We start from the raw sequence: 57,671 nt of genomic DNA, 5'->3' as shown, positions 1-57,671 counted from the left end.
TGCTGCGCGCCCAGCTCGCGGGCATCGCGGCGGCCACCCCGGGTACCCCGCTCGTCGAGGTCGACCGCGCGGCCCGGGCGATCATCGAGGAGGCCGGCTACGGTGAGTACTTCGTGCACTCCACCGGCCACGGCATCGGTCTGGAGGTGCACGAGGGCCCGTCCGCGTCGCGCGTGGGCGCCGGCGATCTCGCCGAGGACATGACCCTGACCATTGAGCCCGGCATCTACATCCCGGAGCGTGGGGGCGTGCGCATCGAGGACACCCTGCTGATCACCGCGGGTGCGCCGCAGATCATCACCCCTGTCGGCAAGGAGCTACGGGTGGTGTAGTCTGGTGCAGTTGAAGACCCAGGTCCACTACCCCGAGGGAGTACTTTCGTGGCAACCACCGCCGATTTCAAGAACGGCCTTGTGCTCAAGGTCGACGGCAAGCTGCAGCAGATCGTCGAGTTCCAGCACGTGAAGCCGGGCAAGGGCCCCGCCTTCGTGCGCACCAAGCTCAAGGACGTCGTCTCCGGCAAGACCATCGACAAGACCTGGAACGCCGGCGTGAAGGTCGAGACCGCCACCGTCGACCGCCGTGACATGACCTACCTGTACAACGACGGCTCCGCCTACGTGGTCATGGACGACAAGAACTACGAGCAGGTCGAGCTCTCCCCGGAGAAGTTCGGCGACGCCGCCGCTTTCCTCCTGGAGAACATGCAGGTCCAGGTCTCCTTCCACGAGGGCGAGGCGCTCTTCGCCGAACTCCCGGTCTCCGTGGATCTGAAGATCGAGCACACCGATCCGGGCCTGCAGGGCGACCGCTCCACCGGCGGTTCCAAGCCCGCCACCCTCGAGACCGGCGCTGAGATCCAGGTCCCGCTGTTCATCGAGACCGGCAACGTCGTCAAGGTCGACACCCGTTCCGGCTCGTACCTCTCCCGAGTCTCCAACTAGCAGAATCGCACTGTGAGCCACACACCTGACACCCAGCACACCCCGGCCGGCCGGGACGCGAAGTCCCAGCGGGACTTCCGCCGCCACGGGGCCCGCTACCGCGCCCGCCGCCGCGCGGTGGACATCCTCTTCGAGGCCGAGGCCCGCGACGTCGACCCGGTTGCGATCGTCGAGGACCGCGTCGAGCTGGCCCGCCAGCCCGACGCCGCCGTCGCCCCCATCGCCGACTACACCCGGACGATCATCTCCGGGGCGGCCGAGGAACTCGACGGCATCGACGAGACCATCGAGCGCTACCTCTCCGTGGACTGGGAGCTGCACCGGCTGCCGGCCGTCGACCGCGCGATCCTGCGTGTCGCCGTGTGGGAACTGCTGCACAACCCGGACGTCCCGAAGGCGACCGCCGTCGTCGAGGGCGTTGAGCTGGCCAGCGAGTACTCCAACAACGTCGCGCCGCCCTACATCCACGCCGTGCTCGACGACGTCGCGCAGTCCTCCGCGGAGGGCAACCCGCTGCAGACGGCCACGCCGGAGACTGTCGCCGATTCGGAAGCGGAGCCCGCCGATGTCGCGGAGCTGCCGGAGGCCCCCCAGGCCCCCGAGACCCCGCAGACCGCCGACGCGTCGCCGGAGCCCACCGACGCGGATCCCGCGGATGTTCCGGAGCTGCCGGAAGGCGAGAACCGGGTCTAGCACCCCGGTGCCTCGACGCCCTCCCCACCTGTGACGGCGGGGAGGGCGTCGTCGTCCCTGCGGCCAGCCCGCGGATTTCCCTACCATCGGGGCATGAGCGATTTCACGGTCAAGGACGCACTCGCACTCAGGGTCGGGGAGGGTTTCCGCCTCCGCGACGTCGACCCGGCCTCGACCCCCGGATTCACGGGTGGGGAGAAGAAACTGGACAGGGCGTTCGACGGGCCCGACGACGAGCTCAAGGATCTGCAGAGAATGCTGCACGCCAACGCCCTGCGGGAGGACCACACCGGGGCGGTGCTGCTGATCCTGCAGGGGATGGACACCTCGGGCAAGGGCGGGGTCATCCGCAAGGTCTTCAAGGTGTTCAGCCCGCAGGGCGTCGACACCGTCGCCTTCGGCCGCCCCACCGAGCAGGAGCAGGCGCACGACTTCCTCTGGCGGATCCGCCAACACGAGCCGGAGCCGGGGCGCATCGTGGTCTTCGACCGTTCCCACTACGAGGACGTGCTCGTCCACCGCGTGCAGCAGCTCAGCCCCGCGGACGAGATCGAGCGTCGGTACGGCGCGATCGTCGACTTCGAGAACGGGCTGGCCGAACGCCACGTCCGCATCGTCAAGGTGATGCTGCACATCTCGAAGGAATTCCAGCGGGAGAACCTGGCGGAACGCCTCGAACGGCGCGACAAGCACTGGAAGTACGACCCCGACGACATCACCCAGCGCCTGCTGTGGGACGAGTACATGGAGGCCTTCGAGATCGCGATGACGCGCACCTCCACGGACGCCGCCCCCTGGTACTGCGTCCCCGGCGACAACAAGGACTACGCCCGCATGGTGGTCAAACACCTGCTGCTGGACGCACTGCGCAGCTTTGACATGGACTGGCCCGAGCCCCACTTCGATGTCGAGGAGGAGCGCCGGCGCCTCGCCGAGAGCTGACGCAGAGGCCGCGGGATGCTAGTTCTGGGCAGCCTCGTCCTCGTGGGCGGCGCGCACCGCCTGCAGCTTCTGGGCGGCGGCGAGCATGCCGTCCTGCGCAGCGAGCACCCCGTCCACGGCGGAACGCAGGGAGGCCGTCAGCTGCGGGTCGGTCATGCCCGCGGCGACCAGGACGTCGCGCTCGGTGCGGACGACGAGCTGCTCGGCCCGGTCCACCACGGCGGCGCGGGCGCCGAAGCTCACGCAGTTGACCTGATTGGCCGCCAGGTACAGCGTCGGATCCCCGTCGGAGAGCTTCTGATCGGTGACGGAGTCGGCGCGGACGATGAAGACGGAGCCGAGCAGCGCGAAGGTCACGGGGGTGCCGTTGAGGTTCGCGGTGGCCACGTCATGGTTCTCGTGGCGCGTCAGCTCGATGTCGAAACCGTCCATGACCGTGATGATCCGGTCGAGGGTGACCTCGGCGGGGACGTCGGCGGTGGTGTTCTGATCAGTGCTCATGGTTCTCCTCCCAGGTGACCAGCTCCGGGAGCTGGTTTTCCACCCACTGGAATGCGCCGACGATCGTGTCGAGGGTGGACATGACGAAGGCGCCGATCTGGTTGCGGCTCAGCCCCTCGGCGGTGTTGATCTGACGGTGGGCGCTCACGGCCAGCCCGCCGTCGGATGACTCGAAGAACCGCAGGGTGGGGGTGAACTGGGTCTGGTTCCACTCATTGGCGATGCCGAGCAGTCGGGGGGCGTCGGTGGTGGGCACCTGGCCGCGCCACAGGGAGTCGCAGACGAGGTGGTCACCGTCCACGCTGAAGGCGATGGCGGCGTTGCTGAAGCCGGTGCGCACGACGGTGGCGGGTTCCTCGGCGGAGGGCACGGGGGTGGATTCGAGCCGGTACTGCAGGCCCTCGGCCTCGAGGATGTCGGCGACCCGTTGCGGGGTCACCGGGGCGACCGGGGTGTCGGGTACGCGTTCTTGATCTGGCGTGGTCACGTCGGTTTGCTCTGTCCTTCTGGATGGAGAACATGTGGTCAGGTCCACCCTAGGGGCTGGATGTCCCCCCGCCCACCCGCGACACGGCCCGCAGATCCTGCGCCGGGGGAGCGGCGGGGTCCTGTCCCACCCGTCGGGCCCGTGGCGAATCCCGCGATCAGCACCACGCATGCACCCACCGGTTGCGGGATCCATGGCCGCCAGCGAACGCAGGCGAAAGAAGGAGTGCGCAGCTGCGCACGCCCGGAGCTCGGGGGCAGGTCTCAGTCGGTCAGCTCGCCGACCGGTTCGCCTTTGGGCTCCGCCCACAGCTCCTCGCCGCCGAGTTCATGGGCGAGCGCCGCACCGAGCGTCGGGTACCGGAACACGTGGCCCGCCGCTTCCATGGCAGCCGGGACGGCCCGCTGGTCGGCCAGCGCCAGCTGGTGGGCGCCCTCCCGGCCCAGCAGGAGCGTCGGGCCGAGCGTCGGGATCGGGATGACGGCCGGCCGGTGCAGCTGCCCGGCGAGCTCCGCCACCATGTCGCGGTTGAGCACCGGTTCGGGGGACACCCCGTTGATGGGGCCAACGATCGCCGGGTCGAGGGCGGAGCGGACGATGATGTCGGTGAGGTCGTCGAGGCCGATCCAGGAGAACCAGAAATTGCCGTCACCGAAGCTGCCGCCGAGCCCGGTGGAGAACAGTGCCTTGAGCACCGGCAGCATGCCGCCGCGGCCGGAGAGCACCACCCCGGTGCGGAGCGTGACGACCCGCTTGCCGGCCCCGGTGGCCGCGGCGGTGGCCGTCTCCCAGTCGCGCACGACTTCGGCCAGGAATCCCTCACCCGGCCCGGAGTCCTCGGTGAGGATGTCCTCCCCGGGTTCGGCGCCGTAGTAGCCGACCGCTGAGCCGGAGATCATCGTCGTCACGGAGGGTGATTCGGCCACCAGGCGGGCGAGCTGCGTGGTCGGTTCGACGCGGGAGTTGCGGATCGCCTGCTTGTGGGAGTCGTTGAAGCGGCCGAAGATGGGCTCGCCGGCCAGGTGGACGAGCACGTCGACGCCGTCGAGCAGGTCCGCGGCGGGGGAGGAGGGGTCCCACCGACGCTGCCCGGCCTTCGGTTCGTTGCGCACCAGCTGGATGACCTCGTGTCCGGCGGTGCGCAGCTGCGCGGTCAGCGCCCGGCCCACGAGTCCGCGGGAGCCGGTGACCGCGACGGTCAACGGGTGCTCGGGCTGCAGGTGGCTGATCCGGTCGAGGAAGCGGAAGTCGGCGATGAGCTGGTGCTGCCGGTAGGCGAACATCGGCTTGATCGTGGAGAACGGCAGGCGGGTGGACACCGTGTCGGTGATCAGGGTGCCGTCCGGATGGTCGACGAATTCGTGCTGGTGGCGCCAGTTCGCGAAGGCCTTGACCGGGGCGTTGACACACACGTCGGTGAAGCGGCGGCCGCGCAGGTAGTTGGACAGGTCGTGGCGGGCGACCCACTTCAATCCGGCGGGCAGCGCGAAGACCGTCGTGCCGTCGGAGAGCCGCTCGGCCTGCCGGATGGGGGTCATGGGCACGAAGGGGGGTGACAGGCGCGCTGCCGCCCCCGGACGGGTGTGCCACTCCCAGACCTGTTCGCGGGGTGCCGGGACAACGTGGCTGGCGGTAAGGCTCATGAGGGCTGCCTCTCACTTCCGGGGTTCCCACCGTGGGGTGGCGGCGGTGCTAGGATCAGCACCAGTCTTCAAGCATAGACACCATTCGACCCATACAGACATCCTTTAAGGACCGCACAGAGAGGCGGGGAAGGAGGTCACGATGAGCGAACAGGACGTTTCACCTGCCACCGTCGAGCTACTCGGCTCCGACGACGTGGCGCGCACTGTCGCACGCATCGCGCACCAGATCATCGAGAAGACGGCACTGGACTCACCCGGTGCCCCGCGCATCATCCTGCTGGGCATCCCTTCGGGGGGAGTGCCCCTGGCCGAACGACTGGCCGGCAAGATCAAGGAATTCTCCGGCGTGGCCGTGCCCGTCGGAGCGGTGGACATCACGCTCTACCGCGACGATCTGCGCCGCGGCCCGCACCGCGCGCTCAAGCCCACCACCATCCCGGACGGCGGCATCGACGGCTCGATCGTCGTGCTCGTCGATGACGTGCTGTTCTCCGGACGCACGGTCCGCGCCGCGCTCGACGCCCTGCGCGACATCGGCCGCCCGGAGCAGATCCAGCTCGCCGTCCTGGCCGACCGCGGCCACCGTCAGCTGCCCATCCGCGCCGACTATGTCGGCAAGAATCTGCCGACGTCGCGCTCCGAGGACGTGCGCGTGCTGCTCGAGGCCATCGACGGCCGCGACGCGGTCGTGCTCACCCGTGGTGTCGGCGCGGAATCCGGGGAGGACGCCCGATGAAGCACCTGCTGTCCATCGCCGACCTGTCCCGTGACGAGATTCTCGGTCTCATGGACGAGGCCGACCGCTTCCGCGAGGCCCTGGCGGGCCGGGAGATCAAGAAGCTGCCGACCCTGCGGGGGCGGACGATCTTCACCCTCTTCTACGAGAACTCCACGCGCACCCGCTCGTCCTTCGAGACGGCCGGCAAGTGGATGAGTGCGGACGTCATCAACATCTCCGCCTCGTCGTCGTCCGTGAAGAAGGGCGAGTCCCTCAAGGACACCGGCCAGACCCTGTCCGCCATCGGCGCCGACGCCGTCATCATGCGCCACCCGTCCTCGGGGGCGGGCCAGCTGCTCGCCGGGTGGATCGCCCCGGGCGGCGACGGCCCGAGTGTGATCAACGCCGGCGACGGCTCCCACCAGCACCCCACCCAGGCGCTGCTCGACGCCGTGACCATGCGCCAGCGGCTCGGGAGTATCTCCGGCCGCAAGGTCCTCATCGTCGGCGACTGCCTGCACTCGCGCGTCGTGCGCTCCAACGTGGACCTGCTGTCCACCCTCGGTGCCGAGGTCGTCCTCGTCGCCCCGCCGACCCTGCTGCCGCACGGGGTGGGGAACTGGCCGGTGCGCACCAGCCACGACTTCGACGCCGAGATCGCCGACGCCGACGTCGTCATGATGCTGCGCGTGCAGGCCGAGCGCATGCACGGCGGTTTCTTCCCCTCCCACCGCGAGTACGCCACGCTCTACGGCCTGTCGAAGGACCGCGCCGCCCGGATGAAGGACGGGGCGGTCATCATGCACCCCGGCCCGATGCTGCGCGGCATGGAGATCAACCACGCCGTCGCCGACGCCGACAACGCGGCCGTCCTCCAGCAGGTCAACAACGGCGTGCACGTGCGCATGGCCGTGCTGTTCACCCTGCTCGCCGCCGGCGGCACCTCGACCGCCGCCGGCCTGTAGCCCGTAGGTCGAAGAAAGGGAACACCCATGACCACCACCGATTTCCCGGCCACGGGCACACTCGCGCCCGCCGAGTCCGGCACCCTCCTGCTCACCAACGTCCGCCCCTACGGCGAGGGTGAGCCCGTCAACGTGCTGATCACCGACGGCGTCATCACCGACCTCGCCGCCGCGGCCGGCACGGAGGCCGACCGTACGGTCGACGGCGGCGGGAACGTGCTGCTGCCCGGCCTGGTCGACATGCACGTCCACCTGCGCGAACCCGGCCGCGAGGACACCGAGACCATCCTCACCGGCTCCGCCGCGGCCGCCCGGGGCGGCTTCACCGCGGTGTTCACCATGGCCAACACCAACCCCGTCACCGACCAGCCGGTCATCGCCGAGTCCGTCTGGTTCAAGAGCCAGCACGCCGGCCTGTGCGACGTCCACCCGGTCGGCTCCATCACCAAGGGCCTGAACGGCGAGTCGCTGACCGAGTTCGGCATGATGGCCGCCTCCGAGGCGCGCGTCCGCATGTTCTCCGACGACGGCAAGTGCGTCGACGACCCGCTGCTGATGCGCCGCGCCCTGGAGTACGCCAAGGGGCTCGACGTCCTGCTGGCCCAGCACGCCGAGGAGCCGCGCCTGACCGAGGGCGCGGTGGCGCACGAGGGCGAGAACGCCGCCCGCCTCGGACTGCGGGGCTGGCCGCGAGCCGCGGAGGAGTCCATCGTGGCCCGCGACGCCCTGCTGGCGCGTGACCACGGCAACCGCATCCACATCTGCCACGCCTCGACCACCGGCACCGTCGAGCTGCTCAAGTGGGCGAAGTCCCAGGACATCCCCATGACCGCCGAGGTGACCCCGCACCACCTGCTGCTGACCGACGAGAAGCTGGGCACCTACGACGGCACCTTCCGCGTCAATCCGCCGCTGCGTGAGGAGCACGACACGCTCGCCCTGCGGCAGGCGCTGCTGGACGGGGTCATCGACTGCGTGGCCACCGACCACGCCCCGCATGGCTCGGAGGACAAGTGCTGCGAGTTCGAGCACGCCAGGCCGGGCATGCTCGGCCTGGAGACCTCGCTCGCGGTCATCGCGGAACTGTTCGTCAAGACCGGCCTGGCCGACTGGCGCTGGGTGGCGAAGGTGATGAGCGAGCGCCCCGCCGAGATCACCCGCCTGCCCGGCCAGGGCCGACCCATCGCGGTGGGCGAGCCCGCCAACCTGACGGTCGTGGACCCGGGCTCGGCCTGGACCGCCCGGGGTTCTGAGATGGCCTCCAAGGCGGAGAACACCCCCTACGAGGGCATGGAGTTCTCCGCCCGGGTGACCACCACCGTGCTGCGGGGACGCCTGACCTGCGTGAACGCCGTGTCCGCCACACCGCGTTCGAGCGTCGACGCCTGATCGCATAGAATACAAATAGTTGAATAACATGCATACTGACCAAGCGAAAGGTGACGCCTTGACGTCCTCCACCACCCCGGCTCACACCCCCGCGGTCCTCGTCCTCGCCGATGGCCGCACCTTCCACGGCCTCGGCTTCGGCGCGACCGGAACCACCTTGGGTGAGGCGGTCTTCACCACCGCCATGACCGGCTACCAGGAGACCCTGACCGACCCCTCCTACCACCGCCAGATCGTCGTCGCGACGGCCCCGCAGATCGGCAACACCGGCTGGAACGACGAGGACAACGAGTCCCGCGACGGCCGCATCTGGGCCGCCGGGCTGGTCATCCGCGACCTGGCCAGGCGCGTGTCCAACTGGCGCGCCCGGCGCACCCTGTCCGAGGAGATGGAGGCCCAGGGGCTGATCGGCATCCGTGGCGTTGACACCCGCGCCCTGGTGCGCCACCTGCGCGACCACGGCGCCATCGCCGCCGGCATCTTCTCCGGCGACGCCGCCCGCCGCCCCGTCGAGGAGCTCGTCGCCGAGGTCAAGGGCCAGTCCTCGATGGTCGGCGCCGACCTGGCCGCCGAGGTCTCCACCGACGAGCCCTACGAGATCCCGGCCGCCGGCGAGACGAGGTACACCGTCGTCGCCTACGACCTGGGCCTGAAGACCGCCACCCCGAACCACTTCGCCCAGCGCGGCATCCGCACGATCGTCGTGCCGGCCAACACCCCGGTGGCGGAGATCGAGCAGTACCACCCGGACGGGGTGTTCCTGTCCAACGGCCCGGGTGACCCGGCCACCGCCGATGAGATGGTCGCCATCACCCGCGAGGTCATCGGGCGCGAAATCCCGCTGTTCGGCATCTGCTTCGGCAACCAGATCCTCGGCCGGGCCCTGGGGCTGGGCACCTACAAGCTCAAGTTCGGCCACCGCGGCATCAACGTGCCCGTGATCAACCACGTCACCGGCAAGATCGACATCACCTCCCAGAACCACGGCTTCGCCCTCGAGGGCACCCCGGGGAAGAACTTCGACACCGATTTCGGCCCCGCCACGGTCACCCACAGCTGCCTCAACGACGACTGCGTCGAGGGCGTCGCCCTCGACAACGGCATGGCCTACTCGGTCCAGTACCACCCGGAGTCCGCCGCCGGCCCGCACGACGCGAACCCGCTGTTCGACCAGTTCATCGAGCTCATGGCCACGCAGTCCCCGAACAACACCGCCGGTTCGGCCAAGTAAGCACCAGGAAGGAATCCTCCACACCATGCCCAAGCGCACTGACATCAAGCACGTCCTGGTGATCGGCTCCGGCCCCATCGTCATCGGCCAGGCCAGCGAGTTCGACTACTCCGGCACCCAGGCCTGCCGCGTCCTCAAGGAGGAGGGCCTGCGGGTCACCCTCATCAACTCCAACCCGGCGACCATCATGACCGACCCGGAGTTCGCCGACCACACCTACGTCGAGCCCATTCAGCCGGAGTACATCGAGAAGATCTTCGAGAAGGAGATCGAGCAGGGCCACCCGGTCGACGCCGTGCTGGCCACCCTCGGCGGCCAGACCGCCCTGAACGCCGCCATCCAGCTCGACCGCCGCGGCTCCCTGGAGAAGTACGGCGTCGAACTCATCGGCGCCGACATCGACGCCATCGAGCGCGGCGAGGACCGCCAGAAGTTCAAGGACATCGTCGCCTCCGTCGGCGGCGAGTCCGCCCGCTCCGCGGTGTGCCACAACATGGACGAGGTCCACGAGACCGTCGCCGAGCTCGGCCTGCCCGTCGTCGTCCGCCCGTCGTTCACCATGGGTGGTCTGGGCTCCGGCTTCGCCTTCACCGAGGAGGATCTCGAGCGCATCGCCGGCGGGGGACTGGCCGCCTCCCCGGAGGCCAACGTCCTGATCGAGGAGTCCATCCTCGGCTGGAAGGAGTTCGAGCTCGAGCTCATGCGCGACGGCGACGACAACGTCGTGGTCATCGCCTCCATCGAGAACGTCGACGCCATGGGCGTGCACACCGGCGACTCCGTCACCGTCGCCCCGGCACTGACCCTGACCGACCGCGAGTACCAGGACCTGCGCGACCTCGGCATCGCCATCATCCGCGAGGTCGGCGTGGACACCGGCGGCTGCAACATCCAGTTCGCCATCAACCCCGCCGACGGGCGCATCATCACCATCGAGATGAACCCGCGCGTGTCCCGCTCCTCGGCGCTGGCGTCGAAGGCCACCGGCTTCCCGATCGCGAAGATCGCCGCCAAGCTGGCCATCGGCTACACCCTCGACGAGATCACCAACGACATCACCGGTGTCACCCCGGCCGCCTTCGAGCCGACCCTGGACTACGTGATCGTCAAGGCCCCGCGCTTCGCCTTCGAGAAGTTCCCGGGCGCCGACGACACCCTGACCACCACCATGAAGTCCGTCGGCGAGGCCATGGGCATCGGCCGCAACTACATCGCCGGCCTCAACAAGGTCATGCGCTCCCTGGAGCAGAAGCAGGTCGGCTTCTGGACCCGTCCGGACGAGTACTTCGCCGGCGAGCACGCCACGGACGTCACGGCCGTCCTCGAGGACCTGAAGCGCCCGACCGAGGGACGCCTCTACGACGCCGAGCTCGCCCTACGCCTCGGCGCCACCGTCGAGCAGGTCCACGAGGCCTCCGGCATCGACCCGTGGTTCCTGGCCGAGCTCGAGGCGCTGGTCGGCCTCCGCCAGCTGCTTCTCGACGCCCCGGTGCTCGACGAGCAGCTGCTGCGCGAGGCGAAGTACCACGGCCTGTCCGACGCCCAGATCGCCACCCTGCGCCCCGAGCTCGCCGGCGAGGACGGTGTGCGCCGCCTGCGCTGGTCGCTGGGCATCCGCCCGGTGTTCAAGACCGTGGACACCTGCGCGGCCGAGTTCGAGGCCCGGACCCCGTACCACTACTCGGCCTACGAGCTGGACCCGGCAGCCGAGTCCGAGGTGGAGGCCCAGACCGAGAAGGAGAAGGTCATCATCCTCGGCTCGGGCCCGAACCGCATCGGCCAGGGCATCGAGTTCGACTACTCCTGCGTCCACGCCGCGCTCGAGCTGTCGCGCATCGGCTACGAGACCGTCATGGTCAACTGCAACCCGGAGACGGTCTCCACCGACTACGACACCGCCGACCGCCTCTACTTCGAGCCGCTGACCTTCGAGGACGTCATGGAGGTCTACCACGCGGAGGCCGCCTCCGGCACCGTCGCCGGCGTGATCGTCCAGCTCGGCGGCCAGACCCCGCTCGGCCTGGCCCAGCGCCTGGCCGACGCCGGCGTCCCGATCGTCGGCACCACCCCGGAGGCCATCAACCTGGCCGAGGACCGCGGCGAGTTCGGCGAGGTCCTGCACGCCGCGCAGCTGCCCGCCCCGGACTTCGGCACCGCCACCTCCTTCGAGGAGGCCCGCGACGTCGCCAGGAAGATCGGCTACCCGGTGCTGGTGCGCCCGTCCTACGTCCTCGGCGGCCGCGGCATGGAGATCGTCTACGACGAGGCCTCCCTGGCCGACTACATCAGCCGCGCCACCGAGATCACCGACGACCACCCGGTGCTCGTCGACCGCTTCCTCGACTCCGCCATCGAGATCGACGTCGACGCGCTGTCCGACGGCGAGGAGGTCTACCTCGCCGGCGTGATGGAGCACATCGAGGAGGCCGGCATCCACTCCGGCGACTCCGCCTGCGCCCTGCCGCCCATGACCCTGGGTGCCGAGGACATCGAGAAGGTCCGCCGTTCCACCGAGGCTCTGGCCAAGGGCATCGGCGTCAAGGGCCTGATGAACGTCCAGTTCGCGCTCAAGGACGACATCCTCTACGTCATCGAGGCCAACCCGCGCGCCTCGCGCACCGCCCCGTTCGTCTCCAAGGCCACGGGCGTGCACCTGGCCAAGGCCGCCTCCCGCATCATGCTGGGCGCGACCCTGGCGGAGCTGCGCGAGGAGGGCATGATCCCGACCGGTCACGACGGCGGCTCCCTGCCGCTGGACGCCCCGATCGCGGTCAAGGAGGCGGTCCTGCCGTTCAACCGCTTCCGCCGCCCGGACGGCTCCATGCTGGACACTCTGCTGTCCCCGGAGATGAAGTCCACCGGCGAGGTCATGGGCCTGGCCGACAACTTCGGCGCCGCCTACGCCAAGGCGGAGGCCGGGGCCTTCGGCGAACTGCCCACCGGGGGCACGATCTTCGTCTCCGTGGCCAACCGGGACAAGCGCACCCTGATCCTGCCCATCCAGCGCCTGTCCATCATGGGCTTCAAGATCCTGGCCACCGCCGGCACGGCCGCCATGCTGCGCCGCAACGGCATCGGGTGCGAGACCGTGCTCAAGGCCTCCGACGTCCGCGAGGGCGCCGACGGGCGCTCCATCGTCGACCTCATCAACGCCGGCGAGGTGGACCTCATCCTCAACACCCCGGCCGGTTCCGCCGGCGCCCGCCACGACGGTTACGACATCCGCGGCGCCGCCGTGCACGCCGGCGTTCCGCTGGTGACCACCGTCCAGGGCGTCACCGCCGCCGTCCAGGGCATCGAGGCCCTGCGTGCCGGCGAGCTGAGTGTGCGCGCCCTCCAGGAGCTCGACCACAGCGCCGACAGCGTCAAGGCCGCGGCCGGTGCCGTGGCGGAGGCCGGTCTGTGACGACCTTCGGACAGCGGCTGCTCGACGCGGCGGCCGGCCGCGGCCGCCTGTGCGTCGGCATCGACCCGCATGCCTCGCTTCTCCAGGCCTGGGGCTTGACTGATGACGTGGCCGGACTAGCCGAGTTCAGCCGGCGCTGCGTGGAGGCCTTCTCCGACACCGCCGCGCTGGTCAAGCCGCAGGTGGCCTTCTACGAGCGCTTCGGCTCCGCCGGCTTCGCGGTCCTGGAGGACACCCTGGCCGCGCTGCGGGAGACCGGATGCCTGACGGTGGCCGACGCCAAACGCGGCGACATCGGCTCCACCATGGCCGGCTACGCCGAGGCGTGGCTCGGGGAGGGCTCGCCGCTGCGCGCCGACGCCGTGACGGTCTCGCCCTACCTGGGCGTCGGCGCCCTGGCCCCGGTGCTCGACCTCGCCGAGGAGAACGCGGCGGGCGTGTTCGTCCTGGCGGCGACCTCCAACCCGGAGGCCGTGGCGCTGCAGTCGCAGACCGGGGCAGACGGCCGCACGATCGCCCAGCAGGTCGTCGACGAGTGCGCCCGCCGCAACGCCGCCCACGCGGAGCAGGGCGCGACGGGCAACATCGGCGTCGTCGTCGGCGCCACGCTGACGCAGGCACCGGACCTGTCCGCCCTCAACGGGCCGGTGCTGATGCCCGGCGTGGGGGCCCAGGGCGGGTCGGCGGACGACGTCGACCGCATCGCCGCCGGCGTCGCGCACCTGGCGTTCCCGAATATCTCCCGCGCGGTGCTCTCCGCCGGGCCGCGCGTCGCTGACCTGCGGGAATCGGTGCGCGCGGCAGCGGAGGATTTTCCCGGTCAGGGCTGATCGACTCCCGTCCCCATGAGCTGGTACTTTATAGAACGCAACGCGTTGACGTGCTCAAACAGGGCGCGTCGACGGGTGCGGATCCGGGCCGGTGCTAAGCTGGTCCAAGGTCAGCGGTCGTAGCACGGGTTTTACTCGTGGGCCGCTGAGATCTGGTACTGATGTACCGAACAAGCAACCATCCCATCTGAATCGGAGGAACCCCGTGGCCCTTCCCAAGTTGACCGATGAGCAGCGCAAGGAAGCTCTCGCCAAGGCCGCTGAGGCCCGCAAGGCCCGTGCAGAGCTGAAGGAGAAGCTCAAGCGCGGCGGCACCAACCTCAAGGAGGTCCTGGACCAGGCCCAGACCGACGAGATCATCGGCAAGACCAAGGTTTCCGCTCTGCTCGAGGCCCTCCCGAAGGTGGGCAAGGTCAAGGCCAAGGAGATCATGGAGGAGCTCGAGATCGCCCAGACCCGTCGTCTGCGCGGCCTCGGCGACCGCCAGCGTCGCGCCCTGCTGGAGCGCTTCGGTTTCTCCGAGGACTAGTCCATGACCGGCGAGAACGCCACAGGCCACCTCGTCGTCCTGGCCGGCCCCTCTGCGGTGGGTAAGTCCACGGTGGTTCAGCGTCTCCGCCGCGACGTCGAGCGGCTGTATTTCAGCGTCTCGATGACCACCCGGGCACCCCGCCCCGGTGAGGCGGACGGTGTGGACTACTTCTTCGTCACACCAGAGGAATTCCAGGACAACATCAACCACGGCCGGATGCTCGAGTGGGCCGACATCCACGGCGGCATCCAGCGCTCCGGTACCCCGGCGGCCCCCGTCGAGGAGGCGTTGGCCGAAGGCCGTCCCGTCCTCGTGGAGGTTGATCTCAAGGGGGCGCGCAACGTCAAGGCGATGATGCCTGAGGCGAGGACCGTCTTCCTGGCCCCACCGTCCTGGGATGTGCTGGTCGACCGGCTCACCGGTCGCGGAACCGAGCCCGACGAGGTCATCGCCCGCCGACTGGAGACCGCCCGTGAGGAGCTGGCCTCCCAGGACGAGTTCGACCACGTGGTGGTCAACGAGAACGTGGATGATGCGGTGGCGGCTATCAGTGCTATCCTGCAGGGAGTATCTCCGCGCGAGGCCGCGTGACGCGCAGGCCGGCAGCAGGGGACAGGGTGTGTTCCCGTCCCCGCCGTGCGTGAACCCTGTCTCCTCAACCGATGAAAAGGTGCAAGTGACCAACGTGAGCAACGAGACCGTCAAGTCCGAGGCTGTCTTCGATCCGCCGGAGGGCATCACCGCCCCGCCGATCGACGAGCTGCTGGACAAGGTCTCCTCCAAGTACGCGCTCGTGATCTTCGCGGCCAAGCGCGCCCGTCAGATCAACAGCTACTACCAGCAGCACGACGAGGGTGTCTTCGAGTTCGTCGGGCCGCTGGTGACCCCGGAGCCGGGCGAGAAGCCGCTGTCCATCGCCCTGCGCGAGATCGACGCCGGCCTGCTCGACCACGAGGAAGGCAAGTAGGTCAACGGCGAACACCGACCTACCGCCACCACACCCCCTCTCCCTCCCGATCACGGGCAGGGCGAGGGGGTGTGGTGTCTGTGCGCAGCTGCGCACCATTGATGTGGCGGCGGGTTCACTGGATTGCCCGTGTGTCGCCCCCTCCCACCCGGGCTCGGCACCGTCGCAGGGACGACTTCTGCTATGGTTTCCGGCGAAGCACGCCTGGCATCGCATTCGGCGCTTCGCACTTTTGACCGCACCATGGATGTGAACCTGCAAGAGGCTTCCCATGAATCTGATTCTGAGGAGGCTTCATGTCACCGATTCTCCGGCGTGTCATCTACGTCGCCACGTATGAGATCATCGCCATCCTATTCGTCACCACTGCCCTCGTGGTTCTCGGCTTCGGCGGGGGAAGCTCGGGACTTATCGCGGTGGTTTCCTCGGCTGTCGCCATCGTGTGGAACTTCGTCTGGAACACGATCTTCGAGGCGTGGGAGCGGCGGCAGAGCTCCCAGAAGCGCACCCTTGGCCGCAGGATCGTCCACTCGCTTGGTTTCGAGGGCGGCCTGGTCGTCTTCCTGGTCCCGATCCTGGCGTGGATCCTGCAGGTGTCGCTGGTGGAGGCATTCCTTCTCGAGATCGGCCTGCTGATCTTCTTCCTGCTCTACACCTTCGTCTTCGCCTGGGTGTTTGACCTGGTGCTGCCGCCGCGTCACAACGTCGTCCACAGCTCAGAGCCTCACTGACGGCCTCCTTCCGGTGCTCTCGCCCTGCGAGCCCGACGTGCCCGGTCATCGAGTTTCGCTGGGAGCCGAGGATCGTTTCACAGGAAGGTACAGGTACCGACGAGCGACGGTGTCAGTCTCACCATCACCCTCGTCCACGGCAGTCCAAATTGAGTGCCATTGCGGGATCACAGGGCTGCTTCACGGCTGCCCGCTGCGGACACGGTTCGCGGTTATCGCCAGCTCGGCCACGACGACCCCGCCGCCACGTGGAATGAGAAACGGTGTGAGGAATCCGTCCGGCTCCCCGATACGAAAGTAGACGCCGACGGCAGCAGCGATGAGCCCGACAACTCCTGCAGTCGGCAGAAGCCACGAAGGGGCTCGCCGTGTGAGCGTGCCTGCTGTCGCAGCTACCGTGAAAAAGCGGCAAGGATGATCGCCAGCGCCAGTGCAGAGTCGTTTGCGATCTCCAGGGTGGAGGGTCAGGCAGTCACCAGCATCACGGGGAAAAGCACAAGGAAGATCCGTGCCGGAAAGAGGTCTCTGGAGGCCGGCTTTTCTGACTTCCTCCCGCTGGGAAACCTACCGTTCGCGGTTCTGCTGCGAAATCGCGGTGCCGGCGAGAGCCGATCGGAGAAGGTGCCCATGACCCAGACCGTTCCCTGTCTGTCCCTGTCTGTCCATGTCCGTGTCGAGCACAACGCTTTCGGGACCTGCACACGGATTCGCGACAACGGTGGCGCCGGAGGATGGGGAACGGGCGCGATACCGCGGCGTCGATAAGAGCCGTCTTTCAGGCGGGGAGTGCGCAGCTGCGCACTCCCCGCCTGAAACCGCCGCGGGAGGTGCCGCGGGTAGAGTCATCTGGGATATCACCGTCCCTCGGGAACACAGGAGAGTGCATGACCGCCCAGCAGCCGCGCCGCATCGTCGTCGGAGTCGCCGGTGGAATCGCCGCCTACAAGGCCTGCCATCTGATCCGTGACCTCAAGGAGAACGGTGACGACGTGCGTGTCGTGCCCACGCCGGGCGCGCTGAACTTCGTCGGTGCCGCGACCTTCGAGGCGTTGTCCGGCCACCCCGTCTCCACGACGGTCTTTGACGCCGTGGACGAGGTCCAGCACGTGCGCGTCGGGCAGGAGGCCGACGCCGTCGTCATCGCCCCGGCCACGGCGGACGTCATCGCGCGCCTGGTCGCGGGCCGGGCCGATGACCTGCTGACCGCCACGGTGCTGGTGGCCACCTGTCCGGTGGTCGTGGTCCCGGCCATGCACACGGAGATGTGGCACAATCCCGCCACGCAGGACAACGTGGCCACCCTGCGTCGCCGCGGCATCATCGTCATGGAACCGGCCCACGGGCGGCTGACCGGCAAGGACACCGGGCCGGGCCGGCTGCCCGAGCCGGGGCAGATCGCCGAGGTCGTCCGCACCGCCCTCGACGGTCACGCGCTGACCCACGACTGGACCGGCCGGAAGGTCCTGATCACCGCCGGCGGCACCCAGGAGAACCTGGATCCGGTGCGCTACCTGGGTAACCGGTCCTCTGGACGGCAGGGATTCGCCCTGGCCGAGATCGCCGCCCACCGCGGGGCCGAGGTCACGATCGTCGCGGGCAACACCGACGCCCTGCCCACCCCCTCGGGGGCGGAGGTCGTGCCGGTGGTCTCCACCGCGGAGATGGCGCAGGCCGTGGGGGAGCGCGCCGCAGACAGCGACGTGATCATCATGGCCGCCGCCGTCGCGGACTTCCGCCCGGCCACCGCCGCGGGGGCCAAGATGAAGAAGGGATCGGACGACGACGCGCTCACCCGGCTGGATCTGGTGGAGAACCCCGACATCCTGGCCACGACCGTTCAGCGCCGCCGCGACGGTGACATCCCGGCGGGGACGACGATCGTCGGTTTCGCCGCGGAGACCGGCGACGCCGACCACAGTGCCCTCGACTTCGCCCGGGCGAAGCTGCGGCGCAAGGGCTGTGACCTGCTGATGTGCAACGAGGTGGGGGAGGGCAAGGTCTTCGGCCAGACGCGTAACCGGGGCTGGCTGCTCGACGCCGCCGGGCCGGTCACGGAGATCGCCGACGGCTCCAAGCACTCGGTGGCCGCGCAGATCCTCGCGGCCGTCGACCGGCACCGGTCCTGATTGCCCGGTTAGACCGCTTGGTCTATATTGGTTGGGGCAAGCAGTACCCTTTCATTGATTAATCACAGCGTTAGGAAGTTCCTCAGTGGCCCTCGACACCACCAGCCCGACCGCCGTCCGACTCTTCACCAGTGAGTCGGTGACGGAAGGTCACCCCGACAAGATCTGCGACGCGATCTCCGACACCATCCTCGACGCGATGCTCACCGAGGACCCGCACTCGCGGGTGGCCGTCGAGACGCTCGTGACCACCGGTCAGGTCCACGTGGTCGGCGAGGTCCGCACCTCCGGCTACGTCGAGATCCCCAGCCTGGTGCGCCAGCAGCTCGTCGAGATCGGCTTCACCTCCTCGGACGTCGGCTTCGACGGCCACACCTGCGGCGTGAACATCGCCATCGGCGAGCAGTCCGCGGAAATCGGCAACGGCGTCGACAACTCGCACGAGGTCCGCTCCGGCGCCGAGTACGAGGACGACGACCGTGCCGGCGCCGGTGACCAGGGCCTGATGTTCGGCTACGCCAGCAATGAGACCGAGGAGTTCATGCCGCTGCCGATCGCGCTGGCGCACCGCCTGTCGCGTCGGCTGACGCAGGTGCGCAAGGAGGGCATCGTCGACGGCCTGCGCCCCGACGGCAAGACCCAGGTCACCTTCGCCTACGACGAGAAGGACCGCCCGAGCCACCTCGACACCGTCGTCATCTCCACCCAGCACGCCCCGGACGTCACCCAGGATTGGCTGGCCGCCCAGCTGCGTGAGCACGTGCTCGAATGGGTGATCAAGGACGCGGGCCTGGAGCGGTTCGTCACCGACGACCTGACCCTGCTGATCAACCCGTCCGGCTCCTTCATCGTGGGCGGTCCCATGGGTGACGCCGGCCTGACCGGCCGCAAGATCATCGTCGACACCTACGGCGGCATGGCCCGCCACGGCGGCGGCGCCTTCTCCGGCAAGGACCCGAGCAAGGTGGACCGCTCCGGCGCCTACGCCATGCGCTGGGTGGCCAAGAACATCGTCGCCGCCGGCCTGGCCGCCCGCGCCGAGGTCCAGGTCGCCTACGCCATCGGCCGCGCCAAGCCGGTCGGCCTCTACGTCGAGACCTTCGACACCGCCAAGGAGGGGCTGACCGACGAGACCATCCAGGCGGCCGTCGAGGCCGTCTTCGACCTGCGTCCGGCCGCCATCATCCGCGAGCTCGACCTGCTGCGTCCGATCTACGCCCAGACCGCCGCGTACGGCCACTTCGGCCGCCTCGACCTGGACCTGCCGTGGGAGCGCACCGACCGTGCCGATGCCCTCCGGAAGGCCGCTGGCCTGTAGAATCCCACCCCATGGTCAACACCCGTGTCCCCGCTGAAAACAAGCCGGTGGCGCGGGTGCTGCCGTTGCTGGGCCTGGCCCATCTCGACCGCCCCTTCGACTACCTCGTCGGCAATGACCAGGACGCCGACGCGAAACCCGGCGTCCGGGTGCGGGTGCGCTTCGCCGGGCGCCTGGTCGACGCCCTCCTGCTGGAGCGGGTCACCCGTTCCGAACACCAGGGCAACCTGCGCTACCTGGAGCGGGTGATCTCCCCGGACGTCGTCTACCCGGAGTCCACCGCGCGGCTGGTGGAGTCGCTCACCGCCCGCTACGCCGGCATCCGCTCCGACCTCATCCGCCTGGCCGTGCCCGCCCGCCACGCCCGCGCCGAGGAATCGGAGACGGACACCCCGTGGGAGAGGCTGGGCCCGACCACCGAACCCGACCTGTCGTCCTGGTCGGCCTATGTCCACGGCGAATCCTTCGTCGACGCCGTCCTGGCCGGCACCACGGCACGGGCCGCCTGGCAGATCGCCCCGGGCGACGACTGGGCCGCGGCCCTGGCGGCCCTGGCGGTCAAGGTCGTGCGCGACGGTGGGGGAGCGCTGCTGGTCGTCCCGGACCAGCGCGACGTCGACGCCCTCGAGACCGCACTGCGCGAACTGGTCTCCGCGAAGCAGATCACCGTACTCACCGCCAGCCTCGGCCCGCAGGCGAGGTACCGGCGTTTCCTGTCCATCCTCCACGGGCAGTCCCGCCTGGTCGTCGGCACACGCTCCGCCGCGTTCGCCCCGGTGGCCGACCTGAAGCTGGCGGTCATCGTCCACGACGGCGACGACAACCTCGTCGACCCGCGCGCGCCCTACCCGCACGCCCGGGAGGTGCTCACCACCCGCTCCGCGCTGGAGGGTACCTCGCTGATCCTGGCCGGGCACTCCCGCACCGCGGAGACCCAGCTGCTCGTCACCTCCGGGTGGGCGCACGATCTCGTCGCCTCGCGCGACACCCTGCGGGCGCGCATGCCGCTCATCCGCGCGGCCGCCGACTCCGATTTCGAGCTCGCCCGCGATCCGCTGGCCCGCTCCGCCCGCCTGCCGATGGTCGCCTTCGAGGCCCTGCGCCGGGCCCTCGACCGCGACGAACCGGCGCTCATCCAGGTGCCGCGCAAGGGCTACGTGCCGACGCTCGCGTGCGGGAACTGCCGGGCACCGGCGCGCTGCCGCCACTGCAACGGGCCCCTCGGGCTGCCGTCGGAAGGGCAGGACCGGGGCGGGGTGCCCACCTGCCGCTGGTGCGGACGCCCCGACCCGCGCCACCGCTGCGGCGAGTGCGGGTCGGTGAAGCTGCGCGCGGTGGTCCTCGGTGCCCAGCGCACCGCCGAGGAGCTCGGACGTGCCTTCCCCAGCACCCGGGTGGTCACCTCCGGCGGCAACAAGGTCGTCGACGACGTCGGACACCGCGCCGGCCTGGTGGTCTCCACGCCGGGGGCCGAACCGCGGGTGCTCGGCGGGCGCTACGGCGCGGCGCTGCTGCTGGACACCTGGGCCCTGCTCGGCCGCCAGGATCTGCGCGCCACCGAAGAGACCCTGGCCAAGTGGACGGCCGCCGCCACCCTGGTGGCCCCACGCGCGAAGGGCGGGGAGGTCATCGTCGTCGCGGACCCGGGCCTGCCGGTGGTGCAGTCGCTGATCCGCTGGGACGTCGTCGGGGCCGCCGCCACCGAACTGGCGCAGCGCGGCGAAGTCCGGTTCCCGCCGTCCGTGCACATGGCGGCCATCGACGGCGCGGGCACCTCGCTGGACACCTTCCTGGAGATCACCGACCTGCCCGCCCACGCCGAGGTGCTCGGCCCCGTCGACCTGCCGCCCGGGGTGAACCTGCCCGGCGAGTACGACGAGCGCAGGCACGGTCCGGCCCAACGCCTGCTCATCCGCACCCCGCTGGGGCCCCGTTCGGAGCTGGGCGCCGCACTGCGGGCGGGGCTGACCGCCCGGGCCGCACGGAAGGACGATCTGCCGCTGCGGGTGCAGGTGGATCCGGTCCACATCGGGTAGGTGTCTGCGGTCGGTGGATGAGCGCGGTTTCCGGCGCCGGGAATCGCGGAGCTCGATGTTGGACCTCCTGAAAAATCCGCGGCCGCGTTCATCAGGCCACTCAGATCCCGGTGCTCGCTGAGCGACACCCCGGCGCGCCGGCTCGTCCCAAAAGAGGCGGTCTGTCCCTGAAAACGCGGATTTTTCCAGGCGAGCTCGTCCTAATCGCCCCTTTTGGGACATGGGGTGCCCGATCCCGAACGGCCACCGGGTAGACCCCGCAGCGTAGGGTGCCGCAGATCACAACAGCGGCCTACCATGGGCGCCATGAGCGAACCACTGTTCACCCTAGACCCCGACCACCCCTTCCACCAGCAGGAACGTCTCGGCCACAACCGGTGGCACCCGGAGATTCCACCCGTGGCCACCGTCCGCCCGGGGGAGACCTTCCGCGTCGACTGCCGTGACTGGTTCGACGGGCACGTGCGCAACGACGAATCGGCCGAGGATGTGCTCACCGCTCCCTTCCACATCGGCCATCCCCTGTCCGGGCCCTTCCGCGTCGAGGGTGCGAAACCCGGTGACCTGCTCGTCGTCGACATCGTCGACGTCGGGCCCGGCCCCGAGGACAACCCGGCGGGGGAGTCCGGGTCGCTGGCCGGCCAGGGCTGGGGCTACACCGGCATCTTCGCCCCCGCCCACGGCGGCGGTTTCCTGCACGAGCACTTCCCGGACGCCCACAAGGCGGTCTGGGATTTTCGCGACGGGCGTGCCACCTCCCGGCACATCCCCGGGGTCTCCTTCGCCGGCGCCCCGCACCCGGGTGTGATGGGCACCGCGCCCTCGGAGAAGCTGCTGGCCCGGTGGAACAAGCGGGAGGCGAGGCTCGTGGCGCGCAACCCGCTGCGGGTGCCGCCCCTGGCCCTGCCGCCGCTGCCGAAGGGCGCGCTGCTGGGGGAGGTCCCCGACGAGCAGGCGGCGCGTATCGCGCTGGAGGCCGCCCAGACCACCCCGCCGAGGGAGAACGGCGGGAACCAGGACATCAAGGACCTCACCCGCGGCAGCCGCGTGTTCTACCCGGTCTTCGTCGACGGCGCGAACCTCTCCGTCGGCGACCTGCACTTCTCCCAGGGCGACGGCGAGATCACCCTGTGCGGCGCGATCGAGATGGGCGGTTTCGTCGAGCTCCACGTCGACGTCATCCCGGACGGGATGGCCACCTACCGCGTGGCGGAGAACGCGATCTTCGTGCCCGGCAACGGAGCTCCGCGCTACGACGACTGGATCTCGTTCTCCGGTGTCTCGGTCACCGAGAACGACAAGCAGCGCTACCTCGACCCCTACCTGGCGTACCAGCGGGCCTGTCTGCACGCCATCGACTACCTCACCGCCTTCGGCTACACCCGCGAGCAGGCCTTCCTGCTGCTCGGCGCCGCCCCGGTGGAGGCGCACCTGTCGAGCGTGGTCGACATCCCCAACGCCTGCGCCACGATCTACCTGCCCACCGACATCTTCGACTTCGACATCCGCCCCTCGGTATCCGGCCCGCATCAGGTGGTCACCGACCGGCACCCACCGCGTGCCGACGCCGCGCGGCTGCCCGACGACGACGTCTTGCGCGCGGTGCCCAAGGACAAGAAGGCCCTGCTGCCCGCAGCCCGGCGTCTGGGCGGGCAGGCCGCGCAGCCGGTCAGCTCGCTCTTCGGCAAACTGCGTGGCCTGCTGGGGCGGGACAGGGCATGAGCGCGGGACGGAAGATTCTGACCTTCGTGGCGGGTGCCACCGCCGTGGGCGGGTTCCTGGTGGACTGGAACCGCACCCATCTGTTCAACCCGGACTGGCCGCCGCACGCCCGCTTCCATGACGCGCAGACGATCTCCATCGGTGCGCTTCTGGGCACTGCCGGGCTGATCGCGCTGCGCCAGGGCGAGCGGGGGACCGCGCCGGGAGCGCTGCTACCGGCGTTCTTCTGGGCGTCGATGGGCACGGCCTTCGCTTTCCCGGGTGCGGAAGGGCTCCAGTCGGAGTTCCCGGACCGGGTGCCGCGGCTCGGCGGGGTGTGGATCGACGAGCGTTTCGCCGCCGCCGGGATGCTCGGTCTGGGGGTGCTCGGCTATACGCTGGAGCGCCGTCAAGGCTGAAGCGGGCCTATGCTGGCCCGCATGTCTCCCGTAGTGCCCACGGCAAGCATCCGCCAGGCCCTCGAACAGGTCCCGGACACCCCGCCGGACCCGGACGGCGAACCCCATTACGGGTGGGTGATGGACGAGGAGTTGATCCGGCGGTGGCAGGAGTTCGGACCACTGCGGGACGGCGTGCACGAGATGGCCGCCCACGCGCTGGCCGACGTCACCGAGGCGATGGTGGACGGGCCGGTCTGCGCTGACCTGCCGCCCCGGGTGCTCCTGCTCGCCGGGCCGGGCGGCAACGGCGCCGACGGTCTGCGCGCCGGGCGGGTGCTGGCCCGCCGCGGTCGGCAGGTCGACGTCATGGTCCTGGTCCCAGGGGATCGGGGCTATTCCGGGGACTTCCCGGACGGCAGCGGCAACCAGCGCCTGCTGGCCGAGCTGCTCGAGGCCGGGGGAAGGGTCATCACCGGTCACAACGTCATCCGGGAGGACATCAACCACACCCATGGCATCCTCCTCGAGGCCCTGGTGGGCAGTGGCTTCGAGGGGCACCTGACGGGCCTGATGGCGAGCTGGGCGCAGATCTCCGGCTGGGTGCCGTCCATCGCCGTGGATGTCCCCGCAGGTATCGAGGCCGACACCGGCCACCAACCGCAGCAGCACGGGAATCACGGAGCATACGAGAGTGAACACCGGAGTCCCCCGACCGTCACGGTTGCGCTCGGAGCGCTGCGCCCGGCACACACCACGGCCCACTGCGGCACGGTGTTGCTCGCCCGGTGCGGGCTGGAGGTGGAGCACGAGTGGAACCGGTTCTTCGTCCGCCTGCTCGAGCCCGAGCCCGGCTTCGCGGTGCCCGAGACCGTGGACACCCTGTTCCACGACGGTGGGATGCCGGTGGCCAGCCGGTGGGCGGATGTCCAGCGGCACTCGGTGTGCGTCGTGGCCAGCGGCATCGACTGCCTCGGGTTCGGGCTCCTCGCCCTGCAGGCGCTGCGGGGTGCCGGCGCCTGGCACCGGCTGAGCCTGGTGGCGAGGGAGGAGACCGCGGCAGGTCTCGTCGCGCAGCACCCGGAGATCGACGTCCATCCCGGCCCCGCCTCAGCGGCCGCCTCCGCCGTGCCGCCGGAGGCGTGGGTCGCCGAAACACGCGACGTCGACACGCTCACGGAGGTCCTTTCGCGCGGGGAGAAGGTCGTCCTCGGGCCCCGGGCCATCGACGCCCTCGCCCGGGCAGACCGCCTCGACCTGGTGCGTGGACGGGAGGGGGAGACCACCGTGATCACCCGGCGCGCCGACTTCAACGACCTCGGCACCGCGGCGGAGATCGTCCAGCTCACGGATCACCTCGTCCACACCCACCGGCCCAGTAACCTCGAACCCGGGCAGGCCGCCCTTGACCACCATGATCCCGTGGTGCCGCTGGGCCGGGTGCAGGGAATCGAGGCCGTGCTCGCCGGGGTCTGCGCGGTCACCGTCGACCACATGGCCCTCGCTTTCCTCGCGGACCGCATGCGTCGGCTGCGACCGCACTGGCCGGTTCCGGCGTCCGCGCTCACCCGCCCCTGATCCGCCGCCGGTTCCTGCGTGGCCGCGACGTAGAATGTCGACAGCACACGAACCAGTTAGAGGAGCCGAGCAGCACACCATGACCATCCGCGACATCCGCATCTTCGGCGACCCCGTCCTGACCACCCGTGCCGACGAGGTCACCGAGTTCGACGCGAACCTGGCCACCCTCGTCGAGGACATGCTCGAGACGATGGACCACGCCGGCGGGGTGGGCCTGGCGGCCAACCAGGTTGGCGTCACCCGTCGCGTGTTCGTCTACGACTGCACCCACACCCAGGACGGCCTGCGCGGCCACCTCATCAACCCGGTCTGGGAGCCGGTGGGCGAGCAGACGCAGACCGGCGCGGAAGGCTGCCTGTCCATCCCTGACATCTCCGTGGACACCGAGCGATACGACACCGTGCGCGTCTCCGGGCAGGATGTCGAGGGCAGGCCCGTCTCCCTGGTCGCCTCCGGGCTGATGGCCCGTTGCATCCAGCACGAGACCGACCACCTGGACGGCGTGCTCTTCCTCAAGCGTCTCAGCCCCGAGCTGCGCAAGCAGGTCATGGCTGAAATCCGCACCGCCGCCTGGTTCACCAAGTAGAAGGAGTCCTGACAAGAATGCGTCTGGTTTTCGCCGGAACCCCGGAACCCGCCGTCGTCGCCCTGCAACGACTCATCGACTCCGACCATGAGATCGTCGCCGTGATCACCCGCCCCGACGCGCGCCGGGGCCGCGGCCGCACCCTGCACCCCTCGCCCGTCTCGGCACTGGCGCAGGAGCACGGCATCGAGGTGCTCACCCCGGCGACCCTGAAGCCCGGCACCGAGGAAGGTGACGCCCTGCGCGCCCGTCTCACCGAGCTGGCCCCGGAGGCCGTCCCGGTCGTCGCCTACGGCAACCTCATCACCAAGGATCTGCTCGACCTGCCCACCCACGGCTGGGTCAACCTGCACTTCTCCCTGCTGCCCGCCTGGCGCGGCGCCGCCCCCGTGCAGGCGTCCATCCGCGCCGGCGACGACATCACCGGCGCCACCACCTTCCGCATCGACGAAGGCCTGGACACCGGCGACATCCTTGGCACGGTCACCGAGACGATCCGCCCCACCGACACCGCCGACGACCTGCTGACCCGCCTGGCCCACTCGGGCGCCGACCTGCTCGCCGCCACCATGGACGGCCTCGCCGCCGGCGCGATCATCCCGCAGCCGCAGACCGGCGAGGTCACCTACGCACCCAAGATCACCACCGACGACGCCCGCATCGACTGGGACACCCCGGACTTCGCCGTCGACCGCCACATCCGGGCGCACACCCCGGGCCCCGGCGCCTGGACCGTGCTGGGCGACGACCGCCTCAAGGTTGGCCCCGTTACCCGCCACGACGGTGAGGCGACACTCGCGCCGGGCCAGCTGGGCGTCGGCAAGAACGACGTCCTCGTCGGCACCGCCACCGGTGCCGTCCGCCTGGGGAAGATCCAGCCCCCCGGCAAGAAGATGATGGACGCGGCCGACTGGGCGCGCGGCAACAACAACCTCCACGACACCGACGGGGTGAACTTCCAGTGAACGGCGGATTCCGATCCCGCGCCAAGAGCGGGGACGACAGCAACAGGAACAACGACGCCCGGCGCGCCGGGAACTCCGGACGGTCCGGCCGTGGCGCCTCCGCCGGTGACCGCCTGCCGAAGCGGCGGAACGGGAAGGCGGGGCAGCAGGGCCGGCCGCGCGGCACGGACACCCGCCAGCGGAGCCCCGAGCGACGGGACACCGGCGTCGACGCCGCCCGGGTGCTCGCCCTCGAGGTGCTCACCCGGGTGCGCGAGGACCAGGCCTACGCGAACCTGATCCTGCCGAAGGCCCTGCGCGAGCGGAAGATCACCGGCCGCGACGCCGCCTTCACCACCGAGATCACCTACGGCACGCTGCGCGCCCGGGGCGTGCTCGACGCGGTCATCGCCGAGTGCTCCTCCCGGGAGCTCGACAAGATCGCCCCGGAGGTGCTCGACGCCCTGCGGCTGGGCGCCTACCAGCTGCTCTACACCCGCGTCGAGCCGCACGCGGCCGTCGACACCACCGTCCGGCTCGTGGAGTCGACCGGCAACGTCAAGGCCAAGGGCTTCGCCAACGCGATCATGCGCACCATCTCGCGCACGCGCCCGGAGAAGTGGATCGAGCAGCTCACCCCCACCGGGGAGATCGCGGCCGCGGCCTTCCGCCACGCGCATCCGGAGTGGATCGCGCAGTCCTTCTCCCGCGTCGTCGGCCTCGGCGACCTCGACGCCGCCCTCGACGCCGACTCCGGCCGCCCCACCGTGCACCTGGTGGCCCGCCCCGGGGAGATCAGCGCCGAGGAGCTGGCGCTGATCACCGGGGGAGAGGAGGGCAGGTACTCGCCGTACGCGGTCTACCTCGAGGCCGGTGATCCGGGTGAGCTCGAGCCGGTGCGCCAGGGGCTGGCCGCGGTCCAGGACGAGGGCTCGCAGCTGATCGCCCGCGCCGCCGTCGAGGCGTCCGTCGAGGGCGAGGACCACGGCCGCTGGCTGGACCTGTGCGCCGGGCCCGGCGGCAAGACCGCGCTGATGGGCGCGCTCGCGCGTTTCGACGCCGCGCACGTCGACGCCGTCGAGGTCTCCGCCCACCGCGCGAAGCTGGTGGAGAAGACCGCCCGCGGCCTGCCGGTGACCGTCCACGTCGCCGACGGTCGCGACCCCGGCCTGGAGCCCGGCTACGACCGGGTGCTGGTCGACGCCCCCTGCTCCGGGCTCGGCGCCCTGCGCCGGCGTCCCGAGGCGCGCTGGCGCAAGGCCGAGGCCGATATCGCCGAGCTCAACCCGCTGCAGTTCGAGCTGCTGACCTCCGCGCTGCGGCTGGCCCGCCCCGGCGGGGTCGTCGTCTACTCGACCTGCTCACCGGACCTGCGGGAGACCCGCGCGATCATCGACCGCGCGCTCGCCGAGTCCGGCGCCGAGGAACTCGACGCCCACGGCCTGGTGCCCGGCATGGAGGACGTGGGCGACCACCTGTCGGTGCAGATGTGGCCGCACCGCCACGGAACCGACGCGATGTTCCTGGCCGTGCTGCGCAAAGGCACGCAGGGCCAGGAGAACTAGCCCGGCTACCGCTTGCCGAGCCTCACCCGCGTCACCGCCCCGCCCGGCTCAGCCGGCTCGCCCGGCTCGGCCGTCAGCGCGCTGACTGGTTCACGGCTCCGGGAGGAGTCCCGCGAGGCGGGCCATCCGTAGCCCGGTGTGCAGGTCCCGGCGGAGGGCGCCGTCGCCGAGATCGCCGGTGACGGCAGAACGCAGCTTGTCCAACCGGTAGTACAACGTCGACCGGTGGATACTGAGCGCACGTGCCGTCTGCTGGGCGTCTCCTCCAGCGCTCAGGTACATCTCCAGCGTGGCCAGGAGACCCGGGGAGTCCACCGCCGTCAGCAGCTCCCTGGTGGACGGGGGAAGATCCGCCAGGGTGAAGTTCTCCAGTGGCATCCGGGCCAGCGTTGCGTCCAGTCCCGCGCCGTCCCAGGTGGTCACGATCTCGTGGTCGTCCGGGGCGAGCCAGCTGGCGCGCCACGCCAGGTGTGCCCGCTCGAACGAGTGGTGCACATCGTCCAGGGTGAGCAGTGGGCCGACCCCGGCGCGGACCGGGGCCACCTGCGGATGCTCCAGAATGCGGATGAGTCGGGGAACGACCACCGGCCTGGGAAAGATCAGCACCCCCACCTGGCTGTCCAGGATGCCGCCGACGACGGTCGCCGTTGACGTCTCCCGGACGAACCGGAGGGTGCGCGACACCGCCTGCGCTGTCTTCTCATGGTCGAGTGGCATTGCGCCACGCGGATCCACGCCCAGTGCCACGGCGCAGTAACTGTCGGCGGTGCTCAAGAATCGTTCGGCGATGAGTGCTTCGGCTGCTGCCCCGCGCTCCCGGGGGCTCCCGGTGACCAGGTCAACGGTGAGCTGGTGGGAACGCGCTGACCGGCCCGCATCGTCATGCTGCCGGGCCTGGAGCAACTCGGCCAGGTACGGCGCGGCCTCCTCAATGGCCGGACCCGGTTCACAGTCCACCTCGGACTCGGCCAAGGACACGACCAGGTGTCCGACGATCTGCCGTTGGGCGTCGACCAACCGCAGGAACATCAGGGCTCCCACCTCGGGAACCACCTCGATCTGATGCGGGTTCTTCGTCGTGCGGGGCCGGGCCCAGGCGTCACTGTGGGTGAGCATGTGGAACAGCCGCCTGCGATCTTCCGGGGCCTCATGGATCGAGTACGCCACCACCCGCATGGACTGGTCGATCACGACCAGTCGGCGGCCCACTGCCTCCGAAAGATCCTGGACGGCGTCGTCGAGTTCAGGGAGTCGATCCACGAGGGACATTCTATCCGAGTCCGACAGAGTGTCGGACCAATGGTGAGTTACTTGCCACATATTGCCGATGTTTCGGGTGACCGATCACTCCTATGCTCATGTTCAGACTTCGTCACCTACAGGAGGAAAACCCGTGACATCATCAACCACCCGTCGTGGAACCCGGATTGCGATCGTGGGAGCCGGCATCGGCGGGCTCACCCTGGCGACCGAGTTGCGCCGTCGCGGGCTGGATCCGCAGGTGTACGAACAGGCCGCTGAGCTGCGGGAGGTCGGCGCGGCCGTCGCGCTCTCCGCCAACGCCACCCGGTTCCTGCGGGACCGGCTCGGCATCGGTGAACAACTGGCCGAAAAAGCCGCCGACATCGACGGCCTGATCTTCCGGGACGGTAGGGACGGACACGTCATCGGCCGGGTGTCGTCGCGCCAGGAGTACCACGACCGGACTGGCGCACCGTACTACGGTGTCCACCGGGCGGACCTGCAGCTGATGTTGAAAGAGGCGTTGGGCGAGGACGCCCTGCACCTGAACAAGAAGTGTGTGCGGGTCGATGACCGCGAGCAGGCGGCCGTCCTGCACTTCGCGGACGGGGATACGGTCGAGGCTGACCTGGTCATCGGAGCCGACGGCGTGCGTTCACGGTTGCGCAGAGAGCTCCTCGGCTATGACGATGCGCAGTTCTCCGGCTGCCACGGCTGGCGGGGCGTGGTTCCGCCGGAGCAGATCCCCTCACTGCCTGACCCGGAGAGCATCCAGTTCTGGATGGGACCCGATGGCCATCTCCTGCACTATCCCATCGGCAACGGCGACCAGAACTTCCTGCTGGTGCGCCGGCACGACGGCCCGTGGGCCGAGAAATCGTGGGTCGTGCCCGCCGAGGAGGACGAACATCTCACGGCATTCGAGGGCTGGGACCCGGCCGTCACGGAGATGATCGGCAGCGCTCCGGCGACACAACGCTGGGCGCTGTTCCACCGCCCTCCACTGCAGCAGTGGAGCCGCGGGCGCATCACGTTGATCGGCGACGCCGCCCACGCGATGGTCCCGCATCACGGTCAGGGCGCGAATCAGTCCATCGAAGACGCCATCGTGCTCGCCGACTGCCTGCTGGAGGGACTCGGGCAGGGAACCGGATGGGACACCGCCCGCCAGCGGTATGAGGACCTCCGGGCTGCTCGCGTACGTCGTGTGCAGATCACCTCCCTGGCCACCGCCGATGTCCTGCACCTGCCCGATGGCCCCCGGGCCGAGGCCCGCAACGCACGGCTGGGCGCAGCGGACTTCTGGGAGCGCTCCCTCGCGTGGATCCATGAACACGTGGCCGACCGGGTGCTGACACCGGTGGTGTCGTAGTCGGCCACCTCGGAAGCAAGGCCGTTGACGTCCCCTGATTAACCGCCACACGAAGCTGCGGGCCATGCGAAAGAGGGTCAGCGACCGGTGAAGCGAGGAGAACGCTTCTCCGCCCGGGCGATCCGCGACTCCTCGACGTCCGCGGAGTGCCACGCGGCCGCAGCGACCCCCTCCCGGGTGGACTTGTCGTAGGGCCGGTGCGAGGTGCGGGAGAACTCGTACTTGAGGTGACGCAGGGTCAGCGGAGCCTTCGCCGCCACCAGCTCCGCCAGGGACAGCGCCTCATCAAAGCCATCCTCCGCCACCGCGAAACCGGAGGCCAGCGCCTGCTGATGCGACAGGGACGCACCGGTGAAGAGCATCGTGCGGGCCAGGGACCCGCCCACGAGGTTCTCCAGGTTCGCGATCGTCACCTCGTCCAGGGCGATGGCCATGTCACCGATGGGCACCCGGAAATAGGCGGTGTCGGACACGACCCGCATGTCGCAGGCCATGGCCAGCTGCGTGCCGGCACCGATCGCCGGGCCATTGACCCAGGCGATGACCGGGATCGGCAGGGTCTGGATCGTGCCCAGCATGTGCAGGAGAGTCTCGTAGAAGCCCTCCGCGTACACCCCGCCGGACAGATCGGCACCCGAGGAGAAGACCGTGCCCCCACCCTGGAGGAGAACTACCCGGGCGCCGTCGGCCACCGCCTGCAGCATGGCCTGATCGATCGCCTCGCACATGGGGATGTTGAGGCAGTTGCGGTTCACATGACGGTTGAGAGTCAGCAAACGGAGGTGCCCGTCCGCCTGGTCCTCGGCGAGCACGAGGGGTTGATCCGCTGGATCGGCATGGTTGAGGTGGTGGGTCACTGTGGCTGCTTTCTCCTGAATACAGGTGCCGGACTTCGGAGGCTGATTCGTCAGCCACATATCTTGCCCCACCTCGGCCCCGCCCACAGCACCCGTCGAGGCGTCGGTAAGTTCGGCCAGGGGGACCTGATCCCGGAGTCCGGTCACGGGGCGAGAGTCAGCTCGTCCACGATGGTCGCCGGCTGCACCCCTTCGGTGAACATACGACGGGACGCGGGGTGGGGCCCACGGTCCACGGACCGGGTGCAGCCGTCCAGCCGCTCCCGGGGGTAGACGTGGAGCTGTTGTTCCTCACCCGGCCCGGACAGGAGAATCCCCATCTCCTCCGGAGCCAGTTCCGCGTTGTAATCAGGGCACACGATTTCCCAGGTGTCCCAGTCACCCTCGTAGAAGTGGGAGAGAGGGGTGGCCACCGATTGCCGGCCCCCGATATTGCGCAGCACCGGATCGACCTGCGACTCCCGCCACTGGGACACGCCCACCCAGATCCCCACCGTCAGTGCGATGAGCACCAGCAGGGGCCAGAACCGGCGCAACCACGCCCCGAATACCCGGAAGCGCCGCCCGGGGCCCGGGCGGGTCACCGGCGAACGACACACCAGTCCCCACACCAGCGAGACGACGCCCGAGAAGACGGCCGCGTACCCCAGAATCATCACCAGCAGGCCGGGGTGGAAGATGATCGGCTTGCCCCGGTCCAACCAGAACCACCACTGCGCCAGCCCGTACAGGACGGCACCCGCAATGATCAGCAGAGCCTGGACCCACCACCTGCCCGCGTCAAACAGCGCCGAGAAAATCAGGGACGCGACCCCGATGAAAACCCCACCCATCATGAACAGGACCAGAAAACGATCCACCCAGTCGGGCAGACTCTCTTCCATCTGGGGGAAGAGGTCGTTCGCCGAAAAATAGCCGAAGAGGAACCAGCCCGCCAGACCCGCCAGGATCAACAGGAGGTCCGGAAGCAGGTGGAACCGGTCGGGTCTCATACCGCTGAGATTAGCGAGGCGGCAGCGTTTATGTGCGGTGTTGAGCTTTAACGATCCTCGCGCTTCCGGAGGGCGCCATCACTCCCGCGAATCCGCTCTCCGGGGCCGCCGACTTGATGGTCAAGACCAGAACGGGCGCCACGTACACTTGACCCCATGGCTACCCCGATCATCGCCCCCTCCATCCTGTCGGCCGACTTCTCGAAGTTGGGCGACGAGGTTCGGGCCGTCTCCAACGCAGACTGGATTCACGTCGACATCATGGACGGCCACTTCGTGCCGAACCTGTCCTTCGGGCCCGGCATCACCGCCACCGTCGACAAGATCACCGACCAGCCCCTGGACGTCCACCTCATGATCGAGAACCCGGAGAAGTGGGTCGACCAGTACATCGACGCCGGGGCCGACTGCATCATCTTCCACGTCGAGGCCACCGACGACCATGTCGGTCTCGCCGACCATATCCGATCGAAGGGCGTGCGCGCCGGGTTCTCCCTGCGGCCGGGCACCCCGATCGAGCCCTACCTGGGCGATCTGGCACACTTCGACGAGGTCCTGATCATGAGCGTCGAGCCCGGCTTCGGCGGCCAGTCCTTCATGCCCGAGCAGCTGGAGAAGGTGCGCACGTTGCGGGGGCTCATCGATGACAACGGGCTGGACACCGTCATCGAGATCGACGGCGGCATCTCCGAGCAGACCATCGCCCTGGCCGCCGAGGCGGGCTGTGACGCCTATGTCGCCGGTTCCGCCGTCTACGGTCAGGACGATCCGGCCGCTGCGGTCGACGCCCTGCGCCGCCTGGCCACCCGCTAGCGGGATCCCCGATGATCACCGACCCCGCACTCCGTCAGGCGCTGGAGGCCGCTCTGGAATCCGGCGACCTGGTCCGCGGCACCACCAGCCCCAACCCGCCGGTCGGGGCCGCGATCCTCTCCGCCGAGGGGGAACTCGTCGGCGTCGGCGGCACCCAACCGCCCGGTGGCCCGCACGCCGAGGTGATAGCCCTGCGCGCCGCCGGCGGGCGGGCCCGGGGCGGGACGGCCGTCGTCACGTTGGAGCCCTGCAACCACACGGGCCGCACCGGCCCCTGTTCGCAGGCGCTGATCGACGCCGGCATCGCCCGCGTCTTCTTCGTCCACCCGGATCCGAACGACGCCGCCGCCGGGGGAGCGGACCATCTGCGCGCCCACGGCGTCGAGGCAACGCGTATCGACGCCCACGTACCCGCCCTGCGCCCCTGGCTGGCCGCGGTGCGGCTGGGGCGCCCGCACGTGACGCTGAAGTTCGCGCAGACCCTCGACGGCTTCACCGCCGCCCTCGACGGCACGAGTCGGTGGATCACCGGGGAGGTGGCCCGACGTCGGGTGCACGAGGATCGGCGCCGTCGTGACGCCATCGTCGTCGGCACCGGCACCGCGCTGGCGGACAACCCCTCACTCACGGCGCGCACGGCCGACGGTTCGCTGTACCCGGAGCAGCCGCGGCGCGTCGTCATCGGCTCCCGGGAGATCCCGGCCGACGCCGCACCCAACCTGCACCGCCTCGGCTTCGAGCGGCACCCGGAAATTTCCGCGGCGCTCGCGGCGTTGTGGGAGGCAGGAGCCCGCGACGTCCTTGTCGAGGGCGGGGCCCGGCTGGCCTCCGGATTCCTGGCCGCCGGGTACGTCGACGCCGTCCAGGCGTATGTCGCACCCACGCTGCTGGGCGCGGGCCACGGCGTTCTCGCCGGGGCCGTGGGCGAGACCCTGGCCGACGCCGCCCGTTTCACCCTGGAATCCGTCACCCGGCTCGGGGATGACGTGCTGTACGAGATGACCCGCAAGGAGGTCCACTGAAATGTTCACCGGACTCGTGGAGGAGATCGGCACCGTCGCCGCCCTCGAACCGCAGGGTGACGCCCTGCGCCTGACCATCGCCGCGCGCACCGTGCTGGAGAACGCTGCGCTCGGCGACTCCATCTCGGTCAATGGCGTGTGCCTGACCGTTGCGACGCGCGACGAGGGCTCCTTCACCGCGGACGTGATGCAGGAGTCGCTCGACCGCACCGGACTCGGGCAGCTGGCGGTCGGTTCCCGGGTGAACCTGGAGCGCGCCCTGGCCGCGGGTGACCGTCTGGGCGGCCACATCATGCAGGGCCACGTCGACGGTGTTGGGCAGCTGCTCTCCCGGACCTCCTCGGAGCACTGGGACGTGCTGCGGTTTACCCTCCCGCGGTCCCTCGCGCACTACGTCGTCGAGAAGGGATCCATTGCCGTCAACGGCACATCCTTGACTGTCTCGGCCGTCGGCGACGATTTCTTCGAGGTCTCCCTCATCCCGACCACCCTGGCCGAGACCACCCACGGCGACCTGGCGGAGGGTGACACCGTCAACCTCGAGGTCGACGTCCTCGCCAAGTACGTGGAGCGGATGCTCACCCACGGCGCGGCCGCGGGACCGGTGCCCGGGACCGAGGGTGCCGGGGACTAAAGTGATGCCCGTGAGTGAGGATTCTGAGGTTTCAGCGGTGCCCGCGCCCGCCATCCAGCTGGACTCCGTCGAGGAGGCCGTCGCCGACATCGCCGCCGGCAGGGCGGTGGTCGTCGTCGACGACGAGAACCGCGAGAACGAGGGCGACCTGATCTTCGCCGCCGAGCTCGTCACACCCGAGCTGGTGGCCTTCATGGTCCGCTACAGCTCGGGCTACATCTGCGCCTCCCTGACGACGGAGGACTGCGACCGGCTCGACCTGCCGCCCATGGTGGCGCGCAACGAGGACACCCGGCAGACCGCCTACACCGTCACCGTCGACGCCGCGACCGGCACCACCGGGATCTCCGCGGCCTCCCGCGCCGAGACCATCCGCCGCCTGGCGGACCCGGAGACCACCCGCCGCGACTTCACCCGCCCCGGCCACGTCGTGCCGCTGCGTGCGGTGCCCGGCGGCGTGCTCGCCCGCGACGGCCACACCGAGGCCGCCGTCGACCTCGCCCGGATCGCGGGCCTGCGTCCCGCGGGCGTGCTCTGCGAGATCGTCTCGGAGGACGATCCGACCGACATGGCGCGCGGCCCCGAGCTGCGCCGCTTCGCCGACGAACACGGGCTGAAGATGATCTCCATCGAGCAGCTCATCGACTGGCGCCGCCGCCACGAGACCCAGATCGAGCGCATCGTCGAGACCCGGCTGCCCACCGAGCACGGTCCCTTCCGCGTCTACGGCTACCGCCACCTCATCGAGGGCACCGAACTCGTCGCGCTCGTCGCCGGCGAACTCGACGGGGCCGAGGACGTGCTGGTGCGCGTGCACTCCGAGTGCCTGACCGGCGACGTCTTCGGTTCCCGCCGGTGCGACTGCGGCCCGCAGCTGCACGAGTCCCTGCGCATGGTCCAGGAGGCGGGCCGTGGCGTGATCGTCTACCTGCACGGCCACGAGGGTCGGGGCATCGGCCTGCTGGCCAAGCTGAAGGCCTACGAGCTCCAGGACAACGGGCTCGACACCGTCGACGCCAACCTCGAGCAGGGCCTGCCGGCCGACGCCCGCGAGTACTCGACCGCCGGCCAGATCCTCCGCGACCTGGGGGTCAGGTCCGCTTCCCTGATGAGCAACAACCCCACCAAGTGCCTGGCGCTCGACGGTTACGGGGTCGACATCGTCGGCCGCCGATCGGTGCCCGTGGCACCCAACATCGACAACATCCGCTACCTGCGCACCAAGCGCGACCGCATGGGCCACGACCTGCCCGCCGTCGCCGAGTGGGACGCCGCCCACCAGGAAGGACTGTAGAGCCGTGAGCAAGGAAGGCCTGCCCGAGATCCAGCACGTCGACGCCGCCGGGCTGCGTGTCGCCGTCGTCTCCGCCACCTGGAACGCCGAGATCTGCGACCGGCTGCACGCCCGCGCGGTGGCCACCGGCCGCGGGTGCGGCGCCGAGGTCGCCGAGTTCCGCGTCGTCGGCGCGCTCGAACTGCCGGTCGTCGTCCAGGAGGCCGCCCGGCGTTTCGACGCCGTCGTCGCCCTGGGCTGCGTCATCCGCGGCGGCACCCCGCACTTCGACTACGTCTGTGACTCCGTCACCACCGGTCTGACCCGCATCGCCCTCGACGAATCCACGCCCATCGGCAACGGCGTGCTCACCACCGACACCCAGGAGCAGGCCGTGGAGCGCGCCGGCTTCCCGGACTCCGTCGAGGACAAGGGCGCGGAGTCGATGATCGCCGCCCTCGACACCGCCGTCACGCTGAAGACCCTGCGTGCGCACCGGTGACTAGACTGGAACGTCGACGATGAGTGATGACACCGGCATCCAGAAACTGAACCACCGAGAGAGCACGAGGGTAGAAGACGTGGACGCACACGACCCCGCCAACCAGCAGCCCACCGGAACCGGCGCGGCCGCCGGCGCCGGCGGCCAGAGCGGGGGGCTGAGCGAGCGCCAGGCCTACGCCTACAACGCCCTGGACCCCACCGCGATGACCTCGACGAAGCCGTGGGAGCTCGAGATCCGCTCGAAGCGCCTGAAGGTGCTCGCCTGGGTGGTGGTGGCGGTGGTCATGGCCGTGCACATCTTCATGGGCGCGGTCGTCGACATCGCCTACACCGGCGCGTCCATCACACCGATCGACAAATGGGCCTTCGTCGGCGTCGGCATCATCATCTCCGTGCTCGGCTACCTGGCCTTCACCCGCCCACGGGTGCGCGCCAACGCCGACGGCGTCGAGGTGCGCAACATCATCGGCACCCGCTTCTATCCGTGGGCCGTCATCTACGGCCTGTCGTTCCCGCAGGGTTCACGCATGGCCCGGCTGGAACTGCCCGAGTTCGAGTACGTCCCGCTGTGGGCGGTGCAGGCCGCCGACGGCGCGGGCGTCGTCCGGGCCGTCGCCGACTTCCGCGAGCTCGAGGCCAAGTACATGCCCCAGGACTAGGGGAGAATCCACCACTGCATGGCTGATCCGACCACCTACCGCCCGGCACCCGGGGCCATTCCGACGGACCCGGGCGTCTACAAGTTCCGCGACGAGCACCGGCGGGTCATCTACGTCGGCAAGGCGAAGAACCTGCGCTCGCGCCTGAACAGCTACTTCCAGGACGTCACCGCGCTGCACCCGCGCACGCGCCAGATGGTGTTCACCGCCGCGTCGGTGGAGTGGACCGTCGTGGCCAGCGAGGTCGAGGCGCTCCAGCTGGAGTACACCTGGATCAAGCGCTTCGACCCCCGGTTCAACGTCAAGTACCGCGACGACAAGACCTACCCCATGCTCGCGGTGTCCACCGGTGAGACGATTCCGCGCGCCTTCTTCTACCGTGGCCCGCGGCGCAAGGGCGTGCGCTACTTCGGCCCGTACTCGCACGCCTGGGCCGTGCGTGAGACCCTTGACCTGCTCATCCGCGTGTTCCCCATGCGCACCTGCTCGAAGGGCGTGTACCACCGGCACGAGCGGCTCGGCCGACCCTGCCTGCTCGGCTACATCGACAAGTGCGCCGCCCCCTGCGTCGGCCGTGTCAGCGCCGATGAGCACCGGGAGATCGTCGACGGATTCACCTCCTTCCTGGCCGGCAACACCAACAAGGTGGTCCGGGAACTGACCGGCGAGATGGAGCAGGCCGCCGAGAACCTCGAGTTCGAGCGCGCCGCCCGCCTGCGCGATGACCTCGGCGCGATCAACAAGGTCATGGAGCAGCAGGCGGTGGTCCTCGGCGACGGCACCGACGCCGACGTCATCGCCTTCGCCACCGACGAACTCGAGGCCGCCGTCCAGATCTTCCACGTCCGCGGCGGCCGCATCCGCGGCCAGCGCGGCTGGGTCGTCGAGAAGGCCGGCGACCAGGCGGCCTCCGGGCCGGTGGCCGACGGGCAGCCGGATCCGGCGCTGCCCGCGCTGATGCAGAACTTCCTCGTCCAGTTCTACGGCGACGCCGTCGAGCGCGCGCAGCTGGAGGACGCGGAGGACGCCGAGCTGAACGCGCGCGTCGAGCACATCGAACGCAGGGGCGTCGACCAGTTGTCCCACACCGAGCCGAGGGCGGTGCAGGCGGTGCCGCGGGAGATCCTCGTGCAGGTGCTGCCCGAGGAGGCCGGGCAGGTGCGCGAGGTGCTCGGCGAGCTGCGCGGCGCGCAGGTGGACCTGCGGGTCCCGCAGCGCGGTGACAAGCGCGCCCTGGCCGAGACCGTCGAGCGCAACGCGAAGGACGCCCTGCGCCAGCACAAGCTCAAGCGGGTCGGGGATCTCACCGCCCGCTCGGCGGCGCTGCAGGACATTCAGGAGGCTCTCGGCCTCGACGAGGCACCGCTGCGCATCGAGTGCACCGACATCTCGCACATCCAGGGCACCGACGTGGTCGCCTCCCTGGTGGTCTTCGAGGACGGCCTGCCCCGCAAGTCCGACTACCGCCGCTACCGCATCAGGGAGGCGGCCGGCGAGGGCCGCAGCGACGACGTCGGCTCCATCGCGGAGGTCACCCGCCGCCGCTTCCTGCGCCACAACCAGGACAAGCGCGCCGTCCCCGAGGCCGAGGAATTCGACGGCTCGACCTTCGCCGACGAGCAGGTCGAGGAGATGAGCACCGATAACCGGCGCTTCGCCTACCCGCCGAACCTGTACATCGTCGACGGTGGCGCCCCGCAGGTCGCCGCCGCGCAGAAGGTCTTCGACGAGCTCGGCGTCGTCGACGTCCACCTCGTCGGCCTGGCCAAGCGGCTCGAGGAGCTGTGGCTGCCCGGTGAGGAGGACCCGGTGATCCTGCCGCGCAACTCCCAGGGGCTGTACCTGCTCCAGCAGATCCGCGACGAGGCGCACCGCTTCGCCATCACCTACCACCGCCAGCAGCGCTCCAAGCGGATGCGGGTGTCCGAACTCGACGGCATCCCCGGCCTGGGTGCCACGCGCCGCACCGAGCTGGTCAAGCACTTCGGATCGGTGAAGAAGCTGAAGGAGGCCACGGTGGAGGAGATCACCGCGGTCAAGGGCTTCGGTCCCAAGCTGGCCCAGTCCGTGTTCGACGGGCTGCACCCGGAGAAGACGGGGGAGTAGCGCACCCCGCCGCGGACTTCCCACGTTAGGATGTGTTCCATGACTGAGTCCCGCCCTGACGCCGGCACCCCGGAGACATACCCGGACAACGCGGTCGAGTCCGCTGAGGGACTGCCCCGACCCGTCCCCGAGGTGACCCAGCGCTTCCCGACGCCGCCGGTGCTCATCACCGGCATGTCCGGCGGCGGACTCAGCTCCGCGGCGAAGGTGCTCGAGGACAAGGGCTTCTACGTCGCCCACAACCTGCCCCCGCAGCTCATGCTCGAACTGCTCGAGCTGTGCGCCCGGGAGGACTCACCCGTCGAGAAGGTCGCGGTGGTCACCGACGTCCGCGCCCGCATGTTCCGCGGCAGCATGCAGCAGACCCTGCACGAGCTGCGGGCCCGCGGCCTGACGCCGACCATCCTGTTCATGGACGCCCGCGACGACGTGCTCATCCGGCGCTTCGACAGTGTGCGGCGCACCCACCCGCTGCAGGGGGACGACACCCTCCAGATGGGCCTGCAGCGCGAGCGCGAGATCGTCTCCGTGATCAAGGAGATCGCCGACATCGTCATCGACACCTCCAACCTCTCGGTCCACGACCTGCGCCGGGCCATCGAGGCCAGCCTCGGCACGATGGCCCTGAACCGGCAGCACGTGACCGTCCAGTCCTTCGGCTTCAAGCACGGCGCCCCGCGCGACGCGGACCTCATGCTCGACGTCCGCTTCCTGCCGAACCCCTACTGGGTGCCCGAGCTGCGCCAGTACCGCGGCGTCGACGGGCCGGTCTCGGACTACGTGCTCGCCGGCCCGGGGGCCGATGAATTCATCGGCAACTTCGTGGAGATGTTCCACTCGATGCTCGACGGCTACCAGCACGAGGGCAAGAACTTCATCACCGTCGCCGTCGGCTGCACCGGCGGGCACCACCGCTCGGTGGCCATCGCCGAGGAGATCGGGCGCCGCCTCAGCACGGACGACGACTTCGACGTCAACGTCATCCACCGCGACATCAACCGGCACTGACCGACAGCGCCAGGCACAGACAGACACCGAGCGGCCATGACCACCTCGCCCGAGAACGACACCGATCCCGTCTTCCATCCCGCCCCTCCCGCGCCCCCGGGTGGCCGTGACCCGAAAGGACTCATGAACGACCCCACCCCGGGCCACCGCCCCTCCCGCATCACCTGCCTGGGAGGCGGGCACGGGCTCTACCAGACCCTGCTCGCCGCCCGGCACTGCGCGCCCGAGCGGATCACCGCGGTGGTCACCGTCGCCGACGACGGTGGCTCATCGGGACGCATCCGCCGCGAACTCGGCATCATCCCGCCGGGCGATCTGCGTATGGCGCTGGCCGCCCTGTCCCATGACGACGAGACCGGCCGCATGTGGGCGCAGACCCTCCAGCACCGCTTCGGCGGCAATGGCGCACTGGCGGGCCACGCCGTGGGCAACCTGCTCCTCGCCGGCCTGACCGACGTGCTCGGCAGCGAACAGCGGGCACTGGACACCGTGGCGCAGCTGACCGGTTCCCACGGCCGGGTGCTCCCGGTGTGCAACGAGCCGCTCGACATCGAGGCGGAGGTCGCCGGCCTGGACGACGACCCACGGATCATGCGCCCCGTGCGCGGTCAGGTCGCCGTCGCCACCACGCCGGGCGCGGTCCGCCGCGTGCGGCTCATCCCCGAGCACCCGCCAGCCGGCCCGGAAGCCCTCGAGGCGATCGGGGAGGCCGACCTGGTCACGCTCGGCCCCGGTTCCTGGTTCTCCAGTGTCATCCCGCACCTGCTGGTGCCCTCGATCGTCGACGCCGTCAACGGCAGCGACGCCCAGAAGGTCGTCGTGCTCAACCTATCCTCGGAACCGGGGGAGACCGCAGGCTTCACCTCCGAACGGCACGTGCACATGCTCACCCAGCACGCACCCTCCCTGAAGATCGACCGGGTGCTCGTGGACAACCACGAGCTGCCCACCGCCCGGGAGCGTCGCTACCTGGAGCGCGCCGCCCAGCCCCTCGGTGCGGAGATCGTCTTCGCGGATCTGCGGGAAGATGACGGCGACGGCGGCCGGAGCAACCGGCACGATCCGTCCAAACTCGCGGCCGCGCTCCTGGCGATGTACCGCGGCGACTAGACTGGGCCGTTGTGCCGCAGGCGGGCGGCGACTCCCGTGCCGGCCCGCAGGATCCGCGAAAGAAAGGCAACCAGACCAGTGGCGTTGACCGCGAAAGTCAAGGACGAACTCGCACAGGTGACCGTGATCCGCCAGTCGGCGAGAGCCGCCGAGGCGGCCGCGGTGCTGCGGTTCGCCGGGCAGATGCAGGTCGTCGCCGGACGCCTCGTCATCGAGGCCGAACTGGACACCGCGGAGGTGGCCCGCCGGCTGTCGGCCACCCTCTCCGAGCTCTACGGCGTGGCCGTCCACCACCACACCATCGGCCCCGGCGGGCTCCACAAGAACTCCCGTCACCTGCTGCGGGTCACGGAGGGGGCGGACGACCTGGCCCGCCGTCTCGGACTGGTCACCCGCTCCGGCCACGTCGTCGTCGGCCTGCCGCCGCAGGTCATCTCCGGCACCGTGGCGGACAATGAGGCCGCCTGGCGGGGCGCGTTCCTCGCCCACGGCTCCCTGACGGAACCGGGCCGCTCCTCGGCGCTCGAGGTCACCTGCCCCTGTCAGGAGGCGGCGCTCGCGCTCGTCGGCTGCGCGCGGCGGCTGGGCATCACCGCCAAGACCAAGGAGACCAGGGGAGTCGACCGGGTCGTCGTCCGCGACGGCGACGCCATCGGCGCGCTGCTGACCCGCATGGGCGCCCAGCGGGTCCGGCTGGAGTGGGAGGACAAGCGGATGCGCCGCGAGGTCCGCGCCACCGCCAACCGCCTGGCCAACTTCGACGACGCCAATCTGCGCCGCTCCGCCCGCGCCGCCGTGGCCGCGGCCGCCCGCGTGGAGCGTGCCATGGCGATCCTCGGTGACGACGTTCCCGAGCACCTCGCCGAGGCGGGGCAGTTGCGTGTCCAGCACCGCCAGGCCTCCCTCGAGGAACTCGGCCGGCTCGCCGATCCCCAGATGACCAAGGACGCCGTGGCCGGCCGCATCCGCCGGCTGCTGTCCATGGCCGACAAGCGCGCGGAGGAACTGGGCATCCCCGACACCCACGCCGCCGTCAGCGACGAACTGCTGGACGACTGACCGCTCCGGGAACAGGGTCCACCACCCCCGCCAGGTGGTGACGATGATCACGCGGCGGGGTGGTTGCGGTGACGTCAGCGAACTGGAACCCCGCCCTTCACCCGCCCCCGGGGGTGAGGTTCGGGGGTGTTCAAGGGGTCCATGGGGGCGGGATCCCACGCGTTCCGGAACTCCGGACCCTCGGCGTGCGGAGATTCACCCCCGAAAGCCCCGAACGGGGAGGGAACGGGCACGAACGGTGTTTTTTAATGTCCGAATAGCCCCTGCGGGAGCATGTCGGTGTCGCTAAGCTGGGGAGCCGATGGACCGTGGCACCGTGGCACAGCCGCATTTCCGCCCGGCGGTCACATCCGGACACCCTGAATCAATAATGAGGAGATCAACCGTGACCACTCGCGTTGGCATCAACGGTTTCGGCCGTATCGGCCGCAACCTCTTCCGTGCCGTCCTGAGCCGCACCGACGACCTCGAGGTCGTCGCCGTCAACGACCTGACGGACACCAAGACGCTGTCGACCCTGCTGAAGTTCGACTCGATCCTGGGCAAGCTGGGCGAGGAGGTCGAGTTCGACGACAACTCCATCACCGTCGGCGGCAAGAAGATCGCCGTCTCCGCCGAGCGCGATCCGAAGAACCTGGACTGGTCCGCGCACGACGTCGACATCGTCATCGAGTCCACCGGTTTCTTCACCGACGCCGAGGCCGCCAAGGCCCACATCGAGGCCGGCGCCAAGAAGGTCATCATCTCCGCCCCCGCCAAGAACGAGGACGCCACCTTCGTCTACGGCGTCAACAGCGACGAGTACGACCCGGAGAACCACACCGTCATTTCCGCGGCCTCCTGCACCACCAACTGCCTGGCCCCGGTGGCCCAGGTGCTGGACGAGAAGTTCGGCATCGAGCGTGGCCTGATGACCACCGTCCACGCCTACACCGGTGACCAGCGCCTGCACGACGCCCCGCACAAGGATCTGCGCCGTGCCCGCGCAGCGGCCGTCAACGTCGTCCCGACCTCCACCGGCGCCGCCAAGGCCGTTTCCCTGGTGCTGCCGCAGCTGAAGGGCAAGCTGGACGGCTACGCCCTGCGCGTACCGGTGATCACCGGTTCCGCCACCGACCTGACCGTCACCGTCTCCCAGGACGTCACCGTCGAGGAGGTCAACGCCGCCATGAAGGAGGCCGCCGAGGGCCCCCTGAAGGACGTGCTGGCCTACTCCGAGGAGCCGCTGGTCTCCTCCGACATCATCACCGATTCTCACGGCTCCATCTTCGACGCCGGCCTGACCAAGGTGATCGACAACCAGGTCAAGGTCGTGTCCTGGTACGACAACGAGTGGGGCTACACCTGCCAGCTCGTGCGCCTGACCCAGCTGGTCGCCTCCAAGCTCTAGGCGGCTCACCCGCACTCCCCTCGGGCGGCCCCGCGGCTGACCGGCGGGGGAGCGCAGCCCTGCGGCCCGGGGTGTGCCTCGGCACACGCCGGGCCGTTCGTCTCGCCCGGGACACCACCATTTTCCCCGACTCTTCCAGCCAAGGAGATTCCATGACCGTCAAGACCCTTGCAGATCTGCTCGACGAGGGCGTCGAGGGCCGTCACGTCCTCGTCCGCTCGGACTTCAACGTCCCGCTCAACGACGCCGGTGAGATCACCGACCCCGGTCGCATCACGGCCTCCCTGCCGACGCTCCAGGCCCTCGTCGACGCCGACGCCAAGGTCATCGTCATGGCCCACCTCGGCCGCCCCAAGGGCGAGGTCAACTCCAGGTACTCCCTGGCCCCGGTCGCCGAGGCCCTGTCCGACGCGCTCGGCCAGTACGTCGCCCTGGCCGGCGACGTCGTCGGCGAGGACGCCCACGAGCGCGCCAACGGCCTGACCGAGGGCGATGTCCTCCTGATCGAGAACGTGCGTTTCGACGCCCGCGAGACCTCCAAGGACGAGGCCGAGCGCGGCGAGTTCGCCGACCAGCTCGCGGCCCTGGCCGCCGACAACGGCGCCTTCGTCTCCGACGGCTTCGGCGTGGTCCACCGCGCCCAAGCCTCCGTCTACGACATCGCCAAGCGACTGCCGGCCTACGCGGGCAAGCTCGTGGAAAAGGAGATCACGGTCCTGGACAGGACCGCCACCGACCCGGAGCTGCCGTACGTCGTCGTCCTCGGCGGCTCCAAGGTCTCCGACAAGCTGGGCGTCATCGAGGCCCTGGCGGGCAAGGCCGACAAGCTGATCATCGGCGGCGGCATGTGCTACACCTTCCTCGCCGCCCAGGGCTACAACACCCAGAAGTCCCTGCTGCAGGAGGAGATGATCGACACCTGCCGGGACCTGCTGTCCCGCTTCGGCGACCGCATCGTCCTGCCGGTCGACCTCGTGGCCGCCGCCGAGTTCTCCGCCGACGCCGAGAACAGGGTCGTCGCCCTCGACGGCATCCCGGAGGGCTGGCTGTCCCCGGACATCGGGCCCGAGTCCGTCAAGCAGTTCGCCGAGGTGCTGTCGGACGCCAGGACCGTCTTCTGGAACGGCCCCATGGGTGTGTTCGAGATGGAGCCGTTCTCCAAGGGCACCGAGGGCGTGGCGAAGGCCATCATCGACGCCACCGCCAACGGGGCGTTCTCCGTGGTCGGCGGCGGCGACTCCGCGGCCTCCGTCCGTGTCCTGGGCCTGGACGAGGACGGTTTCTCCCACATCTCCACCGGCGGCGGCGCCTCCCTCGAGTTCCTCGAGGGCAAGGAGCTGCCGGGCGTGACCGTCCTGGGCGCCTGAGACCGCGTCCCCGCCTGAGCCCCGCTTCACCCGTAACTGAAAGGAGTGCCTTTCCATGGCACGCAAGCCGCTCATCGCCGGCAACTGGAAGATGAACCTGAACCACCGTCAGGCCATCAACACCGTCCAGAAGCTGGCCTTCGCCCTGCCGAAGGAGTACTACGAGAAGGTCGACGTGGCGGTCACCGTCCCGTTCACCGACATCCGCTCCGTCCAGACCCTCATCGACGGCGACAAGCTGCAGATCACCCACGGCGCCCAGGACGTGTCCCCGCACGCCTCCGGCGCCTACACCGGTGACATCTCCGCCGGCATGCTCTCCGCCCTCGGCTGCACCTGGGTCGTCGTCGGCCACTCCGAGCGCCGTGAGTACCACCACGAGACCGACGAGCTGGTGGCCGCCAAGGCCGCCGCCGCCCTCGGAGAGGGCATGAGCCCGATCGTGTGTGTCGGTGAGCCCCTGGCGGTGCGCGAAGCCGGCGACCACGTCGATCACGTCGTCGAGCAGACCCGCGCCTCGCTCGCCGGCCTGTCCGCCGCGCAGCTGGCGGACACCGTCATCGCCTACGAGCCCGTCTGGGCCATCGGCACCGGCAAGGTGGCCTCCGCCGCCGATGCCCAGGAGGTGTGCGCCGCCATCCGCGGGCTCGTCCGCGAACTGGCCGGCGACGAGGTCGCCGACGGCATCCGCATCCTCTACGGCGGCTCCGTCAAGACCGACTCCGTCGCCGAGATCGTCGGCCAGCCGGACGTCGACGGCGGGCTCGTCGGCGGCGCCTCGCTCGACGGTGAGGACTTCGCCAAGCTGGTCGCCAACGCCGCATCCACGGTGGCGTAGCGCCCTCGCTGCGCCCCGCACCCCCACCGGGAGGAGAGCACGCATGACACCTGCCGACCACCTGCAGGAAGACATCCGCTACCTGGGCCGGGTCCTCGGCCGGGTGATCGCGGAACAGGAGGGCGAGGAGGTCTTCGACCTCGTCGAGCACGCCCGCCAACTGGCCTTCGGAATCGCCAAGGGCGACACCGGTCTCGAGGCGCTGGTGGAGCTGTTCCGCAACATCGAACCCGCGCGTGCCACCCCGGTGATCCGGGCCTTCAGCCACTTCGCGCTGATGGCCAACCTCGCCGAGGATCTCCACGACGACTTCACCCGCGAGCGTCTCCTCGACGCCGGCGGCCCCGCCCCCGACTCCACCCTGGAGACCACGTGGGCGAAGCTCGCCGGGGCGGGTGTCGACGCCGCGACGGTGGCCGAGGCCCTCGACGGCGCGCTCGTCGCCCCGGTGCTGACGGCGCATCCCACCGAGACCCGGCGGCGCACCGTCTTCGACGCGCAGCGGCACATCACCGAGCAGATGACCGTCCGGCACCGGCTGCTGGAGGCCCCGCACACCGCGCGCACCGACTCCCAGCTCGAGGAGGTTGACCGGCAGATCCGCCGGCGCCTGACGATTCTGTGGCAGACCGCCCTGATCCGCATGGCCCGCCCCCGGATCGAGGATGAGATCGAGGTCGGCCTGCGCTACTACAAACTCTCCCTGCTCGAGGAGATCCCGGCGCTCAACCGCGCCGTCGACGACCGGTTGCGCGCGGACTTCGGGCAGGGGGTGCCCACCCGCGCGCTCGTGCGCCCGGGCTCCTGGATCGGCGGCGACCACGACGGCAATCCCTTCGTCACCGCCGCCACCCTCGACTACGCCACCCGCCGGGCCGCCCAGACCGTCCTGAAGCACTACGAAACCCAGCTGCTGGCCCTCGAACACGAGCTGAGCCTGTCCGACCGGATGACCTCGGTGACCGTCGACCTGGTGGCGCTGGCCAAACGCGGCCTCAACGACGTGCCCAGCCGCGTCGACGAGCCCTACCGCCGCGCCATCCGCGGCATCCGGGGACGCCTGTTGGCCACCACCGCCACCCTCATCGGCGAGGATGCCGTGGAGGGATCCTGGCACCGGGTGCATGAACCCTACTCCGGGCCCGGGGAGTTCGACGCGGATCTCGCCGTCATCGACGAATCGCTGCGCCGTTCCCACGACGAGATCATCGCCGACGACCGGCTCGCCACCATCCGCGCGGCCGTGGCCGGCTTCGGTTTCCACCTCTACTCGCTGGACCTGCGGCAGAACTCCGAGAGCTTCGAGGCGATCCTGGCAGAGGTCTTCGCCGCCGCCGGCGTCCACGACGACTACGCCTCGCTGGGGGAGGAGGAGAGGATCGACCTGCTGACCCGGGAGCTGCGCACCCCGCGGCCGCTGGTGCCGCGCGGCCGACGCGGCTTCAGCGAACCGACCCAGCGCGAGCTCGACCTGTTCGAGCAGGCCGCGACCAGCGTGGAACGTTTCGGCATGGAGATGATCCCGCACCTGATCATCTCGATGGCCACCTCGGTCAGCGACATCCTCGAGCCCATGGTGCTGCTCAAGGAGGTCGGCCTCCTCCACGCGGACGGGGAGCGGCCGACCGGCAGCGTGGACGTGATCCCGCTGTTCGAGACCATCGACGACCTGGCGGCCGGCGCGGGCATCCTGCGCGAACTGTGGGCGCTGCCGCTCTACCGGGCCTACCTCGCCCAGCGCGGGGACGTCCAGGAGGTCATGCTCGGGTACTCCGACTCCAACAAGGACGGCGGGTACCTCGCCGCCAACTGGGCCCTCTACGACGCCGAGACGCAGATCGTGGCCGCCGGACGCGACCACGGCGTGCGGCTGCGGCTGTTCCACGGCCGGGGCGGCACCGTCGGACGCGGCGGTGGTCCCTCCTACGAGGCGATCCTCGCACAGCCGAAGGGCGCCGTCGACGGCTCCGTGCGCATCACCGAACAGGGCGAGATCATCTCCGCCAAGTACGGTTCCGGGCACACCGCCCGCCGCAACCTGGAGGCACTGGTCTCGGCGACACTGGAGGCCAGCCTGCTGGACGTCGACGAGCTCGTCGACCGGGAGCGCGCCACCGGGATCATGACCGAGATCGCGCGGCTGAGCCGGGCGAGGTACTCGAGGCTGGTGCACGAGGATCCGGGCTTCATCCCGTACTTCACGCAATCGACGCCGCTGGACGAGATCGGCGCGCTCAACATCGGCTCGCGGCCGACGTCCCGGAAGCAGACGAACTCCGTGGCCGACCTGCGTGCCATCCCCTGGGTGCTGGCGTGGTCGCAGTCGCGCGTCATGCTGCCCGGCTGGTTCGGGGTGGGCACCGCCCTGGCGGAATGGATCGGTGAGGGCGACGACGCCGAGGACCGGTGCGCCGAGCTGCGCCACCTCTACGAGACCTGGCCGTTCTTCACCTCTGTGATGTCGAACATGGCGCAGGTGATGAGCAAGGCCGGCATGGAGCTGGCGGGTCTCTACGCCGGCCTGGTCGACGACCGCGAGGTCGCCGGGAGGATCCGGGGCATCATCAGCGAGGAGTTCCGGCTCACCCGGGAGATGTTCACGAAGGTCACCGGCAGCGAGGATCTGCTCGCCGACAACCCGATGCTGGCCCGGTCGGTGCGGCGCCGGTTCCCGTACCTGCTGCCGCTGAACATCATCCAGGTGGAGCTGCTGCGCCGGCACCGCGCGGGCGACGAGCGCGACGCCGTCTCCCGCGGTATCCGGCTGACCATGAACGGGCTGGCCACCGCCCTGCGCAACTCCGGCTGACTGAACAGGTGTGCGCCCCGGGCGTGGTGTACACTGGACCGGAGTTTTCAACCGACGTCGTCGAAGGACTTTCCCCCATGACCCTCGCCCTCCAGATCATCCTCGTGCTCTCCTCGATCCTGCTGACTGTGTTCGTGCTGCTGCACAAGGGCAAGGGTGGCGGCCTGTCCAGCCTCTTCGGCGGCGGGGTGCAGTCCAACCTCTCCGGCTCCACGGTCGTCGAGAAGAACCTGGACCGCTACACCGTTCTCATGGTGGTCATCTGGGTGGCCTGCATCATCGCGCTGAACCTGCTGCAGGCCTTCAGCGGATAGCAGCGGACGTCGGCCGGAACAACGACCGGGGACCGTGCCCCTCCTGAACGGGGAGGGCACGGTCCCCGGTCATTTCATGTGTGTGCCGGCCGCGGGCCGGGGGAGAGTGCGCAGCGGCGCACTACCTGGGCGTCGGCGGACCTCCCGGGTCGGCCATTCACGCATCCGGGCGGCAACTCCGCTGAAAAGCAACGCCGGAGGCCGCGCTTCCCGCAGGAAGTCGCGGCCTCCGGTCACCCCGTGGGGACATCAGTCAGATCTCGCCCGCGGCGTCCTCACTGACGAACAGGACGGTCTCCCCGCTGCCGCGGGCACCGGCGGCGGGCCAGTCCGCCGGATCCGCGCCGTGGGCGACATGCCCGGCGGCCTCGGCCTTCCCCTCGCCGGTGACCAGCAGCCACACGTGCCGGGCGCGGGCGACGGCCGGCAGGGTCAGCGTGACCCGTTCCGGCGGGGGCTTGGGGGAGTCGTAGACCGGTACCACCAGTCGCCCGGTCTCCGCAGTGGCCTCGTGGTGCGGGAACAGTGTGTTGATGTGTCCCTCGGGCCCCATGCCGAGCAGGTGGATGTCGAAACCCTCCGGCGCGAACTCGGCGAGGGTGGCCTCGTAGGCCTTCGCCGAGGCGTCCATCGCGGTCTCGTCCAGGCCGTAGCCGTGGATGTTGGTCTCGGGGACACCGGCCGGTTCGAGCAGTGCCTCCCTGGCCTGCCCCTCGTTGGACTCCGGGTGGCTGACGGGCACATTGCGCTCGTCGCCGAAGAAGACGTGGACGCGTGACCAGTCGATCCGCTGGGCGGGGAAGGTCTCGGACTGGGCGTCGGCGGCGGCGTGAAACTCCGCGAGGCGGCGGAGCACCCCGATGCCGGCGCCCCCGCCGGTGAGCACCACGCGGGCGACACCGTCGCCGTGGGGGCCTCCGGCGCTCTGCACGCCGTGCACGACGTCGACGAAGCGGGCGGCGGCCTGGTTGATCAGTTCGGTCTGGTCGGTGACGCGGTGGACGGTGGCCATGGTTGTTCGACTCCTTCTGTTTATTCGGGGTCAGGATCGGTGGGTGACGCGGTTCAACGCGCGCAACGCCTGCGCGTAGGCGGTGTCGGGATCCAGGTGGCGCAGCTCCTCCGAGAGGCACTCGGAGTCGGAGCGCACGCTCATGGCCACCAGGGACTCGGGCCGGCCCGGCAGCGTCACCTGCACCGTGCGGTGGTCGATGACGTCCACCTTCAGTGGACCCGGGGCGCGGTTGAACCGCAGGGAGCGGATCGGGAAGAGCGTCGGATCCTCGGCCGGCTCGCAGTCCTCACGGATGATCTCGACGCCGAGGCGGTCGGCGAGCCAGCCGGCGGCGATGTCGACACTGGGGTCCTCGGGCGGGCCGACCAGCGTGGCCGACTCCACGGCCCCGTGCGGGTGCTGGTCGAGCGAGGAGGCGACGATGCCGCGCCAGGCGGTGATCCGCGACCACATCATGTCGGAGTCACCCGGGGTGTACGCGGCGCGCAGGCGGTCGAGGATGTCCTCCCCGCCGTCGCGCTGGGCGTTGGTGATGCGGCGCTGGGAGAGACGCCCGAGCGGGTGCGCGGAAGGGTTCTCCGGGGCCTCGGTCGGCCACCACGTCACGATCGGGGTGTCGGGCAGCAGCAGGGGAGTGACCACCGACTCCAGGTGCCCCGCGAGCTCACCGGAGACCCGCATGATGACCATCTCGGAGGCGCCGGCGTCACCGCCCACGCGCACCTCGGCGTCGAGCTGCGCCTTCCCCGAGGTCTCCCCGGTGATGAACACCAGGACGCGGGCCGGGTGCTCGTGCGAGGCCCCCCGGGCAGCGGAGATGATGGCGTCGACGTTGTCGTTGAGGTTCGCGGCGACGATGAGGGTGAGCACCCGCCCGGTGGTGCGCGAGTTCTGTTCCCGGGCCTCGAGCAGGCTCGCGGCGACCTCCCGGGAGTCGGTGTCCGGCAGCGTGATGATCATGGAGGGCCTTTCCGCTTGACGTGGGGGGCGGTACTGATTCGGTGGGGTGAGGGGGACGGGGCGCGGGTCAGGGGCGGCGCCAGGTCCGTCCGTCGCGTTCGAGCATCCGGTCGGCGCTGATCGGGCCCCAGGTGCCGGCCGCGTAGTCCTCGGGGCGACCGTGGTCGGCCCAGTACTCGAGAATCGGGTCCAGGATCGCCCAGGACAGTTCCACCTCCTCGTTGGTGGGGAACAGGCTCGACTCGTCGAGCAGCGCATCGAGGATCAGTCGCTCATAGGCCTCGGGCGAGGCCTCAGTGAACGCCTCCGAGTAGGAGAAGTCCATGTTGACGTCGCGGACCTCCATCGTCGAACCCGGCACCTTCGAACCGAAGCGCATGAGCACGCCCTCATCGGGCTGGATGCGGATGACCACGGCGTTTTGGCCGAGCGCCCGGGTCTGGCCCTCGCCGAAGGGCTGGTGGGGCGCCTCCTTGAACACCAGCGCGATCTCCGTGACGCGACGACCGAGGCGCTTGCCGGTGCGCAGGTAGAAGGGCACCCCCGCCCAGCGGCGGGAGTTGATCTCCAGGGTGCAGGCGGCGAAGGTCTCGGTGGTGGACTCGGGGTCGAAGCCCTCCTCCTCGCGCAGGCCCTTGACGTGGTGCGAGCCCTGCCAGCCGGCGGTGTACTGGCCGCGGGCGGTCGTCGTGCTCAGCGGGTAGCTGGGCCTGGTGGCACGCAGCACCTTGACCTTCTCCGCCTGCAGCTCGGTCGGCGAGAAGGAGACGGGCTCCTCCATGGCCACGAGCGCGAGCAGCTGGATCAGGTGGTTCTGCATGACGTCCCGGGCCGCACCGATGCCATCGTAGTAGCCGGCGCGCCCACCCAGGCCGATGTCCTCAGCCATGGTGATCTGGACGTGGTCGACGTAGTGGGCGCTCCACAGCGGGTCGAACAGCTGGTTGGCGAAGCGCAGGGCGAGGATGTTCTGCACCGTCTCCTTGCCCAGGTAGTGGTCGATGCGGAACACCGACTCCTCCGGAAAGACGGCGTTGACCAGCTGGTTGAGCTCGCGGGCGGTCTCCTGGTCGTGGCCGAAGGGCTTCTCGATGATCACGCGGCGCCACGAATCGCCCTCGGCCTCGGCCATGCCGGAGCGCTCGAGCTGATGGCAGACGTCGGAGAAGTAGTCCGGCGGAACAGAGAGGTAGTACGCCCAGTTTCCGCCCGTGCCGCGGGTGACGTCCATCTCCGCCAGCATGGCCGAGAGCCGGTCGAAGCCCTCGTCGTCGAAATTGCCCTCGACGAAATGCATGCCCTCGGCCAGGCGCTCCCAGACGTGCTCGCGCATCTTCGTGCGCGCGCCGCCCGAGACCGCCTCGTAGACGTAGTCCTCGAACTCCCGCTTGCTCCAGGAGCGACGCCCGTAGCCGATGAGGGTGAACCCGGCGGGCAGCAGGCCGCGGTTGGCGAGATCGTAGATCGCCGGCAGCAGCTTCCTGCGGGCAAGATCGCCGGTCACGCCGAAGATCACCATGCCGGAGGGGCCGGCGATCCGCGGCAGGCGTTTGTCCTGCACATCGCGCAGCGGGTTGACCCAGGTGCGGTTATCGGTCACGGGCATCAGAAGGAGAGCCTTTCTGGGCGGGTACGGGGTCCTTGAGGAGGATGGTGCGGGCTGTGGCCCGCGCTGTCGAATCTACTGAAGTTGGGTCTTCATGGACTCGAGCAGCTCATTCCAGGAGGTGACGAACTTTTCGACGCCCTCGCGCTCGAGGACGGCGAAGACGTCCTCGAGATCGATTCCGACGGCGACCAGCTGCTCGAAGACGCGCTCGGCCTCCTCGACGGTGCCGGTCAGAGTGTCACCGTGGAGGCCGCCCTGCTCGAGCACGGCGTCGATGGTCTTCTCCGGCATGGTGTTGACGGTGTCCGGGCCGGCCAGCTCGGAGACGTACATGGTCGCCGCGTAGTCCGGGTTCTTCACGCCGGTCGACGCCCACAGCGGGCGCTGTACGTTCGCGTCCTCGGGCAGGTCGTCCCGGCCGAAGAGCTCCTGGAAGACCGCGTAGGCGCGGCGGGCGTTGGCGATGCCGGCCTTTCCGCGCAGGGCCAGGGCCTCCTCGGAGCCGATCTCCTCGAGGCGACGGTCGATCTCGGTGTCGACGCGGGAGACGAAGAAGGAGGCCACCGAGTGGATGCGGGAGACGTCGTGGCCGTTGTCCGCGGCGCGTTTGACGCCCTCGCGGTAGGCGGCGATGACCGCGCGGTAGCGGGCCACCGAGAAGATCAGCGTCACGTTGACGTTGATGCCCTCGGCCAGGGCGTCGGTGATCGCCGGAATGGACTCCGGGGTGGCCGGGATCTTGATCATCACGTTGGGACGGTCCACCTTGGCCCACAGCTCGCGGGCCTGGGCCAGGGTGGCGTCGTGGTCGAGGGACAGGCGTGGGTCCACCTCGATGGACACGCGGCCGTCGCGACCGTTGGTGGATTCGTGGACGGGGGCGAGAATGTCGCAGGCGTCGCGGACGTCGTCGATCATCATCGCGTAGACACCGTCGTCGAGGCCGGCGCCCTTGTCCTTGAGTTCCGCGATCTGCTCATCGTAGGCGGTGCCGGAGGACATCGCGGTGGCGAAGATCGTCGGGTTGGTGGTCACGCCGACGATCGACTTGGTGTCGAGGAGCTCGGCGAGGTTGCCGGAGGTGATGCGGTTGCGGGACAGGTCGTCGAGCCAGGTGGAGGTACCCAGCTCAGCGAGGTCGTCGATGTAGGTCATGGGAGGTGTCCTAACTTGATCCGGAGGGATGGGGGAGGGGCTGCTACTGGGCGGCCAGGGAGTCCTTCGCGGCGGCGACGACGGCCGCGGTGGTCAGGCCGAACTCCTCGAAGAGCTTCTGGTAGGAGGCGGAGGCACCGAAGTGCTCGAGCGAGACCGCGCGGCCGCGGTCACCGATCCAGCGGTACCACGGCAGGGCCAGGCCCGCCTCCACGGAGACGCGGGCGGTGACCTCCTTCGGGAGAACCGACTCGATGTACTCGGCGTCCTGCTCGGCGAACCAGTCCAGGCAGGGGACGGAGACGACGCGGGCGGCGGTGCCCTCGTCCTCGAGGACCTTGGCGGCCTCCACGGCCATCTGCACCTCGGAGCCGGTGGCCATCAGGATGACGTCCGGGGTCTCCTTGGAACCCTCGACGAGGACGTAGGCGCCGCGGCGCACGCCCTCGGCGGCCTTCTCCTTCGTGCCCTCCAGGACGGGGACGTTCTGGCGGGTCAGGGCCAGGCCCTTCGGGCCCTGCTTGTACTCCAGGGCGGCGGCCCAGGCCTGGGCGGTCTCGTTGGCGTCGGCCGGACGCAGCATCGACATGTCCGGGATGGCGCGCAGGGCGGCCAGCTGCTCCACCGGCTGGTGGGTCGGGCCGTCCTCGCCCAGGCCGATGGAGTCGTGGGTCCACACGTAGTAGGCGTCGGTGCCCTGCAGGGCGGCCAGACGCACGGCGGGGCGCATGTAGTCCGAGAAGATCAGGAAGGTGCCGGCGTAGGGGCGGGTGCCGCCGTGGAGGGCGATGCCGTTCATGATCGCGCCCATGGCGTGCTCGCGCACCCCGAAGTGCAGGTTGCGGCCGTAGGGCTCGGCGGACCAGGTGTCCGTGCTGATGGTCTCGGGGCCGAAGGAGGGGGAGTCCTTGATCACGGTGTTGTTGGAGCCGGCCAGGTCGGCGGAACCGCCCCACAGCTCCGGCAGGGTCTTACCCAGGGCCTGGAGGGTCGCCTCCGAGGCCTTGCGGGTGGCCAGGCCCTTGGCGTCCGGCTCCCAGGTGGGCAGCTCGGCGGCGAAGTCCTCCGGCAGCTCGCGGTTCTCCAGTCGCTGGTGGAGGGTGTGGGCCTCCGGGTTGGCCTTCGCCCACGCGTCGTACTTCTCCTGCCAGTCGGCGTGCTTTTGTGCCCCGCGCTCGACCAGGGAGCGGGTGTGGGTGAGGACCTCGTCGTCGACCTGGAAATGCTGCTCCGGGTCGAAGCCCAGCTCCCGCTTGGTGGCGGCGACCTCTTCCTCGCCGAGGGCGGAGCCGTGGGAGGCGCCGGTGTTCATGGCGTTGGGGGCCGGGTAGGCGATGACGGTGCGCAGGCGGATGAAGGTCGGTCGGTCGGTGACGGACTTCGCCTCGGCGACGGCCTCCTCGATGGCCACGACGTCCTCGCCGCCCTCGATCTCGATGGTGTGCCAACCGTAGGCGCGGTAGCGCGCGACGACGTCCTCGTTGAAGGCGATGGCCGTGTCGTCCTCGATGGAGATGCGGTTGTCGTCCCAGAAGACGATCAGGTTGCCCAGCTGCTGCGTTCCGGCCAGCGACGACGCCTCGGAGGTCACGCCCTCCTGCAGGTCGCCGTCGGAGGCGATGACGTAGACGTGGTGGTCGAAGGGCGACTCGCCCGGGGCGGCCTCCGGATCGAACAGGCCGCGCTCACGACGGGCGGCCATGGCCATGCCCACGGCGGAGGCCAGCCCCTGGCCCAGCGGGCCGGTGGTGATCTCGACGCCGTCGGTGTGGCCGTACTCCGGGTGGCCGGGGGTCAGCGAACCCCAGGTGCGCAGCGCCTTGAGATCGTCGAGCTCGAGACCGAAACCGCCCAGGAAGAGCTGGATGTACTGGGTCAGGGAGGTGTGGCCCGCGGAGAGGACGAAGCGGTCTCGGCCGGCCCAGTTGATGTCCTTCGGATTGTGGTTGAGGACCCGCTGGTAGAGCGTGTAGGCCAGCGGCGCCAGGGCCATCGCGGTGCCGGGGTGACCGGAACCGCACTTCTGGACGGCATCGGCGGCCAGCACGCGGACCGTGTCCACGGCGCGCGTGTCGGTGTCGGTCCAGTCGGAGGGGTAGCGGCGCTCGGTCAGGGCCTGCAGTTCGGGCGACAAAGTCACGGTGATTGTCCTCACTTCGGGGTCGGGAGCGGGAGACCGCCGACCGGCGCGGTGAAAAACCGCCTCGCCGACGGGCCTCGTCCCCGTCCACCTTAGTGACTCCAGACGGACCCATGACGCTCGGCGTGCACTGGATCACCATAACCTCCCGCTGACCTCACAGTGCCACGGATCCTGGCGGGAGAACACCAGGAGCCATGCGGAGGGGATTATCGGGGGGAAGTGCCGGGGCGGTAGCATGGTGGGGCTGCTCCGTCCCGGATCCGGTTGCGCCGGCCGGGGAGCGACGGTCAGGCGCCCCCGGGAAAACCGTCGGGAACTTTCCACGCCCCGGAGCCGACCAGTCTCGTGGACGTATCCGCAATCTTCGCGGAGCCCCGTCGCCGCGACCCGATCACAAAGCTGTTGGAGGAATCTTCCTTGGAGACAATCAAGGCCTATATTGCGCTGACGAAGCCGAGGGTCATTGAGCTGCTCCTCGTCGCCACCATTCCGGCGATGCTGCAGGCCGCGCGCGGCGAGAACAATATCCTGCTCATCCTGCTCACCCTGGTGGGCGGTTGGATGGGTGCCGCGGCGGCGAACACGTTCAACATGGTGGCCGACTCCGACATCGACCAGAAGATGGGTCGCACCCGGGCCCGTCCGCTGGTCCGTCACACCGTCTCCAACCGGAACGCGACGATCTTCGCGTGGGTGATGCTCGTCGGCAGTTTCCTGTGGCTGTGGCTGCTGTGCAACTCCCTGCTCGCGGGCCTGTTCATCCTCCTGACCAACTGGTTCTACGCCGTCGTCTACACGAAGTGGCTCAAGCGCCGCACGTGGCAGAACGTCATCTGGGGAGGCGCGGCCGGCTGCATGCCGGTCGTCATCGGCTGGGCCGTGATCACGGACAACGCCCCCGAGGGCACCCCGGCCCAGTGGTGGCAGGCGATCGTCCTGTTCCTCATCATCTTCTTCTGGACCCCGCCGCACACCTGGGCGCTGGCCATGAAATACCGCGACGACTACGAGCGTGCCGGCGTGCCGATGCTCCCGGTCGTCCGCGAGCCCGCCGAGGTCACCCGCCAGATCGTCTGGTACACCTGGGCCACCGTCATCACCACCCTGCTGCTGGTCCCGGCCGCCTCCTGGATCTACCTCGTCGGCGCGGTCGCCGGCGGCGCGTACTTCCTGATCATGGCCC

Annotated in this window: 51 protein-coding genes (2 of these 51 only partly in view); 40 read left to right on the top strand and 11 right to left on the bottom strand. The window is 69.8% G+C overall.

The genetic code is table 11. The features are described 5' to 3' along the window. The 4 genes from A605_RS07980 to A605_RS07965 form a co-directional block, all read left to right on the top strand. On the top strand, positions 1 to 332 hold the final stretch of the coding sequence (locus A605_RS07980; protein ID WP_015400996.1) for an aminopeptidase P family protein. The gene continues 760 nt to the left of window position 1, outside the view; 332 of the gene's 1,092 nt are visible here — the last part of the coding sequence; its start codon lies off the left edge, out of view; the stop codon is at positions 330 to 332. Positions 333 to 380: 48 nt separating this feature from the next. Further along, positions 381 to 944, top strand: a complete 564-nt coding sequence (gene efp, locus A605_RS07975; protein ID WP_015400995.1) for an elongation factor P — start codon at positions 381 to 383, stop codon at positions 942 to 944. 117 nt (positions 945 to 1,061) lie between these two features. Then, positions 1,062 to 1,637 carry a transcription antitermination factor NusB gene (nusB, locus tag A605_RS07970; RefSeq protein WP_425277967.1) on the top strand — a complete coding sequence of 192 codons (576 nt, stop codon included), beginning with the start codon at positions 1,062 to 1,064 and terminating at the stop codon, positions 1,635 to 1,637. A gap of 93 nt (positions 1,638 to 1,730) precedes the next feature. Continuing rightward, a complete protein-coding gene (locus A605_RS07965) occupies positions 1,731 to 2,579 on the top strand; it encodes a PPK2 family polyphosphate kinase (RefSeq protein ID WP_015400993.1) in 849 nt (282 codons plus the stop codon). A gap of 18 nt (positions 2,580 to 2,597) precedes the next feature. On the opposite strand, the gene A605_RS07960 is transcribed toward A605_RS07965, so the two are convergent. The 3 genes from A605_RS07960 to A605_RS07950 all read right to left on the bottom strand — a co-directional run bounded on the left by A605_RS07960 (position 2,598) and on the right by A605_RS07950 (position 5,210). Further along, on the bottom strand, positions 2,598 to 3,080 hold the full coding sequence (locus A605_RS07960) for a YbjN domain-containing protein (protein WP_015400992.1): 483 nt from the start codon (positions 3,078 to 3,080) through the stop codon (positions 2,598 to 2,600). After that, positions 3,070 to 3,567: a YbjN domain-containing protein gene (locus tag A605_RS07955; protein ID WP_015400991.1), complete on the bottom strand. Its 498-nt coding sequence runs from the start codon at positions 3,565 to 3,567 to the stop codon at positions 3,070 to 3,072. Before A605_RS07955 ends, A605_RS07960 begins: the two co-directional genes overlap by 11 nt. Positions 3,568 to 3,830: 263 nt before the next feature. Further along, complete coding sequence (locus A605_RS07950; RefSeq protein WP_034990166.1) at positions 3,831 to 5,210, bottom strand: TIGR01777 family oxidoreductase; 1,380 nt, start codon at positions 5,208 to 5,210, stop codon at positions 3,831 to 3,833. Between the two features lie 142 nt (positions 5,211 to 5,352). Between A605_RS07950 and pyrR the strand changes: the two genes are divergently transcribed. The 19 genes from pyrR (at position 5,353) to A605_RS07855 (ending at position 28,237) form a co-directional block, all read left to right on the top strand. Next, positions 5,353 to 5,949 (top strand): bifunctional pyr operon transcriptional regulator/uracil phosphoribosyltransferase PyrR, encoded by a 597-nt coding sequence (gene pyrR, locus A605_RS07945; RefSeq protein ID WP_015400989.1) that lies wholly within the window; start codon positions 5,353 to 5,355, stop codon positions 5,947 to 5,949. Next, entirely contained in the window at positions 5,946 to 6,896 is a 951-nt protein-coding gene (locus tag A605_RS07940; protein ID WP_015400988.1) for an aspartate carbamoyltransferase catalytic subunit, read from the top strand. Before pyrR ends, A605_RS07940 begins: the two co-directional genes overlap by 4 nt. 27 nt (positions 6,897 to 6,923) lie before the next feature. After that, the gene (locus A605_RS07935) at positions 6,924 to 8,285 is read left to right on the top strand and encodes a dihydroorotase (protein WP_015400987.1); all 1,362 of its coding nucleotides are present in this window, start codon (positions 6,924 to 6,926) and stop codon (positions 8,283 to 8,285) included. Between the two features lie 28 nt (positions 8,286 to 8,313). Further along, a complete protein-coding gene (gene carA, locus A605_RS07930) occupies positions 8,314 to 9,516 on the top strand; it encodes a glutamine-hydrolyzing carbamoyl-phosphate synthase small subunit (RefSeq protein WP_211208969.1) in 1,203 nt (400 codons plus the stop codon). A gap of 25 nt (positions 9,517 to 9,541) precedes the next feature. Next, entirely contained in the window at positions 9,542 to 12,922 is a 3,381-nt protein-coding gene (carB, locus tag A605_RS07925; RefSeq protein ID WP_015400985.1) for a carbamoyl-phosphate synthase large subunit, read from the top strand. Then, positions 12,919 to 13,752, top strand: coding sequence for an orotidine-5'-phosphate decarboxylase (gene pyrF / locus A605_RS07920; RefSeq protein ID WP_015400984.1), 834 nt, complete (start codon positions 12,919 to 12,921; stop codon positions 13,750 to 13,752). Before carB ends, pyrF begins: the two co-directional genes overlap by 4 nt. A gap of 205 nt (positions 13,753 to 13,957) precedes the next feature. Beyond that, the gene (gene mihF / locus A605_RS07915) at positions 13,958 to 14,281 is read left to right on the top strand and encodes an integration host factor, actinobacterial type (RefSeq protein ID WP_015400983.1); all 324 of its coding nucleotides are present in this window, start codon (positions 13,958 to 13,960) and stop codon (positions 14,279 to 14,281) included. 3 nt (positions 14,282 to 14,284) lie between these two features. Then, complete coding sequence (gene gmk / locus A605_RS07910) at positions 14,285 to 14,875, top strand: guanylate kinase (RefSeq protein ID WP_015400982.1); 591 nt, start codon at positions 14,285 to 14,287, stop codon at positions 14,873 to 14,875. Positions 14,876 to 14,960: 85 nt separating this feature from the next. Then, complete coding sequence (rpoZ, locus tag A605_RS07905; protein WP_027004139.1) at positions 14,961 to 15,251, top strand: DNA-directed RNA polymerase subunit omega; 291 nt, start codon at positions 14,961 to 14,963, stop codon at positions 15,249 to 15,251. 296 nt (positions 15,252 to 15,547) lie between these two features. After that, positions 15,548 to 15,982 carry a PACE efflux transporter gene (locus A605_RS07900; protein WP_015400980.1) on the top strand — a complete coding sequence of 145 codons (435 nt, stop codon included), beginning with the start codon at positions 15,548 to 15,550 and terminating at the stop codon, positions 15,980 to 15,982. An 884-nt stretch (positions 15,983 to 16,866) separates the two neighbouring features. Continuing rightward, complete coding sequence (coaBC, locus tag A605_RS07895) at positions 16,867 to 18,108, top strand: bifunctional phosphopantothenoylcysteine decarboxylase/phosphopantothenate--cysteine ligase CoaBC (RefSeq protein WP_015400979.1); 1,242 nt, start codon at positions 16,867 to 16,869, stop codon at positions 18,106 to 18,108. Between the two features lie 85 nt (positions 18,109 to 18,193). Then, the gene (metK, locus tag A605_RS07890) at positions 18,194 to 19,426 is read left to right on the top strand and encodes a methionine adenosyltransferase (protein ID WP_015400978.1); all 1,233 of its coding nucleotides are present in this window, start codon (positions 18,194 to 18,196) and stop codon (positions 19,424 to 19,426) included. Between the two features lie 11 nt (positions 19,427 to 19,437). Further along, positions 19,438 to 21,462 (top strand): primosomal protein N', encoded by a 2,025-nt coding sequence (locus A605_RS07885; protein WP_015400977.1) that lies wholly within the window; start codon positions 19,438 to 19,440, stop codon positions 21,460 to 21,462. A gap of 306 nt (positions 21,463 to 21,768) precedes the next feature. Beyond that, positions 21,769 to 23,184 carry a formamidase gene (fmdA, locus tag A605_RS07880; protein WP_027004140.1) on the top strand — a complete coding sequence of 472 codons (1,416 nt, stop codon included), beginning with the start codon at positions 21,769 to 21,771 and terminating at the stop codon, positions 23,182 to 23,184. Continuing rightward, complete coding sequence (locus tag A605_RS07875; protein WP_015400975.1) at positions 23,181 to 23,582, top strand: DUF6640 family protein; 402 nt, start codon at positions 23,181 to 23,183, stop codon at positions 23,580 to 23,582. Before fmdA ends, A605_RS07875 begins: the two co-directional genes overlap by 4 nt. A 21-nt stretch (positions 23,583 to 23,603) precedes the next feature. Further along, positions 23,604 to 25,139, top strand: coding sequence for an NAD(P)H-hydrate epimerase (locus tag A605_RS07870; protein WP_161607628.1), 1,536 nt, complete (start codon positions 23,604 to 23,606; stop codon positions 25,137 to 25,139). Between the two features lie 79 nt (positions 25,140 to 25,218). Next, positions 25,219 to 25,728 carry a peptide deformylase gene (def, locus tag A605_RS07865; RefSeq protein WP_015400973.1) on the top strand — a complete coding sequence of 170 codons (510 nt, stop codon included), beginning with the start codon at positions 25,219 to 25,221 and terminating at the stop codon, positions 25,726 to 25,728. Between the two features lie 17 nt (positions 25,729 to 25,745). Continuing rightward, positions 25,746 to 26,693, top strand: coding sequence for a methionyl-tRNA formyltransferase (gene fmt / locus A605_RS07860; protein WP_015400972.1), 948 nt, complete (start codon positions 25,746 to 25,748; stop codon positions 26,691 to 26,693). Further along, positions 26,690 to 28,237: an RsmB/NOP family class I SAM-dependent RNA methyltransferase gene (locus tag A605_RS07855; protein ID WP_015400971.1), complete on the top strand. Its 1,548-nt coding sequence runs from the start codon at positions 26,690 to 26,692 to the stop codon at positions 28,235 to 28,237. Before fmt ends, A605_RS07855 begins: the two co-directional genes overlap by 4 nt. Positions 28,238 to 28,327: 90 nt before the next feature. Here A605_RS07855 and A605_RS07850 read toward each other — a convergent pair whose 3' ends face one another. Then, the gene (locus A605_RS07850; RefSeq protein ID WP_015400970.1) at positions 28,328 to 29,506 is read right to left on the bottom strand and encodes a PucR family transcriptional regulator; all 1,179 of its coding nucleotides are present in this window, start codon (positions 29,504 to 29,506) and stop codon (positions 28,328 to 28,330) included. Between the two features lie 124 nt (positions 29,507 to 29,630). Here A605_RS07850 and A605_RS07845 point away from each other — a divergent pair, with 124 nt between their 5' ends. Beyond that, positions 29,631 to 30,851, top strand: a complete 1,221-nt coding sequence (locus A605_RS07845) for an FAD-dependent monooxygenase (protein WP_034990170.1) — start codon at positions 29,631 to 29,633, stop codon at positions 30,849 to 30,851. Between the two features lie 77 nt (positions 30,852 to 30,928). Here the strand turns inward: A605_RS07845 and A605_RS07840 are convergent, their stop codons facing one another. After that, positions 30,929 to 31,708: an enoyl-CoA hydratase gene (locus tag A605_RS07840; protein ID WP_015400968.1), complete on the bottom strand. Its 780-nt coding sequence runs from the start codon at positions 31,706 to 31,708 to the stop codon at positions 30,929 to 30,931. A gap of 143 nt (positions 31,709 to 31,851) precedes the next feature. Beyond that, positions 31,852 to 32,700 carry a hypothetical protein gene (locus tag A605_RS07835; RefSeq protein WP_015400967.1) on the bottom strand — a complete coding sequence of 283 codons (849 nt, stop codon included), beginning with the start codon at positions 32,698 to 32,700 and terminating at the stop codon, positions 31,852 to 31,854. A gap of 156 nt (positions 32,701 to 32,856) precedes the next feature. On the opposite strand from A605_RS07835, the gene rpe reads away from it, so the two are divergent. The 15 genes from rpe (at position 32,857) to secG (ending at position 49,606) form a co-directional block, all read left to right on the top strand. After that, positions 32,857 to 33,513, top strand: coding sequence for a ribulose-phosphate 3-epimerase (gene rpe / locus A605_RS07830; protein ID WP_015400966.1), 657 nt, complete (start codon positions 32,857 to 32,859; stop codon positions 33,511 to 33,513). Between the two features lie 11 nt (positions 33,514 to 33,524). Further along, positions 33,525 to 34,535, top strand: coding sequence for a bifunctional diaminohydroxyphosphoribosylaminopyrimidine deaminase/5-amino-6-(5-phosphoribosylamino)uracil reductase RibD (gene ribD, locus A605_RS07825; RefSeq protein WP_015400965.1), 1,011 nt, complete (start codon positions 33,525 to 33,527; stop codon positions 34,533 to 34,535). 1 nt (position 34,536) lies between these two features. Then, positions 34,537 to 35,169, top strand: coding sequence for a riboflavin synthase (locus A605_RS07820; RefSeq protein ID WP_015400964.1), 633 nt, complete (start codon positions 34,537 to 34,539; stop codon positions 35,167 to 35,169). Between the two features lie 37 nt (positions 35,170 to 35,206). Then, positions 35,207 to 36,463, top strand: a complete 1,257-nt coding sequence (locus A605_RS07815; RefSeq protein ID WP_015400963.1) for a bifunctional 3,4-dihydroxy-2-butanone-4-phosphate synthase/GTP cyclohydrolase II — start codon at positions 35,207 to 35,209, stop codon at positions 36,461 to 36,463. 4 nt (positions 36,464 to 36,467) lie between these two features. After that, a complete protein-coding gene (ribH, locus tag A605_RS07810; RefSeq protein ID WP_015400962.1) occupies positions 36,468 to 36,944 on the top strand; it encodes a 6,7-dimethyl-8-ribityllumazine synthase in 477 nt (158 codons plus the stop codon). A 19-nt stretch (positions 36,945 to 36,963) separates the two neighbouring features. Further along, a complete protein-coding gene (locus A605_RS07805) occupies positions 36,964 to 37,605 on the top strand; it encodes a PH domain-containing protein (protein WP_015400961.1) in 642 nt (213 codons plus the stop codon). A gap of 18 nt (positions 37,606 to 37,623) precedes the next feature. Next, complete coding sequence (gene uvrC / locus A605_RS07800) at positions 37,624 to 39,711, top strand: excinuclease ABC subunit UvrC (protein WP_015400960.1); 2,088 nt, start codon at positions 37,624 to 37,626, stop codon at positions 39,709 to 39,711. Positions 39,712 to 39,750: 39 nt separating this feature from the next. Further along, on the top strand, positions 39,751 to 40,719 hold the full coding sequence (gene rapZ / locus A605_RS07795; RefSeq protein ID WP_015400959.1) for an RNase adapter RapZ: 969 nt from the start codon (positions 39,751 to 39,753) through the stop codon (positions 40,717 to 40,719). A gap of 123 nt (positions 40,720 to 40,842) precedes the next feature. Beyond that, entirely contained in the window at positions 40,843 to 41,829 is a 987-nt protein-coding gene (locus tag A605_RS07790; RefSeq protein WP_015400958.1) for a gluconeogenesis factor YvcK family protein, read from the top strand. 84 nt (positions 41,830 to 41,913) lie between these two features. Beyond that, positions 41,914 to 42,888: a DNA-binding protein WhiA gene (gene whiA / locus A605_RS07785; RefSeq protein WP_149029401.1), complete on the top strand. Its 975-nt coding sequence runs from the start codon at positions 41,914 to 41,916 to the stop codon at positions 42,886 to 42,888. A 385-nt stretch (positions 42,889 to 43,273) separates the two neighbouring features. Next, on the top strand, positions 43,274 to 44,278 hold the full coding sequence (gene gap, locus A605_RS07780) for a type I glyceraldehyde-3-phosphate dehydrogenase (protein WP_015400956.1): 1,005 nt from the start codon (positions 43,274 to 43,276) through the stop codon (positions 44,276 to 44,278). Positions 44,279 to 44,430: 152 nt separating this feature from the next. After that, positions 44,431 to 45,645, top strand: coding sequence for a phosphoglycerate kinase (gene pgk, locus A605_RS07775; protein WP_015400955.1), 1,215 nt, complete (start codon positions 44,431 to 44,433; stop codon positions 45,643 to 45,645). Between the two features lie 55 nt (positions 45,646 to 45,700). Then, positions 45,701 to 46,483 carry a triose-phosphate isomerase gene (gene tpiA, locus A605_RS07770; protein ID WP_015400954.1) on the top strand — a complete coding sequence of 261 codons (783 nt, stop codon included), beginning with the start codon at positions 45,701 to 45,703 and terminating at the stop codon, positions 46,481 to 46,483. Between the two features lie 43 nt (positions 46,484 to 46,526). Further along, entirely contained in the window at positions 46,527 to 49,292 is a 2,766-nt protein-coding gene (ppc, locus tag A605_RS07765) for a phosphoenolpyruvate carboxylase (protein ID WP_015400953.1), read from the top strand. Between the two features lie 77 nt (positions 49,293 to 49,369). Beyond that, positions 49,370 to 49,606: a preprotein translocase subunit SecG gene (secG, locus tag A605_RS07760; RefSeq protein ID WP_015400952.1), complete on the top strand. Its 237-nt coding sequence runs from the start codon at positions 49,370 to 49,372 to the stop codon at positions 49,604 to 49,606. A gap of 253 nt (positions 49,607 to 49,859) precedes the next feature. Here secG and pgl read toward each other — a convergent pair whose 3' ends face one another. The 5 genes from pgl to tkt form a co-directional block, all read right to left on the bottom strand. After that, on the bottom strand, positions 49,860 to 50,618 hold the full coding sequence (gene pgl, locus A605_RS07755) for a 6-phosphogluconolactonase (protein WP_015400951.1): 759 nt from the start codon (positions 50,616 to 50,618) through the stop codon (positions 49,860 to 49,862). 30 nt (positions 50,619 to 50,648) lie between these two features. Next, a complete protein-coding gene (locus A605_RS07750) occupies positions 50,649 to 51,581 on the bottom strand; it encodes a glucose-6-phosphate dehydrogenase assembly protein OpcA (protein WP_015400950.1) in 933 nt (310 codons plus the stop codon). A 67-nt stretch (positions 51,582 to 51,648) separates the two neighbouring features. Then, positions 51,649 to 53,187 (bottom strand): glucose-6-phosphate dehydrogenase, encoded by a 1,539-nt coding sequence (gene zwf, locus A605_RS07745; RefSeq protein ID WP_034990173.1) that lies wholly within the window; start codon positions 53,185 to 53,187, stop codon positions 51,649 to 51,651. Between the two features lie 75 nt (positions 53,188 to 53,262). After that, a complete protein-coding gene (gene tal, locus A605_RS07740; protein ID WP_015400948.1) occupies positions 53,263 to 54,345 on the bottom strand; it encodes a transaldolase in 1,083 nt (360 codons plus the stop codon). A gap of 43 nt (positions 54,346 to 54,388) precedes the next feature. Further along, the gene (gene tkt / locus A605_RS07735) at positions 54,389 to 56,485 is read right to left on the bottom strand and encodes a transketolase (RefSeq protein WP_015400947.1); all 2,097 of its coding nucleotides are present in this window, start codon (positions 56,483 to 56,485) and stop codon (positions 54,389 to 54,391) included. A 420-nt stretch (positions 56,486 to 56,905) separates the two neighbouring features. Between tkt and A605_RS07730 the strand changes: the two genes are divergently transcribed. After that, positions 56,906 to 57,671 carry the 5' portion of a heme o synthase gene (locus A605_RS07730; protein WP_015400946.1) on the top strand. 167 nt of this gene lie beyond the right edge of the window, so only the first 766 of its 933 coding nucleotides appear in the window; its start codon is at positions 56,906 to 56,908; its stop codon lies beyond the right edge, outside the window.

Origin of the sequence: Corynebacterium halotolerans YIM 70093 = DSM 44683 (assembly GCF_000341345.1) — a bacterium.
GTDB lineage: Bacteria > Actinomycetota > Actinomycetes > Mycobacteriales > Mycobacteriaceae > Corynebacterium > Corynebacterium halotolerans.
This window is presented reverse-complemented; position numbering and strand designations above follow the sequence as displayed.

What these genes read in the sequence shown, in the direction of transcription:
- A605_RS07950 (WP_034990166.1), bottom strand. Translation starts at nt 5,210, where the DNA reads ATGAGCCTTACCGCCAGCCACGTTGTCCCGGCACCCCGCGAACAGGTC.
- A605_RS07885 (WP_015400977.1), top strand. Translation starts at nt 19,438, where the DNA reads ATGGTCAACACCCGTGTCCCCGCTGAAAACAAGCCGGTGGCGCGGGTG.
- uvrC (WP_015400960.1), top strand. Translation starts at nt 37,624, where the DNA reads ATGGCTGATCCGACCACCTACCGCCCGGCACCCGGGGCCATTCCGACG.
- fmt (WP_015400972.1), top strand. Translation starts at nt 25,746, where the DNA reads ATGCGTCTGGTTTTCGCCGGAACCCCGGAACCCGCCGTCGTCGCCCTG.
- coaBC (WP_015400979.1), top strand. Translation starts at nt 16,867, where the DNA reads ATGACCGCCCAGCAGCCGCGCCGCATCGTCGTCGGAGTCGCCGGTGGA.
- tal (WP_015400948.1), bottom strand. Translation starts at nt 54,345, where the DNA reads ATGACCTACATCGACGACCTCGCTGAGCTGGGTACCTCCACCTGGCTC.
- carA (WP_211208969.1), top strand. Translation starts at nt 8,314, where the DNA reads ATGCATACTGACCAAGCGAAAGGTGACGCCTTGACGTCCTCCACCACC.
- A605_RS07900 (WP_015400980.1), top strand. Translation starts at nt 15,548, where the DNA reads ATGTCACCGATTCTCCGGCGTGTCATCTACGTCGCCACGTATGAGATC.
- A605_RS07935 (WP_015400987.1), top strand. Translation starts at nt 6,924, where the DNA reads ATGACCACCACCGATTTCCCGGCCACGGGCACACTCGCGCCCGCCGAG.
- ribD (WP_015400965.1), top strand. Translation starts at nt 33,525, where the DNA reads ATGATCACCGACCCCGCACTCCGTCAGGCGCTGGAGGCCGCTCTGGAA.
- A605_RS07750 (WP_015400950.1), bottom strand. Translation starts at nt 51,581, where the DNA reads ATGATCATCACGCTGCCGGACACCGACTCCCGGGAGGTCGCCGCGAGC.
- pgk (WP_015400955.1), top strand. Translation starts at nt 44,431, where the DNA reads ATGACCGTCAAGACCCTTGCAGATCTGCTCGACGAGGGCGTCGAGGGC.
- A605_RS07820 (WP_015400964.1), top strand. Translation starts at nt 34,537, where the DNA reads ATGTTCACCGGACTCGTGGAGGAGATCGGCACCGTCGCCGCCCTCGAA.
- pyrR (WP_015400989.1), top strand. Translation starts at nt 5,353, where the DNA reads ATGAGCGAACAGGACGTTTCACCTGCCACCGTCGAGCTACTCGGCTCC.
- def (WP_015400973.1), top strand. Translation starts at nt 25,219, where the DNA reads ATGACCATCCGCGACATCCGCATCTTCGGCGACCCCGTCCTGACCACC.
- rapZ (WP_015400959.1), top strand. Translation starts at nt 39,751, where the DNA reads ATGACTGAGTCCCGCCCTGACGCCGGCACCCCGGAGACATACCCGGAC.
- A605_RS07805 (WP_015400961.1), top strand. Translation starts at nt 36,964, where the DNA reads ATGAGTGATGACACCGGCATCCAGAAACTGAACCACCGAGAGAGCACG.
- ppc (WP_015400953.1), top strand. Translation starts at nt 46,527, where the DNA reads ATGACACCTGCCGACCACCTGCAGGAAGACATCCGCTACCTGGGCCGG.
- A605_RS07940 (WP_015400988.1), top strand. Translation starts at nt 5,946, where the DNA reads ATGAAGCACCTGCTGTCCATCGCCGACCTGTCCCGTGACGAGATTCTC.
- A605_RS07875 (WP_015400975.1), top strand. Translation starts at nt 23,181, where the DNA reads ATGAGCGCGGGACGGAAGATTCTGACCTTCGTGGCGGGTGCCACCGCC.
- A605_RS07790 (WP_015400958.1), top strand. Translation starts at nt 40,843, where the DNA reads ATGAACGACCCCACCCCGGGCCACCGCCCCTCCCGCATCACCTGCCTG.
- secG (WP_015400952.1), top strand. Translation starts at nt 49,370, where the DNA reads ATGACCCTCGCCCTCCAGATCATCCTCGTGCTCTCCTCGATCCTGCTG.
- tpiA (WP_015400954.1), top strand. Translation starts at nt 45,701, where the DNA reads ATGGCACGCAAGCCGCTCATCGCCGGCAACTGGAAGATGAACCTGAAC.
- A605_RS07835 (WP_015400967.1), bottom strand. Translation starts at nt 32,700, where the DNA reads ATGAGACCCGACCGGTTCCACCTGCTTCCGGACCTCCTGTTGATCCTG.
- carB (WP_015400985.1), top strand. Translation starts at nt 9,542, where the DNA reads ATGCCCAAGCGCACTGACATCAAGCACGTCCTGGTGATCGGCTCCGGC.
- A605_RS07850 (WP_015400970.1), bottom strand. Translation starts at nt 29,506, where the DNA reads ATGTCCCTCGTGGATCGACTCCCTGAACTCGACGACGCCGTCCAGGAT.
- fmdA (WP_027004140.1), top strand. Translation starts at nt 21,769, where the DNA reads ATGAGCGAACCACTGTTCACCCTAGACCCCGACCACCCCTTCCACCAG.
- A605_RS07960 (WP_015400992.1), bottom strand. Translation starts at nt 3,080, where the DNA reads ATGAGCACTGATCAGAACACCACCGCCGACGTCCCCGCCGAGGTCACC.
- pgl (WP_015400951.1), bottom strand. Translation starts at nt 50,618, where the DNA reads ATGGCCACCGTCCACCGCGTCACCGACCAGACCGAACTGATCAACCAG.
- A605_RS07965 (WP_015400993.1), top strand. Translation starts at nt 1,731, where the DNA reads ATGAGCGATTTCACGGTCAAGGACGCACTCGCACTCAGGGTCGGGGAG.
- A605_RS07870 (WP_161607628.1), top strand. Translation starts at nt 23,604, where the DNA reads ATGTCTCCCGTAGTGCCCACGGCAAGCATCCGCCAGGCCCTCGAACAG.
- zwf (WP_034990173.1), bottom strand. Translation starts at nt 53,187, where the DNA reads ATGCCCGTGACCGATAACCGCACCTGGGTCAACCCGCTGCGCGATGTG.
- gmk (WP_015400982.1), top strand. Translation starts at nt 14,285, where the DNA reads ATGACCGGCGAGAACGCCACAGGCCACCTCGTCGTCCTGGCCGGCCCC.
- rpe (WP_015400966.1), top strand. Translation starts at nt 32,857, where the DNA reads ATGGCTACCCCGATCATCGCCCCCTCCATCCTGTCGGCCGACTTCTCG.